41 protein-coding genes, 1 tRNA gene, 1 pseudogene and 1 riboswitch (1 of these 44 running past the window's edge) are annotated in these 57,671 nt (G+C 36.6%); of the genes and pseudogenes, 23 read left to right on the forward strand and 20 right to left on the reverse strand.

Features of this window, described 5'->3' with window-relative positions; translation table 11 throughout:
- Nucleotides 1-221 precede the first annotated feature (221 nt).
- The 7 genes from ACFOW1_RS00005 to ACFOW1_RS00035 all read right to left on the reverse strand — a co-directional run bounded on the left by ACFOW1_RS00005 (nt 222) and on the right by ACFOW1_RS00035 (nt 7,048).
- Nucleotides 222-443 carry a hypothetical protein gene (locus ACFOW1_RS00005; protein WP_379011309.1) on the reverse strand — a complete coding sequence of 74 codons (222 nt, stop codon included), beginning with the start codon at nt 441-443 and terminating at the stop codon, nt 222-224.
- A 686-nt stretch (nt 444-1,129) separates the two neighbouring features.
- Nucleotides 1,130-2,173 carry an RHS repeat-associated core domain-containing protein gene (locus tag ACFOW1_RS00010; RefSeq protein ID WP_379011310.1) on the reverse strand — a complete coding sequence of 348 codons (1,044 nt, stop codon included), beginning with the start codon at nt 2,171-2,173 and terminating at the stop codon, nt 1,130-1,132.
- 134 nt (nt 2,174-2,307) lie between these two features.
- Complete coding sequence (locus ACFOW1_RS00015) at nt 2,308-2,772, reverse strand: hypothetical protein (protein WP_379011311.1); 465 nt, start codon at nt 2,770-2,772, stop codon at nt 2,308-2,310.
- Nucleotides 2,773-2,783: 11 nt separating this feature from the next.
- Complete coding sequence (locus tag ACFOW1_RS00020; RefSeq protein ID WP_379011460.1) at nt 2,784-3,881, reverse strand: RHS repeat domain-containing protein; 1,098 nt, start codon at nt 3,879-3,881, stop codon at nt 2,784-2,786.
- Between the two features lie 126 nt (nt 3,882-4,007).
- Complete coding sequence (locus ACFOW1_RS00025; protein ID WP_379011314.1) at nt 4,008-4,481, reverse strand: hypothetical protein; 474 nt, start codon at nt 4,479-4,481, stop codon at nt 4,008-4,010.
- 19 nt (nt 4,482-4,500) lie between these two features.
- On the reverse strand, nt 4,501-6,417 hold the full coding sequence (locus tag ACFOW1_RS00030; RefSeq protein ID WP_379011315.1) for an RHS repeat domain-containing protein: 1,917 nt from the start codon (nt 6,415-6,417) through the stop codon (nt 4,501-4,503).
- Between the two features lie 340 nt (nt 6,418-6,757).
- Nucleotides 6,758-7,048 (reverse strand): hypothetical protein, encoded by a 291-nt coding sequence (locus tag ACFOW1_RS00035; protein ID WP_379011316.1) that lies wholly within the window; start codon nt 7,046-7,048, stop codon nt 6,758-6,760.
- 349 nt (nt 7,049-7,397) lie between these two features.
- Here ACFOW1_RS00035 and ACFOW1_RS00040 point away from each other — a divergent pair.
- From ACFOW1_RS00040 to ACFOW1_RS00050, 3 genes and pseudogenes are all read left to right on the forward strand, one after another.
- Nucleotides 7,398-7,499, forward strand: a pseudogene (locus ACFOW1_RS00040) (arginine deiminase-related protein); the annotation flags it as partial.
- An 87-nt stretch (nt 7,500-7,586) separates the two neighbouring features.
- Entirely contained in the window at nt 7,587-8,354 is a 768-nt protein-coding gene (locus ACFOW1_RS00045; protein ID WP_379011318.1) for a 3-keto-disaccharide hydrolase, read from the forward strand.
- A gap of 171 nt (nt 8,355-8,525) precedes the next feature.
- Nucleotides 8,526-9,074, forward strand: a complete 549-nt coding sequence (locus ACFOW1_RS00050) for an LOG family protein (RefSeq protein WP_379011319.1) — start codon at nt 8,526-8,528, stop codon at nt 9,072-9,074.
- Here the strand turns inward: ACFOW1_RS00050 and ACFOW1_RS00055 are convergent.
- From ACFOW1_RS00055 to ACFOW1_RS00065, 3 genes are all read right to left on the reverse strand, one after another.
- Entirely contained in the window at nt 9,040-9,705 is a 666-nt protein-coding gene (locus ACFOW1_RS00055) for a hypothetical protein (protein WP_379011321.1), read from the reverse strand. The genes ACFOW1_RS00050 and ACFOW1_RS00055 overlap by 35 nt on opposite strands.
- Before the next feature lie 113 nt (nt 9,706-9,818).
- The gene (locus ACFOW1_RS00060; protein ID WP_379011323.1) at nt 9,819-11,240 is read right to left on the reverse strand and encodes an FAD-binding oxidoreductase; all 1,422 of its coding nucleotides are present in this window, start codon (nt 11,238-11,240) and stop codon (nt 9,819-9,821) included.
- Between the two features lie 723 nt (nt 11,241-11,963).
- Nucleotides 11,964-13,013, reverse strand: a complete 1,050-nt coding sequence (locus tag ACFOW1_RS00065; protein WP_379011324.1) for an NAD(P)-dependent alcohol dehydrogenase — start codon at nt 13,011-13,013, stop codon at nt 11,964-11,966.
- A 305-nt stretch (nt 13,014-13,318) separates the two neighbouring features.
- Between ACFOW1_RS00065 and ACFOW1_RS00070 the strand changes: the two genes are divergently transcribed.
- From ACFOW1_RS00070 to ACFOW1_RS00100, 7 genes are all read left to right on the forward strand, one after another.
- On the forward strand, nt 13,319-14,065 hold the full coding sequence (locus tag ACFOW1_RS00070; protein ID WP_379011325.1) for a DeoR/GlpR family DNA-binding transcription regulator: 747 nt from the start codon (nt 13,319-13,321) through the stop codon (nt 14,063-14,065).
- A gap of 241 nt (nt 14,066-14,306) precedes the next feature.
- Nucleotides 14,307-17,516, forward strand: coding sequence for a SusC/RagA family TonB-linked outer membrane protein (locus tag ACFOW1_RS00075; RefSeq protein ID WP_379011326.1), 3,210 nt, complete (start codon nt 14,307-14,309; stop codon nt 17,514-17,516).
- Nucleotides 17,517-17,540: 24 nt separating this feature from the next.
- Nucleotides 17,541-19,241 (forward strand): SusD/RagB family nutrient-binding outer membrane lipoprotein, encoded by a 1,701-nt coding sequence (locus tag ACFOW1_RS00080; protein WP_379011327.1) that lies wholly within the window; start codon nt 17,541-17,543, stop codon nt 19,239-19,241.
- Nucleotides 19,242-19,264: 23 nt separating this feature from the next.
- Nucleotides 19,265-20,086, forward strand: a complete 822-nt coding sequence (locus tag ACFOW1_RS00085; protein ID WP_379011330.1) for a DUF4397 domain-containing protein — start codon at nt 19,265-19,267, stop codon at nt 20,084-20,086.
- A 104-nt stretch (nt 20,087-20,190) separates the two neighbouring features.
- Nucleotides 20,191-22,581: a hypothetical protein gene (locus ACFOW1_RS00090; RefSeq protein ID WP_379011331.1), complete on the forward strand. Its 2,391-nt coding sequence runs from the start codon at nt 20,191-20,193 to the stop codon at nt 22,579-22,581.
- A gap of 100 nt (nt 22,582-22,681) precedes the next feature.
- Nucleotides 22,682-23,380 (forward strand): MotA/TolQ/ExbB proton channel family protein, encoded by a 699-nt coding sequence (locus tag ACFOW1_RS00095; protein ID WP_379011332.1) that lies wholly within the window; start codon nt 22,682-22,684, stop codon nt 23,378-23,380.
- 164 nt (nt 23,381-23,544) lie between these two features.
- Nucleotides 23,545-23,949 (forward strand): ExbD/TolR family protein, encoded by a 405-nt coding sequence (locus ACFOW1_RS00100; RefSeq protein ID WP_379011333.1) that lies wholly within the window; start codon nt 23,545-23,547, stop codon nt 23,947-23,949.
- Between the two features lie 45 nt (nt 23,950-23,994).
- Here ACFOW1_RS00100 and ACFOW1_RS00105 read toward each other — a convergent pair whose 3' ends face one another.
- Nucleotides 23,995-25,020: a LacI family DNA-binding transcriptional regulator gene (locus tag ACFOW1_RS00105; protein WP_379011335.1), complete on the reverse strand. Its 1,026-nt coding sequence runs from the start codon at nt 25,018-25,020 to the stop codon at nt 23,995-23,997.
- A gap of 190 nt (nt 25,021-25,210) precedes the next feature.
- On the opposite strand from ACFOW1_RS00105, the gene xylA reads away from it, so the two are divergent.
- Together xylA and ACFOW1_RS00115 are read left to right on the forward strand one after the other, a co-directional pair.
- Entirely contained in the window at nt 25,211-26,542 is a 1,332-nt protein-coding gene (xylA, locus tag ACFOW1_RS00110; RefSeq protein ID WP_379011336.1) for a xylose isomerase, read from the forward strand.
- Between the two features lie 286 nt (nt 26,543-26,828).
- Nucleotides 26,829-29,078, forward strand: a complete 2,250-nt coding sequence (locus tag ACFOW1_RS00115; RefSeq protein WP_379011338.1) for a Tex family protein — start codon at nt 26,829-26,831, stop codon at nt 29,076-29,078.
- A gap of 77 nt (nt 29,079-29,155) precedes the next feature.
- On the opposite strand, the gene ACFOW1_RS00120 is transcribed toward ACFOW1_RS00115, so the two are convergent.
- Complete coding sequence (locus tag ACFOW1_RS00120) at nt 29,156-30,211, reverse strand: DUF6588 family protein (protein WP_379011340.1); 1,056 nt, start codon at nt 30,209-30,211, stop codon at nt 29,156-29,158.
- A gap of 179 nt (nt 30,212-30,390) precedes the next feature.
- Here ACFOW1_RS00120 and ACFOW1_RS00125 point away from each other — a divergent pair, with 179 nt between their 5' ends.
- The 4 genes from ACFOW1_RS00125 to ACFOW1_RS00140 all read left to right on the forward strand — a co-directional run bounded on the left by ACFOW1_RS00125 (nt 30,391) and on the right by ACFOW1_RS00140 (nt 38,282).
- The gene (locus tag ACFOW1_RS00125) at nt 30,391-30,924 is read left to right on the forward strand and encodes a CAP family protein (RefSeq protein WP_379011342.1); all 534 of its coding nucleotides are present in this window, start codon (nt 30,391-30,393) and stop codon (nt 30,922-30,924) included.
- A gap of 66 nt (nt 30,925-30,990) precedes the next feature.
- Nucleotides 30,991-33,156: an ATP-dependent DNA helicase RecG gene (gene recG / locus ACFOW1_RS00130; protein WP_379011344.1), complete on the forward strand. Its 2,166-nt coding sequence runs from the start codon at nt 30,991-30,993 to the stop codon at nt 33,154-33,156.
- 390 nt (nt 33,157-33,546) lie between these two features.
- A complete protein-coding gene (locus tag ACFOW1_RS00135; RefSeq protein WP_379011346.1) occupies nt 33,547-37,257 on the forward strand; it encodes a DUF7948 domain-containing protein in 3,711 nt (1,236 codons plus the stop codon).
- Nucleotides 37,254-38,282, forward strand: coding sequence for a PorP/SprF family type IX secretion system membrane protein (locus ACFOW1_RS00140; RefSeq protein WP_379011348.1), 1,029 nt, complete (start codon nt 37,254-37,256; stop codon nt 38,280-38,282). The genes ACFOW1_RS00135 and ACFOW1_RS00140 overlap by 4 nt, the downstream gene beginning before the upstream one ends.
- A 129-nt stretch (nt 38,283-38,411) precedes the next feature.
- Here the strand turns inward: ACFOW1_RS00140 and rpsT are convergent, their stop codons facing one another.
- Entirely contained in the window at nt 38,412-38,663 is a 252-nt protein-coding gene (gene rpsT / locus ACFOW1_RS00145) for a 30S ribosomal protein S20 (RefSeq protein WP_379011349.1), read from the reverse strand.
- Nucleotides 38,664-38,867: 204 nt separating this feature from the next.
- On the opposite strand from rpsT, the gene ACFOW1_RS00150 reads away from it, so the two are divergent.
- The 4 genes from ACFOW1_RS00150 to ACFOW1_RS00165 all read left to right on the forward strand — a co-directional run bounded on the left by ACFOW1_RS00150 (nt 38,868) and on the right by ACFOW1_RS00165 (nt 45,194).
- Entirely contained in the window at nt 38,868-41,609 is a 2,742-nt protein-coding gene (locus ACFOW1_RS00150) for a 2-oxoglutarate dehydrogenase E1 component (protein WP_379011351.1), read from the forward strand.
- Between the two features lie 187 nt (nt 41,610-41,796).
- Nucleotides 41,797-43,011 (forward strand): 2-oxoglutarate dehydrogenase complex dihydrolipoyllysine-residue succinyltransferase, encoded by a 1,215-nt coding sequence (odhB, locus tag ACFOW1_RS00155; protein ID WP_379011352.1) that lies wholly within the window; start codon nt 41,797-41,799, stop codon nt 43,009-43,011.
- A gap of 24 nt (nt 43,012-43,035) precedes the next feature.
- The gene (locus ACFOW1_RS00160) at nt 43,036-43,938 is read left to right on the forward strand and encodes a hypothetical protein (RefSeq protein WP_379011353.1); all 903 of its coding nucleotides are present in this window, start codon (nt 43,036-43,038) and stop codon (nt 43,936-43,938) included.
- Nucleotides 43,939-44,000: 62 nt separating this feature from the next.
- Nucleotides 44,001-45,194: an Fmu (Sun) domain-containing protein gene (locus tag ACFOW1_RS00165; protein WP_379011354.1), complete on the forward strand. Its 1,194-nt coding sequence runs from the start codon at nt 44,001-44,003 to the stop codon at nt 45,192-45,194.
- A 99-nt stretch (nt 45,195-45,293) separates the two neighbouring features.
- Here the strand turns inward: ACFOW1_RS00165 and ACFOW1_RS00170 are convergent, their stop codons facing one another.
- The 6 genes from ACFOW1_RS00170 to ACFOW1_RS00195 all read right to left on the reverse strand — a co-directional run bounded on the left by ACFOW1_RS00170 (nt 45,294) and on the right by ACFOW1_RS00195 (nt 53,389).
- On the reverse strand, nt 45,294-47,978 hold the full coding sequence (locus ACFOW1_RS00170; RefSeq protein ID WP_379011355.1) for a TonB-dependent receptor domain-containing protein: 2,685 nt from the start codon (nt 47,976-47,978) through the stop codon (nt 45,294-45,296).
- Nucleotides 47,979-48,115: 137 nt separating this feature from the next.
- A complete protein-coding gene (locus tag ACFOW1_RS00175; RefSeq protein WP_379011357.1) occupies nt 48,116-48,721 on the reverse strand; it encodes a DUF445 domain-containing protein in 606 nt (201 codons plus the stop codon).
- 187 nt (nt 48,722-48,908) lie between these two features.
- Nucleotides 48,909-48,982, reverse strand: a tRNA-His gene (locus ACFOW1_RS00180).
- Between the two features lie 174 nt (nt 48,983-49,156).
- On the reverse strand, nt 49,157-50,371 hold the full coding sequence (locus ACFOW1_RS00185; protein ID WP_379011360.1) for an ATP-binding cassette domain-containing protein: 1,215 nt from the start codon (nt 50,369-50,371) through the stop codon (nt 49,157-49,159).
- A gap of 35 nt (nt 50,372-50,406) precedes the next feature.
- Nucleotides 50,407-52,191: a UvrD-helicase domain-containing protein gene (locus tag ACFOW1_RS00190; protein ID WP_379011361.1), complete on the reverse strand. Its 1,785-nt coding sequence runs from the start codon at nt 52,189-52,191 to the stop codon at nt 50,407-50,409.
- Nucleotides 52,192-52,408: 217 nt separating this feature from the next.
- The gene (locus tag ACFOW1_RS00195) at nt 52,409-53,389 is read right to left on the reverse strand and encodes an ABC transporter ATP-binding protein (protein ID WP_379011363.1); all 981 of its coding nucleotides are present in this window, start codon (nt 53,387-53,389) and stop codon (nt 52,409-52,411) included.
- A 288-nt stretch (nt 53,390-53,677) separates the two neighbouring features.
- On the opposite strand from ACFOW1_RS00195, the gene ACFOW1_RS00200 reads away from it, so the two are divergent.
- Complete coding sequence (locus tag ACFOW1_RS00200) at nt 53,678-54,271, forward strand: DsbA family protein (RefSeq protein ID WP_379011364.1); 594 nt, start codon at nt 53,678-53,680, stop codon at nt 54,269-54,271.
- Between the two features lie 22 nt (nt 54,272-54,293).
- Here ACFOW1_RS00200 and ACFOW1_RS00205 read toward each other — a convergent pair whose 3' ends face one another.
- Nucleotides 54,294-56,033, reverse strand: a complete 1,740-nt coding sequence (locus tag ACFOW1_RS00205; protein WP_379011365.1) for an ABC transporter ATP-binding protein — start codon at nt 56,031-56,033, stop codon at nt 54,294-54,296.
- Between the two features lie 77 nt (nt 56,034-56,110).
- Nucleotides 56,111-56,182: riboswitch (Fluoride riboswitch) on the forward strand.
- A 34-nt stretch (nt 56,183-56,216) separates the two neighbouring features.
- Between ACFOW1_RS00205 and ACFOW1_RS00210 the strand changes: the two genes are divergently transcribed.
- Nucleotides 56,217-57,506 carry a voltage-gated chloride channel family protein gene (locus ACFOW1_RS00210; RefSeq protein WP_379011367.1) on the forward strand — a complete coding sequence of 430 codons (1,290 nt, stop codon included), beginning with the start codon at nt 56,217-56,219 and terminating at the stop codon, nt 57,504-57,506.
- Between the two features lie 96 nt (nt 57,507-57,602).
- On the forward strand, nt 57,603-57,671 hold the 5' portion of the coding sequence (gene ccsA / locus ACFOW1_RS00215; RefSeq protein ID WP_379011461.1) for a cytochrome c biogenesis protein CcsA. The gene runs 639 nt beyond the window's last position; 69 of the gene's 708 nt are visible here — the first part of the coding sequence; the start codon lies at nt 57,603-57,605; the stop codon falls past the right edge of the window.

Genomic DNA, 57,671 nt, shown 5'->3' on the forward strand with positions numbered 1-57,671 from the left:
ACCATTCTCATGTTCTTGAATAGCCTTTACAATTTGTGTTTCTGTGAATCGTGTCTTTTTCATATCGCTCATTTAAAGTTAACATTTTTGTCAACTTTTAAATGAGCGAGATTCAGGGGAACTTACATCATTAATAATATTCGCCGGCATGGAAATCATGTTATTTATTGTAGATCCAACTATTTTGCTTCCCGTTTTATTAAAGATATTAAACTTGTTGGCTAATTTGCCAACCATACCACCAAATTTCCCAGTACCATAATCAATTGCAGCGCCGAAACTCGATTCTTTAAGGTAAAATCACTGCCTCCAACAGCTTTGTTGAATTTATCAGCTATTGATGTTTTCCCAAAGTTACCAAGTACAGCATTTGTTGCTTCTGCATCTGGATTAATAATTGATAATGCAAAACTTGAAAGATTAATATTTTTAACATTTTCCAATCCCCAACCAATTTTTGAGTCTGTTCCATTTTGTATATATTGAGAACCAAGATTGTAACTACCACTTATAAGCCTCTCAGAAGCTGTAGCTTCAAAAGCAGCAGTAGTATAAGTTGTGATTGCTACACTAGCTAGATTACAGGGCTAAACAGGCGTATGCTTCGTAAAATACAAAAGCCGCTGAGCAATCAACGGCTTTTTAGAAATAGTCAAACCTAAATCAATCTGTAAATTCATAAATATCTCCCATACCATCGCAAGCCGGAATAAATATCTTACTTGGTAAACCAAATTTTAAGCTGATTTTTTTAGTGAGATTCTTTTTGCAATCTTTATTCTTATTTGTAAAAAAAAGATCGCCCTTATATAATTTAACAGGCAAGTCTAACGCATCGCCTAAAACATACCTTCCAACGTATTGATTATTCCCATTATAAATACATAAATAACCATTGGTACGTTTATTAATACCCCATGTATTTTTTATAGAAATAATTTTATAATTCTTTCCATTAGAAAAAACTTGACCTAAAAAAGTAACATACGTAGCAGTAGAGTCTGTGATAGCTGAATATTGTTTTCCAGCCTTATTTTGTAATAGTGCTTTCTAGCATATTTTATTGTAGTCTTGTCCATATATTCTTAAAAATATACAACACAATAACAGTATAAAGAATGTTTTTTTATTAGTAATCATTTGCTGTAGGTGCTCTTTTTGTTGATTCCATATGTTGTAAACTTTCCAAATAATTAGGAACGCCATTACCATTATAATTTTTCCCTGCCTGAAGCCATCCTTGAAAAGTGAATGTTTGCGTCCCTGTCATAGAATCATAAGTTACGCCCCCTTTAAACCCCTTAGTCAGTAAATCTTTAAGCCCTGCAGTGATAGATAATAACGGCCTTGGCACTGTTCCTTTAGATAACCCATAATTAGCTTTATATGGTTTATAATCTTGAAAATTACTTACCCCATTATTCACTTGCATTATATCATCTTTACCGTTCATTAGTGCATCAGTTCCATAGTGTGTCTCCTGCATCATGAGTTCTTTTACATTAGTTGGCGATACATTTGAAACTTTGGATGTAATTGCAGTAGGTATTTTTACACCTCCGTCCGTAACAAATTGTTGTGAGCCATCGTTTTTAGATTCGTTAAATAAAAATGTTGAGGCTGCAATTTGATAATCGTATTGCTGATATTTTTTTGCGCTTAAACCTTTTTCAATTATCCAATTTCCGTCCTTGTCTTTATTAGTCGTAAGTTTTTCAGTGATAATATCAGGCATTGGTACTTTTTGGAACTCATTCACAAATGGGATAGGTCTACTGGTTGTCGTTGTACCTGCTGATGCAGAAAAATTAAAAGGGGAAACATTATGAACTGCATTGTTCTTCTTATTAACCTCAACATACGTCTCGAACCTTGTACTTGATTGTATTCTTAAGACTTCCTGACCTTGCCTATTAAAATAAACTATATCCCTTCCATCTGGATCTTTCATAATTATAGGATTATTTCCGAATCCATTATAAGGACTAAGTGAAGGATAATTTTTCATTAAAGGATCTAAACTTAGCCAACGCCCTAAACGTGGATCTTCTATCCTCTCTCCAAAATCATAAGCATTTCCCTCGCAATAAATATCTTTGTCCTTCTCCTTACCGTTAAACCCGTAACGGTAAGCAGTATTTGTTTGCATATATTTTCTACTTGGCATGGCCATCCCAAAAGGATGACAGCTTTTTATGAAATTAAAGGGCTAATTCAAAGAACTTAAAATGAAATTTAGGCATTAGAAGACCCTGCTTATATATACTTTGTAGTACACTAAACAAACATTAAGAAGAGTGAAGACTTTTACTTGCCATTTGGCAACCATCTATTCCCCCAATAAAGTCTTTCACCTTTCTGATTGTAAAATATAAAATCGTTAGGCCTTTTAGTTTTGACGTCAAGCCCTATCACTACTAAACAACTTTTATTAATTTCTTCCATAACCTGTGAAGTTTCGTTTTGAACAAAATCTCTATCAGAATTAAAAAACATGATTATGTCTGCAGGATTACCAACTTTAACAGTATCACTATATTTTATAGCTAGATTAACCATTGTAACACTATCCATACATTTTTTAGAAAAATCTGGAATTAATGCATAGTGCGAATACCCTGCAGTTTTACCCTCATAAACTCCTGGTATCGTAAACAAAGTTCTTATCTCTTTTATTTTGCAATCATCTTGCATACTTGAATTTGAATAACTGCAAGATATTTTGGCAATTACTAAAACTGACAAAACTATTAAGGTGATTGATTTGTTCATTTACTAATGTTTTATCTATTGACTCTAATATTCCAATTAAATGGTGCATAGTTTCTGGATGTGGATGGGTAATAGCGTGGCGAATTATGTTGCAGCCAATATAGTGATGATAAAGCTGGAAGTTTTGATTGTGCATCATCTGTTCCTGCACCAAAGTGATCCCAAACCATATATCGTACTTTGACTTGATTTGCTGAAATTTGAGTTATCTGCGCATTCCATTGTTGTGTACCTCCCAAAACTGTATGCATATACCATGTGCCTTTTATATACGGCATACCTAAACTTCTTAGAACCTTATTACCTTCAAAACCTTCCAAAGTTCCTTTACTGTTATAATAAGTCAAAGCTTGTTGCTCAAAAGATTGAGCAAGTTTTGCAAAAGCTTGGTCTTGTCCTAGTATGCGTGCCATGTTTGATGTAGGGTCAAAGGATAATATTTTATTTGCACCTTTTACAAAATTATTTAACAACTGTTGTGCCTCTGCTTGGGAAGCATCATTTTCTAATTTTGTACCTGCAGTAAATGCGGTAGCCAAATCACCGTATCGGATACCTAAATTATTATCATCTACTTTGGGTAATGGCATTGGTGAAAGGCTGGATAAGCGATTGACAGAAACAGGTCTAACTTCCACTTCTGGATGATATGTTTTTGTGTCATCATCATGGCTGCTTGTATTAGCAACATCGCCATTTTGATACATTGTAGAACTTCCTTGGACCCAAGTTCCTTTCTTTGATTTCTTATCAACATTCCAACTCCAATTAAAAAAGTTTTCAGTCCCGTTTTTAGCTGCGACACTACTTTGTCCTTGCTTCATACCAGGTTCTGCAGGTTCAAGCCCGTCTAAATCAATAAATTTAATAGGGCTGTTCCCGGCAAATTGATACGGTGTTAGTTCAGGATATTTCTTTTGCAATGGGTCCACACTCAAAAACCTACCCAACCTATTATCACTTATCCTCATCCCATAATCCTGCCCGCCTTCGCTAATGTCTTTATCATTTTCCTTTCCATTAAAGCCATACCTATACCCACTATTAGTTTGTGTATATTTTCTGCCGGGTAATTGCATACCGAAAGGATAGTAGCCTTCTATGAAAATAAAAGGCTAATTCAAAGAACTTAAAATGAAATTAGTGCATTACAAATGCCTGTTTATCTGTACTTCGGAATGCCGTAAACGAACATCCCGAAGAGCGGGGACCTGCGCTAGTGCTTCATCACTATATTAAAAGTTAGTAAACGAATTATAATATCTACACCAATCTATGCCCTTTTCTTCAAAATATTCAAATTCGCTTTTGTGTAAATCAAGCCATTTAATATAATCAGACTTATTGCCGATAAAAAATGTAATAGTTTCTAAACGTTTAGCACAACTTGTGGATTGTGTATTAAGTGTTAAGCCAAAAATTTTTTTATCCATTCTCAATATTTTATCTTCTTCGCCAATTTGAACAACACTTAATATGTCATTTTCATGTTTAAATATAAATGGACGAGACGTTAGATTTTTATGAATTTTTGCAAGACCATTATCTATTATAAAAGCTTCAGTATTATTATTTAAAGTATCATTATTAATGAAAACGATGCAAGGTCCTATATATTTAGGATTGATTTGAAACTCAATAGATTTTATTTTAGGCTTGCAAAAACAACCTAATAATCCTATAACTAAAAAAAAAATGTTTTTTTTCATGATTTTATGTTAGACATTTTTAGTGTTTATCTTCATATTTATTCCCGTCCCATACATCAATTTTTTCAAAATTGGCATTATATGCACTAGGGCTAAGAACTATTTCATTACCTTTTTTGTCTTTAGAGTATACACCTAAAAAATCACCGTTACTATTAATTGCTACTTTTACATTTTTTTGAGAAAGTATGTTACCCTCACCAGAATTCCAAACACCAGTCCAAGGGTTGCCCCTTGCAATAGAGACGCCTAAAAATATCCCAGTACCTTTTTCATCAAAAATCATTGTTTCTTGAGCTGGAAATACATTTCCAGTAATAGTCGTTGAGATATTTGTAGTATGTTTATTGTCATCAACTTTAATAGTAATATCGAATTGAATGTCAATTTGAGGCCCAAAATTCATTCCATTCTGAGCGCTATACTTACCCCTTAAGGTTGCTTTCCTTTCTTCCTCACTCTTCAAATCAAATGAACTTTCAGTGAGCTCTATATTCTGATTTTTGATTGGCCAAGAATTGCCTAACATATCAATTGTAGCTTGACTTGAGATTTCTTCTAAAGAATACCCGGAACTCATATTTACATTTACTTGCACATGTATTCTAGCTGAGACTTTTTTGAAATCCGCAATTGAAAATTTAGTCCTTCCATCCGCTTTACTCTCAAAATGAGTTGTTTTAAACGAACCTAATGGTGCAAAACTTCTACCAACAATTCTATATTTTTCGAGGCCATCCAAATCGATACAACTGATAACATCATTTTCAGCAAATGCAAATGGTGTTAAATATGGATAGCTTTTCGTCAATGGGTCAACACTTAAAAATTTGCCTATTCTACTATCATAAATACGCATCCCATAATCTTGCCCACCTTCAGTAATACCCTTATCATCCTCTTTTCCATTAAATCCGTATCTATAAGCACTATTAGATTGCGTATATTTTCTACCTACTAGTTGCATCCCGAAAGGATAATAATCACTTGCTGTTACAACATCTGCGGTGTAGTAGTCTATTAAAGAATTATTACTACTGTATTGCAACTTTTTATCGCTAATGGTTACTAACACATTACCTAGATGGTTACTCAACTCAAAGAACTTATTACCCCTTGTAAAGGTAGTAGTTGTACTAGTAATTGCTGTATTTGTTACATCAATATTTACATTATAAATACCAATGCGGCTACTACCATACATATGTAGTTCCGTTTGGGTTAAATTACCTGCCCCAGTGCTGCTATACACACTCATTACATTGCCGCTTGCATCACGCACGTAATAGGTGGCAGTATTGCCTATTGTTTTACTTATTCTATTGCCACTAGCATCATAAGTATAATTAATAACTGTGCCGTTGGCTTTTGTAATAGTTTGTATTTTACCATACACTGTCCAAGTAATATTGTTAATACCTCCCTGCGTATCACTTACCAAGTTTCCAATCGCATCGTAAGCGTAATTATTAGCGGGCTGGGTTTTAATATCAGTATAATCAGTGGGCAATGTCGCAGTGACTGCATCAGTTACTTGTAATAGTTGGTTTGTATTGGGTATGTAATTGTAAGCCAAATTGTCCATTCCTGTAGTCGCAGTCCTGCTATCACCGTGGCGCAAGTAAGTTTTAATATTGCCATTGGGGTCGTAGCTTATACGCTCTTGGTAATCAGTTGTAATGCTAGCATTAAAACTATTATTGCTGGCAAGCCCTGTAAAAGCATCCATGCCAACAATTCGATTTAATTGGTCGTATCGGTAACCGTACAAATAAGCACTACCATTGCTCAACGATGGAATATTCACTAACATGGCTCGAATGTTACCATTGTATAATGAAGCCCCTGTATTAGAGGACTGTAAGCTACTGGCGATTGCTGCAAACGGCGTAATGGTAGTATTTATAGGCTGGTAATCGTTAGTAAAGTAATTCAAACTATAGCCATAGGCATCTCGGGCTTGTTGATGCCAATCATTACGAATTCATTTCAACAATAATTGAACTGCAGTCACAGTATGATGAGCGCATCTAAAATCATTATCAATTTTATAATAAAACCATTGAGTGGACTAATTGCGTTTCCCTATATTCTCTGCTAAATTTAATATGGTTCATATCCCCAAGCTTTAGCCAATATTGGTCATATCGCCTACAAGCATATGGCATGAATTAAAATCAACCTTTTACATGATGGAATCAGAGCTAGTTTTTAGCTGTAATGCAGCTTGCCCTAGGTGACTACATCCCAATATAGCATACATTAGCTATAATACCCTATACCTTACCCTTCATAAACAAACTTACAGCACAACGATAGGGCGTTTGGCCAGGATTGGCCCTTGCAGCAAATTGGGCACACATTACTGGATCCTTTATTGCATCACGAGCAAACACAGATGCTTTTGCAAATAAACTTCGCCCCGCTAATTGCGCAACACTTGGCCGAATGTTTTTCATATTTGGATAAGCGGTTACCACTGTCTTATTACCATACTTTTTATAAACGTATTTTCTACCTACCTGCCCCCTGAGGCCTTTACCAATAATACCTTTTGCTATTGCCATAAGTCATATTTTGTGAACATGAAAGTACAGATATAATGTATATAAAGTGCAGAACAAGCATAAATAATTTAATTTATCCAGTGGTAGCGTATAGGCAAACGCATTAAAATTTCATTGTTCATTATTAATTATTCGTTATTCATTCCCAACCCACCTTTTTTTCTCATCCGCTTTTAGGCTTGTTCCGCAAGGCAAGTCGAAGTACAGATAAAAGGCATCCCTGATGCCATAATCCGAAAGCCCCAAGCAGCTATGAGGCAAAAGTCTACCTCTAAATTCGCCTATTTATTTAGAGGGTCTTTCACTAAAATACTTATGTTAATGTGTTTGCCCTGTAGAAACCCAAGAACCCATCATTGATGTAGATATTGCCACTATAGAAACCAATGGCGGCGGCAGCGCTAGATGCATGATGGCGGTGGTATTTCTTAAAAGGCAAACAAATTTCTAGTGAGATTATCCCCAATAACGTTTGCAAGCGAATAGTGTGTTTATTGTGTAATAAATACAGTTAGATTAGCAGTCTAAATTTGTCATTATGAAGAAATATGTTTTAACAACCTGCATGGCACTCACCATGGCAGCAAGCCAATTGTTGGCACAAGGCGATCCTAAAGCCACAGAAGTTTGGTCACCCGTACCTAAAATTGTTACGCCGGGTAAAACGGCTGCCGATGCACCCTCTGATGCCATTGTACTATTTGATGGTACGAGTTTAGATAAGTGGGTATCTACCAATGATAATACCAAACCTGCAGATTGGGTTGTAAAAAAAGGCATCCTTACCGTAAACAAAAAAGCTGGCAACATACAAACCAAGCAAAGCTTTACCGATTACCAGTTACATCTTGAATGGCGTATTCCTAAAAATATTACTGGCGAAGGGCAATTGCGTGGCAATAGTGGTGTGTTTTTAGCATCAACAGGGGCAGGCGATTTAGGCTATGAAATACAAATTTTAGACTGCTACAACAACACCACCTATGTAAATGGACAAACAGGTAGTGTGTACAAGCAACTTATCCCGCTAGCCAATGCATGTAAGCAACCGGGCGAATGGCAGACTTATGATATTATTTGGACAGCCCCACGTTTCAATACGGATGGTTCTTTAAAATCTCCTGCAAGAGTAACGGTGCTACACAATGGGGTATTACTACAAAACAATGTTGAACTAAAAGGTGCTACTACCTATATTGGTGCACCTGTCTATAAAGCACATGGCGCTTCGCCTATTAAATTACAAGCACATGGCGACCCAAGCGTGCCTATTAGCTTTAAAAATATTTGGGTAAGAGAATTGTAAATGTATCGGTCTCGCAGATTGCACATAATTTAAGCCATTGGGTATTGCTGCAAGAAAAAATTTGACGCAACAAAAAGATAAAGCCAACATAACATCTTGTGTTGGCTTTATTATTTGTAAAGCAATAATATTGCTAACGATTGTCTAGAAAATTATAATAATTAACATATTATGGTAAATAGTTTAGCGGTGTTTTGTGGTAGTAAAACTGGCGCCAATCCTTTGTTTATAAGTGATACGAAGGCTTTGGGGCAAATGATGGCTGCTAGAAATATTAAACTGGTATATGGTGGCGGCAGTGTGGGCTTAATGGGTGCTATTGCAGATAGTGTGATGGAAAATGGGGGTGAAGTAATAGGTGTTATTCCAGAATTGCTATTGGCTTGGGAGCAAGATCATAAAAATATTACAGAGCTAAAAGTAGTGCCAGATATGCATGTGCGCAAGCGCATGATGTATGAACTATGCGATGCCGCTGTTATACTACCAGGTGGCAATGGTACATTAGATGAGCTATTTGAAATGCTCACTTGGAACACGTTGAAAATTCATTCCAAAAAGATATTGCTACTAAATTCTGCTGGCTATTACAATCATTTAATAGCACATATTAATACCATGCAGCAAGCGGGCTTTTTATACGATCATTGGCAAGAACGCCTCATTATATGCGACTCTCCTGAAGCTATTTTTGCTTTTTTGGATGCAGATAAAATGTAAAACCTGCTCTAATAACTGGGATAGCGGTTGTAGTACCTGTTGGGTTACCATAAGCATCTGTGGTTACTTGACGGTAAGGCGAAGAATTGTCTTGACCTAAATCGAGTAAAATAGCTGTATAAAAGCCAGTTTGCCCTACAATGCGTCTGCCATAGCCTAATCCTACTAAAAAGCTAGGTGCTTTTTGGTTAAGATGAAATACAGAACTATTATTGGTATTAGTAAGCCTTGTACTAATGAAGTTGTACTCTGGCTGTACTTGAATAAAAAACTCTTGCAAAGGATAAGCTCTTAAAAAAACACCACCACCAAAATTAAAACTGCGTTGTTTAGTAGTACCAACACCCAAGTAGCCGTAATTATAAGAGTAGTAATTAAGGTTTAGCGATACACCAGCATCTAGCCAACTGCTGAAAGAATAACCAAGTTCTGGTGTAATGCCAATATTAAAATTACTGCCATAGGTGCTACTGCTAAAGCCAAGACCCACGCCACCTCCAATAAATACATGGTCTTTACGAAAATGCATTGGTTCTTCTTCTATAGACAAGCGTTTAGGCTTTTCGTCTTCTTGCGAAAAAGCTGCTAACGCAAATGCAGTACAAAGTATAGAAAGAAATAAGCGCTTCATAATAATAGTTTTGATAGTGGTTGATAATTTTTACAACAAGCAAATAGCGTGGCAAAGAAACATAAAGTTTGCTTGCTTCTACCATCAGTATACTTGTAAAACTAATTTTAACATTATTTCGAATCGAAGATTTTACCCGCGTTTAAAATATTATTGGGGTCAAACACTTTTTTAATGCCTCTCATAATATCTAAATTGGCTTCTTTAAATACAATATCCATGTATTTTTTTTGAATTAAACCAATACCATGTTCGCCACTAATAGTACCGCCAAGGCTATACACCAAATCGAACATCGCACGGAGAATATGGGTCATTTCTTCATTGCCATAACTGTTTGGTATACCTTCTTTGTGAATACGTACATGTAAGTTACCATCCCCTGCATGGCCATAACATACCGCGTGAAAATTATATTGCTTGCCCAATGCTTTGACGCCTCTAATTAAGGCGGGTAATTCAGCACGTGGTACAACGGTATCTTCTTCGATGGTATAACCTACAGATTTTACAGCCTCAGCAGCCCTTCTGCGAAGCTTCCATAGCTCGGCTTTTTGTTGCGCATCGTCTGCAAAAAATACCTCACCACCTTCATAAGTTGCCATAAGTTCGGCTATTTGTTCCATTTCACTCATCAATACATCCATATTGTTGCCATCTACTTCTATAATTAAGTGCGCCGCAATATCTGGCGTTACAGGAACGGCGTGGCTATCTACCATTTTGGCTACAATTTGCAACGCATCAATCTCTATCAATTCTAAAGCGCTAGGGGTGAAGCCTGCTCTAAAAATGGCGCTTACAGCTTCGCTAGCTTTTTCTAAATCTACAAATGGTACCAGCATTAATAAATCGTACTTAGGCAGTGGAATTAACTTTAATACAATTTTAGTAACAATGCCCAATGTACCCTCGCTACCTACCATTAGTTGTGTCAGGTTGTAACCAGTTGAGTTTTTAAGCACGTTAGCACCAGTCCAAATAATATCGCCTGTTGGTAATACCACTTCTAAGTTTAACACATAATCTTTAACTACACCATATTTTACAGCTTTCGGGCCACCACTGTTTTCGGCAATATTGCCACCAATAAAGCAACTGCCTTTGCTGCTTGGGTCTGGCGGGTAAAACAAGCCTTTCGCTTTTACAGCATCTTGCAATACCTCGGTAATAACGCCTGGCTCGGTGGTTACTTGTAGGTTTCTTTCGTCTATTTGAATGATTTTATTTAAGCGTTCAGTGCTTAATAATACACCACCCAAATGTGGTAATGCACCCCCGCTTAAACCCGTGCCAGCACCACGAGGGGTAACAGGAATAAGGTGCAGGTTGCACAAGCGCATAATAGCTGCAACTTCTTCAGTAGTGGCTGGTTTTACAATCACTTCTGGTAGATATAATAATTTTTCAGTTTCGTCGTGGCCGTAGTGTTGCAAGTTTTCTTGGTCGGCTAAAATATATTGCGCACCAACAATTTGCTGTAAGGCTTCAAAAATCTCTGTCGTAATTAATCCGCTAGTTGCAGTTGCTTCCATGTAAAAAATTTTCGCAAAAGTAATGGTTGCGTCGTAAGCATCATAGATTAGCCATAAGAATGATGAATGATAAACGACAAATCATTGTTCTTCTAAAAACAAGATGGGCTTATCTCTGTGTATCAAACACCATATACTCATCCATCAATCTTTAAAACAAAGTATTTTAGATACATGATACTAATGTATAAATAGTAACACAATAAAAATCTTAGAACCTAATTTAAGCAAAAAATTTACAACACATTAATTAGTATAAAAATCATGCATAAAATAGAAAGTTACACACCAAAAAGGTATAATTATAGAGAATATATCAAATGTATTTAAAGCCAGTAAAAGCCCACGCTAAGCCCACCTTAAAGCTAGTCTCAAGTATAAAAGAAGCACCATTCCTTCGTTCATCCTTCGTAGGTAAGGTATGGATAAAGCATAGATACAGTACAGATAAAGTATAGATAATGTATAGATAAAGTAAAGATGCCATATTTATTAGCGCTTAGTAACCCTTATTTATTATAAAAATACCATAAGCATTAATGTAACATTATGGCTAAACCCTAGCGACATTGCCTATCCCAGTACCAACTAAGTATCACTATGGATTGTACAATGCGCTATAAAACGTATCAGTAAAATGGTATAGTGGTGCTGCAGTAACCTCAAAATAAAAAGAGCCACTTCAACTATTGAAGCAGCTCTTTTCTTAATATCAATGGTGCATTATTTCTTCAAAGATGCAATATCTATTACAAAACGGTAACGAACATCACCTTTTAACATGCGCTCGTAGCTTTCATTAATTTTATCAATATCAATAATTTCTACATCGCTAACGATATTGTGCTCGGCACAAAAATCTAGCATTTCTTGGGTTTCTTTAATACCGCCAATTAGCGAACCAATGATGCTTCTACGTTTAGCAATAAGGTTAAACGCAGGTACTTGTGATGGTGAAGGTGGCACACCTACTACAATCATGGTACCATTAGTACGTAATAAATTAAGGTAAGTATTGTAATCGTGTGGTGCAGAAACAGTATTTAAGATAAAATCGAAACTGTTTTGTAAGCCTTTCATGGTTTCCGCATCGCTGGTAAGTGCAAAGTGGTGTGCACCCAATCTTTCAGCATCAGCTGCTTTAGATGGTGAAGAACTCAACATGGTAACTTCTGCGCCAAAAGCCACGGCAAATTTTACCGCCATGTGGCCTAAACCACCAAGACCTAGAACAGCCACTTTATGCCCTTTGGTTACACCTACGTGGCGCAAAGGCGAATAAGTAGTAATACCTGCACACAATAAAGGTGCAACACCAGAAAGTGGTAATTTATCAGACACATGAAGTGTATAATTTTCATCAACAACAATGCTTGTGCTATAGCCACCGTAAGTTGGAGCGCCTGTCAATCTTTCACGGCCATTATAAGTACCTACCATACCTTCATCGCAATATTGTTCGATACCATCTTTACAGTTTTGGCAAGTGCGGCAAGAATCAACGAAACAGCCCACACCAGCTAAATCGCCTACTTTAAATTTAGTAACATGGCTACCCACTTGTGTAATGCGACCTACAATTTCGTGGCCTGGTACCATTGGGAAAATAGACCCACCCCATTCGTCACGAATTTGGTGTAGATCCGAATGGCAAACGCCACAGTATAAAATTTCTATTTGTACATCGTGAGCACCTGTGTCGCGTCTTTCGAAACTAAATGGTGCAAGCGGCGTAGTAGCAGATTGTGCTGCATATCCTTTTGTTGCTGTCATAATGAATTATATTAATGATTGTTTGAACAACAAAATAACAGCAGCATAGTTTAATAAGGGTGAGTTAATAAGGTAAAGCCCAATAAAATTTCTAATTACGAAAGGTAGCCACTCGTTTTGGGTAATTAGATATTTAAAAATGCTGGTTTGAAGGTTTACTATTTCAGTATTTGTTAACTTAATTAGCGAGTTGATAATATTTTATATAGTTATAATAAAAATATTCGAGCGATGCAATTCGCAAAAATTAAGCATCACTTTTAAATTTTAGTGTATTTTAGCCATCTTCACCAACTGCCCGCACTATGCTAAAAAAAGAAAGACAAGCGTATATAATACAGCAAATTAATATCCACAATAAAGTATTGTCTAGCGATTTAAGCATTCAAATGAATGTAAGTGAAGACACAATAAGAAGAGATTTACAAGAATTAGACGAGGAAGGTAAGTTAACGAAAGTGCATGGTGGCGCTTTGTCGAAGTCTTTTCATTTTACCATACAAAACAACGATATCTATTCGCTACCTGAAAAAAAAGCTATTGCACATAAGGCTGTTCAGTTAATTAAAGATGGTATGTTTATCGTACTTAGTGGTGGAACAACTATTAGAGAGCTTGTAAAAGCTTTACCCCAAGATTTAAGCGCCACTTTTATCACCCCGAGTGTGCCTACTGCTTTAGAGCTCTTAAACCATCCCAACATTGATGTCATTTTTATCGGCAACAAGCTGTTAAAATCAGCGCAAATGAGTGTGGGTGCTGAAGCCGTATTGCGATTAAAAGATATTAAAGCAGATTATTGTTTTCTTGGCACCAACAGTATTGATGCGAAAGAAGGCATTACCGATCTTGAATGGGAAGTGATAGAAGTAAAAAAAGCGATGATTGCATGTGCTAACAAAACAGTATCGCTAGCTATTTCTGAGAAATTAAATTCCGTTCAACGCTTAAAAGTGTGTGATATAACCGTTATTGATACGCTGATTACCGAGTTGGCGCCGGATAGTATTGCACTAAACGATTATAGAACTGTGGGATTAGACATCTTATAGAAAACGCAAAAGACATTAATTTTTAGAAAAAGCTGCATTTTTATGCAGCTTTTTAATTTTTTCTTATTTTGTTAAAAAATGTTAAGAGCGGTGTGGTTTGTGTGAATTTTTATTTGTAACTATGTACTATTGTTATGAATAAATTGTTATGATTTCCGCAGATTATTTTTCACAAGAAAAAAATGATGCGATTTTTTGCAAGTTTTCTATTCATTCTTTTCAATAAAAACCATAAACTAGTATGAGAAAATTTCACTTACCATTGAAGGGAATGGCGCTGTTGCTGTTCTTTGTTTGCCTTACAGCATTGGGGCAAAGCCAGACAGTGACTGGTTCAGTAAAAGATGCCGACAAAAAAACGCCTTTGGGTGGTGTTACTATTAAAGTAGTAGGCGCTAGTGCCGTAACGCAAACCGATGACAAAGGTAATTTTACTGTTAAAGCAACAACTGGGCAAACATTGCTAATAAGTTCTGTAGGATATGAAGCACAAAAGGTAGTGGTACAAGCAGACAAGCCAATCACTGTTAGTTTAAAAAGTCAATCAACAGAATTGGAAGAAGTAACTGTTGCTATGGATATAAAAAGAAATCCGAAAGAGCTTGGATATTCTGCACAGAAAGTAGGTGGCGACGATGTTAAAGAAACACAAAGAGAAAACTTTTTAAATGGCTTACAAGGTAGAGTAGCTGGTGCTACAATCACATCTACATCTGGTGTACCTGGTGCGTCATCAGCCATCGTGTTAAGAGGGTTTAACTCAATGTCGTTAAATAATCAACCTTTATTTGTAGTAGACGGTGTGATCTTGGATAACTCTACCATAGATGCTACTGCAAATATTGCAGGTGCGGCTGGGCAAAGCAATACATCTAATGACTTTACCAATCGTATTGCTGATTTGAATCCCAATGACATTGAAACGTATACGGTATTAAAAGGGCCAGAAGCTACTGTATTGTATGGGAGTGCTGCAAGTAACGGTGCAATAGTCATTACCACTAAAAAAGCTAAAATTACGGCTGATAATAAGTTGAAAGTAAGTTATGATAATAGTTTTCGCTTACAGTCATTACAGAATATGCCTGCCATGTTTAATGGGTTTCAACAAGGTTTAAATGGTGTAGCCAGTAGCACTTTTTCTGCTTTTGGTCCTAAGATGGATCCAACCTCTAAATTATATGATAATGTAGGCAATTTTTTCAAAACATCATTTGGTCAAACCCAAAATGTAAGTGTTGAATTTGGTTCACCAAAATCAAGCAATAGGTTTAGTGGTTCTTATTACGACCAATCTGGTGTGGTGCCCAATACACGATTAACAAAGAGTACTTTTAGATTGACCAATACCACTAAAATTGGTAAATATATAGATATTACGCCATCCTTAACTTATACAAGAAGCGATAATGACAAAGCATTAAAAGGTGCTGGTGGTTATTTATTGAATTTGTTTTTGTGGCCAAGTACTGATGATGCTGAGGTGTATTTATTAAAAAATGGACACAAGCGTTTTTTATTGCTAGCTAATAACGATGTAAGTGGTGCGCCATTAAGTGGAAGTTCTGAAATAGATAATCCATTTTTTGATGTAAATAGAAATGTCTCAAAAGATAAGACTGATAACTACGGTGCTAACTTGGCTATTAATATTAATCCTACTAAATGGTTAAGCATAGCAGGTAGGTTTGGCTATAACTATTACACTACCACAGGCTTTCAATTTAGAGATCCAGAATCTGCTTCGCAATCGTCCTTGTCTAATAAAGGACAACTAGATAATTACTGGACCAAGCAAGCAAACTATAATCATACCATCACAGCTTCTGCTAAAAAAAGTATTGGTAAATTCAATGCCCGCTTAACAGTGGGTACTAGATGGAGTAGTTCAGAAAGACAATTATATGGTATTTCTGGTACGCAAGATAGTACTAGAAGTTATGATAGTAGTAGTACGGGTATTGCAACCCGTAGCAGATTAAGCAGAGCTGCACTGGTTGGGCCAACTGAGTGGAATTTGTATAATTCAATGCAAATTGCAGGTTTTGGCGAAGGACAAATTAGTTATAATAATGTTATCTTCTTGACTGGTTCTTTGGCATTTGAATCATCTTCTGTACTACCAAAAGCCAATAGAAACTATAGCTACCCAGGAGGTAGTCTAAGTATTATTATGAGCGATATATTCCCTTCATTGAAAAAGAATATTTTAAACTATTGGAAATTACGTGCATCATTAGCATCTACGGCAAGGCTTCCAGATCCTTATAGTAATCAATCGAACTTTGTACCAACAGTTACAAGTTCTGTGCTGCCAGTGCCCGTACAATATGCGTTTACCAATGCCAACCCCAATTTAAAACCAGAAAGACAAAAGACCTACGAGATTGGCTCTGAGTTAAAATTATTTGACAATAAGGTTTCAGTGGATGTTGCTTACTATAATACACTTGCAACAGATCAAATTGCGCAGGGCTTTAGAGCTAGCTACGGTACAGGTTTTGTATTAAATACAGCCAATAACTCTAGCGTGCGCAACCAAGGTATCGAATTGAGTTTGAGCTATCAAGTAATGCGTAAGAAAGATTTTGACTGGAATATTCAGTTCAATTTCAACCATATGTGGAATAAAGTATTAGCAATTCCAGCATCTATCGATGTGGCAGGTGGTGATTATTACGATGCTTCAACCTGGCTTTATAACAATGCTAGAGGCGGTTTAAGAAGGGGCTATACAACTGGTACCATCACAAGTTTTGGTTACAGAAGACAAGATTTAACACCAACGGGTCCTAATGGCTTACCATTTAATGATGGTTCTATTTTGATAAATGCTACTACAGGTCTGCCTGTAAATGATGGTACTTTTAGGGTACATGGTGACAGAACTGTTTGGTTTACGCTTGGTACAATTAATAAATTTCGATATAAAAACTGGAATCTTAGTTTCTTATGGGATTTACGCGTAGGTGGCGATGTATTTAATGCGACTAATATGTATTTAACCAGTTTAGGTAAATCTCAAAAAACCGCAGACAGACTTACACCTAGAGCGATAAAGGGTGTGTTGCAAAATGGTTTAGAAAATACGGGCTCTCCAACAGCAAACGCAATTATGGTAACTCCGTATTATAACTATTTGTACTACAGTACATCTAACATGCCTGAGGAAGATTATATAGAGCATAATATTAAAGCGTTTAGATTGAGAGATATTTCTTTGAGCTATTCGATGCCAAGAGAAGTATTAAATAAATATGTACGCGCCTTTAAAAGCATGAGCTTCTTTTTAACTTGTAACGATTTGATTTTGTTCACAAACTATTCTGGCGCAGATCCTTCATCAAATGGCGGTAATGCATCGTTGAGAGGCGTAGGTGCAGTTGGTTTTGATTATGGTAATATTGCCGCTCCTTTAAGCTTTAATGCAGGCTTCAGAATTGGCTTTTAATTTAAAACAATCAAATTAAACATTATGAAAAAAAAATTATATAAAACATCATCTATAATAGGTTTATTGGCCATTGTGGGTGTTGTTAGCTTATTGTCTTGCTCTAAAAAGTTAGATGACAATTATCTTAACCCAAATAACCCTGTAGAAGTCCCTATTGAATCTATTTTACCAAATGTTATTAACCAAATGACATCTACTGCGGCACCACCTGCTGGCGGTGGTGGTGGCTCATATGGGCCTGCCACAGATGCGGTATTATTAGGTAGATACATTCAGTTTTGGAATTTATATACTACAGGCGACAATTACGACCAAATGGGTGGTGTTTTTGGAACGGCTTCCGACAATACAGGCAATGTTTGGGCAATGCACTATTATGGGATAGGTGCTAACGCTAAATATATTATCTCTCGAGGTACCGATCAGCAAAAATGGGATTATGTTGGTGTTGCACATGCCGTTTTTGCTTTTAGTTGGTTAACCCTTACTGAACAATATGGCGAAGTAATCTTAAAAGAAGCTTTTAATACGAGTCAAAGTCAATTTGATTACGATCCACAATCAGCTGTTTATGATTCTGTCAGAAAAATATGCGATAATGCAATCGCTTATTTAAATAGAACGGATGGGAATGTTAGCCCTACTAATTTGGCTCTTGGTGATACTTATTTTTATGGCGGCGACGTGAATAAATGGAAGAAATTTGTTTACGCCATTAAAGCAAGATCATTTGCGCACCTTAGTAATAAATCTTTTTATGCAACACAAGGCTATGCAGACTCTGTTTTGAAATATGTAGATTTATCAATTACTTCAAATGCTGATAACGCTACACAAAAATGGGTAGGCGGTAACTTTAGTGGTTTAAATAACTATTACGGTGCTTATAGAGGCAATATTGCCACTTTACGTCAGTCTGCTTTTATAGCGGATCTATTAACAGGCGCTTCTACAGCTTCTCCATTTACAGGTATATTCGATCCAAGAACACCTTATTTAATTAATGAAAATGCAGTCTTGCCAATTACAAAATCAACTGTATCTTACAAAGGAGTTGTACCTAATTTAGGAACAACTAGCCCAGGCTTGTCTGTAACAGCCAACCAGCCGAAAAATTTCTGGCGACAACCGTTTTCTTCTACATCGACTGGTGTGCCTGATTCTGGAAGATATATTTTTAATAACCTAGCCGAATTTCCCGTAATTACTGCGTGCGATTTACAGTTTATGAAAGCCGAAGCCGCTTTTAGAAAAGGTGATAAATCAACAGCTTTACAAGCCTATAAAAATGGCATTAATTTAAGTTTTGAATTACTTACTACAAAGTATGGTAGTAGAATTCCAGATTCGCTAAAAATCACACCTGCGTCGCAAGCAGCCTATTTAGCAAATCCTGCTGTAGTGCCTTTGGCTGCTACAGATTTAACATTGTCGCAAATAATGTTGCAAAAATATATTGCATTATATGGTTATGGTTTTCACGAAACATGGACAGATATGCGTAGATATCACTATGTAGATTTAGATCCCGTTACAGGTAAACAAGTATATGCAGGTTTTACCTTACCAACTACTTTAACCCAATACAATAATGGTAAGCTTGCTTATAGATGTAGACCACGTTACAATTCAGAGTATTTGTATAACATACCTGCATTACAGGCTATAGGCGCTTTGGCATCAGATTATCATACAAAAGAACAATGGTTTACACAACCTTAGTTTTAACTTCAAAATAGTAAGAAATGAAAAAAAATATATTGAAATATTTTTCTATTGCTACTGTAATTCTTTTTGTTGTGAGCTGTTCTAAAAATAACAGCATCACCAATCAGCCTTATTTGTCTTATGGTGTATCGGGGAAAAGTCTGCTAAAAATTAACTTTGCGTCGGCTTATGCTGGCAATCCTACAGTATTACTAAAAGTTAATAATCTTGCTGTAAGTAACTTGATTACGGCAAGAACGCCTTTTCCTGGCGGCGGATACAATACAAATGGTAGTAACTATGCTTTGTACTTATCTGTTCCTCTCGGAACAAATTCTGTCTCAGTAGTACGACCTAAAGTAGGTACCGATGTTGATTCTATTGTTTTATTTTCCACAGTTTTAACAATGACAGATACCATGGCTTACACATTGCATATTGCTGATACGCTGGTGAATAGCTCAAGTAATCTTACAAAATCATTATTGGTTAAAAACGATATTTCTGACTTAGACACAGGTTATGCAAGATTTCGTTTTGTAAATCTGATGCCAAATGTGCCAGCCTTAGATTTGTATTTGAATGGTATGCTAATCAAGTCTAATATTGGATACCTGCAAGCCTCTGACACGTTTGGTGTAAAAACTGGTATCAATGCACCTAATTATGCCACATTTGCAACGCCTACTTGGGTTATAAGACCTGCGGGTGCATTGCCTACATCTACAGCTTTAGCTACTTATGCTAGTGTTAATGCTTTGCAAAGTCGTCAAGTATTTACTGTTTTTGCAATGGGCTATTCTGGCGCTACAGGTTCAAGATTACCTTATGTGTCATTTACTCTTGATAAGAATCAATAACCAACATTTGGTAGTTTTTAAATAACTAAAAAAGAGACTTTTGAGTCTCTTTTTTAGTTGTCATTCCTAGTTCTATTTGTGTAAACTTGTTTTCATTTGTATTTATGAAGCAGATATATATTCTTCTATTATTGAGTGTTTGCCTGCTTGGTCGTGCCCAGCAAATTGATTCGATGCTCGCTATTTACAAGAATCAATTTCAGCATGAGAAATTACATTTACATTTAGATAAGTCTGTGTATAACAACAGCGAAACTATTTGGATAAAAGCGTATTTGCTTGCTGGTAAAAACCCTTCTAAATACAGTAAAACCCTTTTTATTGATTGGTATGATGATAATGGTTTACTTTTAAAACATACCTCTCAGCCAATATTTGATGCTACAGCTAGAAGTCAGTTTGAAGTGCCGCAAAATTATAAAGGTCAGGCACTGCATTTAAAAGCCTATACCAAATGGATGTTAAACTTTGATACAGCTTTTATCTACTCGAAAACAATTAGAATTTATAATAAAAAAAATAGCCCTAAAACTACCCCAACAGATATTACTTCCACATTACACTTTTTTCCAGAAGGTGGTGATTTAGTAACTGGTGTACAATCTAAACTTGCTTATTTAGCTACTAATGCTTATGGCAAACCTATACAATTTAGAGGTGCAATTATTAATAGTAAAAATGAATTAGTAGATTCGATTGTGCCACTGCACGATGGCATGGGTTTTCTACTTTTTCAACCAGGGTTGCAAGATAATTATACCTGCAATTGGGTAGATGAATTAGGCAATAATTACAGCACAAAATTGCCGCTTGCAAAATCAAATGGTGCTATTTTATCTGCACAAATTGTAAAAAATAAAATTATATATGCAATATCTCGATCTATATCAATCGCCGATAATTTAAAGTCGTTACACATAATTGCAACACAGCACCAACAAGAAATTTATAATGCTGCTTTAAACCTTAGCACAAAAAAAACAGTAGTTGCTTCAATACCAATAGATAGTTTGCCTACGGGTATCGTTCAGCTTACGCTGTTTGATAATAATTGGTTGCCTATAGCAGAACGTATTGTATTTGTAAATAATTTTCTGCATCAATTTTTTCCAATCATTACTACTGTAAAAAAAGATGTAGCTAAAAGGGCGAAAAATAGTTTTGAAATTACAGTATCTGATAGCTTATTATCAAATATGTCAGTAGCAATTACAGATGCAAGTTTGGCTAATGATTCGTCTAGCAATATCATTAGCGAACTATTGTTAACGGATGATATCAAAGGCTATGTTCATAATCCTTCTTTTTATTTTTTAGGTAATGAAGATGTTACCAAACATAATCTTGATTTGGTAATGCTTACACACGGGTGGCGACGCTATAACTGGAACAATATTGTAAGCCTTAAAACCCCCAATATTATTAATGAAAAAGAAACCGATTATTTACAAATAAAAGGGAAAGTATTTTCTGGTGGGCAAGTTAGCATTAAACCCAATGAAATACTTGGCTTTATACTGCAATCTAAAGATAGTAGTAAGCAATACTTTACAACACAAGTAAAACAAAATGGAACGTTCGAACTGAAACAATTGATATTTTACGATACTACAAAGCTCTTTTATCAGTTTAATGCTGATAAGAAATTGAATGAGATAGGAGCGGTAAGTTTTCAAAATCCTATTTCCCAAACACCTCTGTTTAAAAACATTGAAGTATCTAAAACAGGCGATATTGATAGTGCAGTTTTTGCAAGCAACGATTCTATTAATCAACACATAGAAAGGCTAAAAAAAGAAGCCAAAAATGGCTTGCTAAAAGAAGTAATTGTGAATTCAAAAGTTAAAACTGCAAAAGAAATATTAGACGATAAATATGCTTCTGGTTTATTTAAAGGCAATAATGGTTTTGCATTTGATGTATTAAACGATGAAACCGCCAAAGGTTCGTTAGATGTTTTTCATTACTTACAAAACCAAGTGCCTGGACTTACTATGTCGCATAGTTTAGAACCTGGCGATACCACAGCACTTACTTGGCGTGAAGGTTCGCCTGAAATTTTCTTGAATGAAATGCCCGCAGATGCCTACGACGTTCAGCATATTCAAATGACAGACATTGCTTATATTAAAGTATTTCGTCCACCATTTATGGGTGCTTCAGGTTCAGGTGCTTCAGGTGCCATTGTTATTTATACACGCAAGCCAGATGAGATTAAATATAATGGAACAAGTATACTTAAAAGTGTTCAATTATTGGGTTATACCGCATACAAAGAGTTTTATCAGCCTGATTATTTTGTGCCCCAACTTAACGGCCCGATAGATGCTCGAACTACTTTGTATTGGAACCCCTTTGTGCTCACCGATAAAAATAATAAAACATTTAAAGTTGATTTTTATAATAGCGATGTGGTGAAAAAGTTTAGAATAGTGATTGAGGGTATGAATGCACTAGGTCAATTGGCGCATATTGAGAAGGTCATTGATAAATAACATCTTTCCCTCAAACGTTAAAACACCTACAATTTTATACACAGTGATGTGCTAAGTTTAGTAAAGGCATTACTTTAGCCAATATCTAAATTCAATACGCATGTATTATTTGTTGCAAATAGGAAATTCCATCGCCGATTCGACCCAAAAAGTAGTTAATGCAGCAGCACAAGTGCAAGAAAAAATTTCGCTATGGGATTTGTTACAAAAAGGTGGATTTATTATGTATCCGCTATATGTACTGCTGGTAGCTACCATTTTTGTGTTTTTCGAGCGGTTAATTGCCATCAACAAAGCCTCAAAAATTGATGCTAGTTTCATGAATATTATTCGCGATAATATCATCACAGGTAATATTTCTGCGGCTCGAAATTTGGCAAAAAATACCAATAATCCTGTTGCCAAAATGATTGATAAAGGTATTCAGCGTATTGGTAAGCCTATTGATGCGATTGAAAAGAGTATGGAAAATGTGGGCAAACTTGAAATGTATAAAATGGAGAAAAACCTCTCTATTTTGTCGCTGATTGCTGGTATTGCGCCCATGTTTGGTTTTTTGGGAACCATCTTCGGTATGGTGCAATTATTTTATGGTATCGCATCTACTGGTGAGTACACGCTTGGCACTATTGCTGGTGGTATTTATACTAAAATGGTTACCTCAGCCACAGGTTTAATTATTGGTTTGATGTCTTATGTGGCTTACAGTTTTTTAAACACGCAAATAGATAAAACCGCCAATAAAATGGAAGCTGCAAGTGCCGATTTTATTGACATTTTACAAGAACCAACAAGATAAGTAGAAGGCAAAGAGGTGTAAGGCAAATAGGTAAAAAGATATCGAAGCGATTGATTTTTTATGTAACCAGCAGTAGTAACTCTTTTCATCGTCTGTTGCGTCGCACACTTGTACGTTTATAACTTTAATCATCCATTTCAAATTACTAATCATCAATTGATAGTATGAACATCCGTAAAAGATTAAAAGCGCATCCCGAAGTACATACAGGTGCTTTAAACGATATTTTATTCATTCTTTTATTGTTCTTCTTAATTGTATCTACATTGGCCAATCCCAATGTGATAAAGGTATCAAACCCAAAAGCCAAAGCCGATACCAAAGCCAAGCAAACAGTAGTTATTACAGTAGATAAAGACCAACAATTGTACATCGGTCAAAAGCTGATTCCTTTCAGCGAATTAGAATTGCAATTAAAAGAAATATTAGCCAAAGAGACCGATAAACCATCAGTCGTTATTAATGGTGATAGCACATCACATTTAGGTACAACCATTAAGGTGATGCAAATCATTAAAAAACTAGGTGCTACACCAGTAATGGCTGTTGATAATAGTGGTGCGCAATAATTTGTCATGCTGAGGCACGAAGCATCTGCCAATATTAATTAGCTACTATGTCCGCTTCGATGAAGCTCTTACAATTAATTCCGAAGGTACAATAATTTGATCTTGCTTATTAATATTCTTTTTGGTTTTTAATTGTAGTACCAATCTTTCAGCGATGGTTCTACCCATCAATTTACCAGGATAATTAATGGTGGTAATATTGGGTTCTACCATGCGGCTTACCACATCGTTATTAAAGCCTACCACAGCAATATCTTTTGGCACTTTTATACTAGCTTTTTTCAACTCAGCTATACATACTGCCGCGCAAAAGTCGTTCGTTACAAACAAGCCATCGGGCAGTTGTTTCATGGCTAGTATTTGTTCTACAATCAATTTGCCTGTATCTTCTTTAAAATCATTTACCAAAACCAAAGCTTCGTTGTAGGGTAGTGTATGTTCTAGCAATGCTTTTTTATAGCCAGCAAGCCTATCTGAATAAACATTACGTTTCAGATTGGCAGTAGCATGTACAATGTGCTTACACCCCTGTTCTATCAAGTGCTTGGTGGCTTGGTAGCCTGCCTCAACATTATCAATAACCACTTGTGTTGCGGCAATACTATTATCGGTTCTATCGAAAAATAATAAGGGGATATGTTTTTTTATAAAGGGGGCAAAGTGCGCTAAATCATCTGTATCGTAAGCCAAGGAAGCAATAACGCCATCCACACGTTTGTTAAATAAGTTATGTGCATTGGTACGCTCTTTGGCTACAGTTTCGTTTGAGTGGGCAATTAAAATATCGTAACCTGCTTCTGTGGCTACTTCTTCTATACCTGCCAATACTGCCGTTATAAAATAGCTGTTTAGTTCATGTACAATAACGCCAATAGTATTGGTTTTTTGCGTGCGCAAATTGCTGGCAAAAGCATTGGAACGATACCCTCTTTTGGTGGCTAAATCCAATACTTTTTTTCGGGTATCGGCATTAATAACGGGATTGTTTTTTAAGGCACGACTCACCGTTGCTGGCGATAGATTCAATTCTTCTGCGAGGTCGTAAATGGTGATATCCTTGTTTGTTGTCATGCTTGGTCAAACCTAAGACAATGCCATTAAATAGAAAATAAAATGATAGTTGCAATCGGTTGCAAATTCAAAACATTCCCATAATTTAGCAGCCAATTATTATAACATCATTCTGCTTGCTATTGTTGCTGCCATTTTAGTAGATGTACAAACAAGCACTTTTTTTAACAATTATAAAACTTATCTCAGTATGTCAAGTGTAATTACTGGTAGCACAGAATTTTTTAAAGGCATTGGCCAAGTAGCATTCGAAGGTCTTGAAAGCGATAATCCATTGGCGTTTCGCTGGTACGATGAAAATAGAATAGTAGCAGGTAAACCAATGAAGGAGTACCTCCGTTTTGCTTGTGCCTATTGGCATAGCTTCTGTGGCAATGGTGCCGACCCTTTTGGCGAAGCCACACATATTTTTCCCTGGAATGCAAAGTCTGACCCTGTAGAAAGAGCAAAAGATAAAATGGACGCAGCTTTTGAATTTATCACCAAAATGAACTTGCCGTTTTACTGCTTTCATGATGTAGATGTGGTAGATTATGGTAACGATGTGGTGGAAAATGAAAGACGCTTACAAGCTTTGGTGGCTTACGCCAAAGAAAAGCAAGCTGCTAGCGGTGTAAAATTATTATGGGGTACTGCCAATTTATTTTCTAATAGACGTTATATGAATGGTGCTAGTACCAATCCAGATTTTCATGTATTGGCGCATGGTGCGGCACAAGTAAAGTCTGCTATTGACGCTACCATTAAATTAGGTGGTGATGGCTATACTTTCTGGGGCGGTAGAGAAGGGTATATGAGTTTGTTAAACACCAACATGAAGCGTGAACAAGAACATTTTGCTAAGTTCTTACATACGGCTAAAGATTATGCACGAGCTAATGGCTTTAAAGGGGTGTTTTTTATTGAGCCTAAACCTTGCGAACCAAGCAAGCACCAATACGATTACGATAGCGAAACAGTGATTGGCTTTTTACACAAATACGATTTACTACAAGATTTTAAATTAAACCTTGAAGTAAACCACGCCACATTAGCTGGCCACACATTTCAGCATGAGGTGCAAGTAGCGGTAGATAATGGTATGCTTGGTAGTATGGATGCTAACCGTGGTGACTACCAAAATGGTTGGGATACCGATCAGTTTCCTAATAATATTAATGAACTTGTAGAAACCATGTTGATAGTGCTTGAAGGCGGTGGCTTGCAAGGCGGCGGTATTAACTTCGATGCAAAAATTAGACGTAATAGTACAGACCCAGCCGATTTGTTCTACGCACACATTGGCGGTATGGACACATTTGCAAGAGCACTTATTGTGGCTGATACTATTTTACAAAAATCTGACTACAAAAAAATCCGCACAGAGCGTTATGCAAGTTTCGATACCGGCGCAGGTGCAGATTTTGAAGCTGGCAAATTGTCTTTGGCCGATTTACGTCAGTATGCAATAGACCACGGCGAGCCTGCTACTATTAGCGGCAAGCAAGAGTATCTAGAAAATATCATTAATCGCTTTATTTAAGGTGGGTCATCCTTGGTTTATAGATGCAAAAAGCAAGTATATTTATATATCAGTCGCATTGCTAGATTTGTGACTTTGATTAGTATGATAAGTATTTTATTACGCTAAGTATTAAAATAAATTGTTCTAAATGATTGCGTAATACAGAAAATTCAGTTTTATCTAGTGTTATTAGGACAGCAAAAGCAGGTAGATATAATAGAACCATCTTTAACGAAAAAGTTAGATTTTCATTCAAGTCAATGCTTACTTTCGCCGCCCTATCATAAAAATGCTAGAAATAAATATGAACCAGTTCGATTCAGTAATTGCCACTAAACTCAATATCAAACCTAGTCAAGTAGCTACCGTATTGGCATTATTGGCCGAAGGTTCTACCATACCATTTATTGCGCGTTACCGTAAAGATGCTACCGGCTCGCTTGATGAGGTGCAAATTCAGCAAATACAAGATGAAGCCAAAGTGTTGAAAGAGTTTGCCGAACGCAAAGCGTTTATTGAGAAAACGATTACCGAGCAAGGTAAAATGACGGATGAGCTGCAAGCGAAGATTGACAAAGCACTTACGATTACTGAGCTTGAAGATATTTACCTGCCCTACAAACCTAAGCGTAGAACCAAGGCGCAAATAGCAAGAGAAAATGGTTTAGAACCATTAGCTGCATTACTACTTGAACAAAAAGAGATAGATATTACTGACGCTGCCAAAGGCTTTATTAACGATACAGTCGCTAGTACAGAAGATGCTTTACAAGGTGCAAGAGACATTATCGCCGAGCAGGTAAATGAAGATGCAACGGTACGTGCGAAACTGCGTAAATGCTTTGAAGACACAGCTTTGCTACAAAGTAAAGTATTGGCAGATAAGGAAAACGAAGCGGCTAAGTACAAAGACTATTTTGATTTTAGTGAGCCGATTCATAAAATTCCTTCGCATAGAATATTGGCTATTTTACGTGGTTTCTTAGAAGGTTTTTTGCGCATGAGCATTGCGCCTGTAGAAGAAGAAGCCATTGAATTGGTAGAAGATATCTACATCACTGGTAGCTTAAATAGTTCCGTTGAACAAGTGAAAAAAGCTATTAAAGATGCTTATAAACGCTTGCTACAACCGAGTTTAGAAACTGAGTTTAGAACTGCATTAAAAACCAAAGCTGATGAAGAAGCAATTACCGTTTTTGCGGAGAATTTAAAGCAATTATTGTTGAGTTCGCCACTTGGTAGTAAACGTGTTTTAGCGATTGATCCAGGTTACAGAACAGGTTGTAAAATAGTGTGTTTAGATGAGCAAGGGGCTTTACAAACCACCGATTTAATTTACATACACGAAGGCAATAAACAAATCGAAGCTAGCTATACCATTAAGCATTTGGTAAGTAAATATAATATTGAAACCATCGCCATTGGTGATGGTACTGCAGGTAGAGAAACCGAAGGTTTTATTAAATCTTTAAACTTGGGCTTACCTGTGTTTTTGGTAAATGAAGATGGTGCTTCTATTTATTCGGCATCAGAAATTGCAAGGGAAGAGTTTCCAGATTACGATATTACCGTTCGTGGTTCGGTAAGTATTGGTCGTAGATTGATGGATCCTTTGGCCGAATTGGTTAAAATTGATCCTAAAAGTATTGGTGTGGGTCAATATCAGCATGATGTAAACCAGTTTCGCTTAAAAGAAAAGTTAGACCAAACAGTAGTAAGCTGCGTGAACCAAGTAGGGGTAAATTTAAACACTGCGAGCAAGCATTTACTAAGTTATGTAAGTGGTATTGGGCCAAGCTTGGCAGAAAATATTATTAAGCACCGTAACGAGATTGGTAAGTTTACCGATAGAAGTCAGTTGTTAAAAGTACCACGTCTAGGTGGTAAAGCGTTTGAGCAATGTGCAGGTTTCTTGCGTATAAAAAATGGCGATAATCCGCTAGATGAAAGTGCGGTTCACCCCGAAGCCTATGGCATTGTTAAGCAAATAGCTAGCGACTTGCAGGTAGAAGTAAAAGCATTGGTAGGTAATGAAGCATTACTTAAAACTGTTGAGCCCAAAAAATATATAACGGAACAAATAGGGGTGGTAACCATTCAAGATGTGCTGAATGAATTGAAGAAACCCGGTCTCGATCCGCGTAGCGAACTAGAACAGTTTGAATTTGCTCAAATATTTAAAATTGAAGATGCGAAAGAAGGTATGGTAGTGCCAGGTGTGGTTACGAATATTACACGTTTTGGTGCTTTTGTAGATATTGGGGTAAAGCAAGATGGCTTGGTACATGTAAGCGAAATTTCGCATCAATACATTACAGACCCTAACGAGGTCTTAAAGCTGAATGATAAAGTACAAGTGAAAATTTTGGAGGTAGATATTCCGCGTAAGCGCATTGCTTTATCTATAAAACAAACCCAAGAAGCGCCTGCTAGAAAGGCATCAGGTTTTAAAGGGGCAGGTGGAAGCAACAAATCAGCACCAAAAGCCGAAGATATGAGCAACATGAATATGAACGATGCATTAAGCTTATTGAAAAAGCGTTTTGGTAAATAATTATACAAGACTTTTTATAAAAAGAATGCCGCTAACTACAAACGTTAGCGGCATTCTTTTTCACTGTATACGTTCTTTTATCTAAAAGAAAAAGCAGCACCTACCGATGTGCCATTATAATTAGCAAATGTGTAATCTGCATATAGTTTAAAGAAGAAAACATTGACTCTTGCACCCCAAGTATTAGTAACGCCATTAGCCTTATAGCCAAGTGCAATTGGGTCGGTAGCGGTAACAGTTTGTGGGCCAATAATGGTTTGATAAGTAGTGGTATAATCACCTTTTAAATTAAGGTTAGATTTTCCGCTGATGTACCCAACTGAAGTGTATAGTTCAAGAAAAGCAAATTTCGCAGATACAATACCTTGAACCGTGAATGCTGAAATATCAAAGTCTGCCACAGCATTGCCTTTAGGATTTTGTACAGAACTGCCTGAATTAAATACAGGCTTGTAAGATGCTGTTGATTTAGTGTAACCCACTAAGCCAGATAGGTGTAGAAATGGTATTTTTTTAATAAATGGTAAATAGTTAGAAAACTCATGTTGTAAAGCCACACCAGTGACACCTACTTCAACTTTATTAAAGCTAGTTTTAGGAAAATAGCGCACTTTAAGGTCTGTATGTTTAAATAAACCAACACCTATTTGCGCCACGGGCAATGGGGATGCAAGTGGCAAAAATGAAATATTTTTCTTAAAATCGTCACCAATACCGCCTGGGGCTGTAAAAGTAGCGCTTGCAGTTTGACCATTAACTGTAGTGGTGGCAGTAATTTGCTGATTGGTAGCGCCACCCATAAATGTAGGTAGGGTAGCAGATGTAGCTGCTGTACCAGAAAGCTTTAACGAATTGTAGTCTGAGTTTTTAAAAGTAAAATTCTCTTTGCCAGATGGAATCAATGCAAATTGTCCACTCACAGACAAGTCAAACCCTAATAACTTGTGCGCTTTTGCGGTACTAAACCAGCCACGAGATAAATTATAAATTTCGCTTTCGCCAAAGGGACGCATGTATTCAGCAGCGTATTTGTTGGCATCGGGTAGTGAAGCCGCCACTATTGAGCCAAAATCTTGCGCTTTAACAATAAAGCTAGCGCAAACACTAACTGTTAAGATGGTTATTTTTTTCATAAATTGGTATATTGTATATAGTTGATGTTATTGCAAATTAACAAATAGTTTTTTGATTTTATTTATCCGTGTTATAACATGGTTTTACATTTTTTTAGCGCAGATTTTTAAATGCAACAGAATGCTGCTTTTAATTTCATTTATCTTGGTCTCGTTTTAATATTTTTAGTGAAGCCATTATGTATCAATACTTTTTAGCAGCCATTATTTTTATTAATTGTGCATTTGCTAATGCACAATCCATTACAAAAACGGGTAGTAATATTTCTGTGCAGCAGGCGCAGGAAGTATTGCAGCACCATAATAACATACGTGAAAAAGTTGGCTCCCCAGCATTGGTTTGGAACCAACAATTAGCCGCTTATGCGCAGCAATGGGCTGACTATTTAGCAAATAACAATCATTGTACAATGAAGCATAGAGACCATCCAGGCGAAGGCGATAAAGCCTATGGTGAGAATATATTTTGGGGCAGCTCAAGCGATTATTATAAACCTATGGATGCGTCTTTGTCTTGGTATGGCGAAATAAAATTCTTTAAATATCAAAGGCTGAATGATAATAATTGGTACAAAACAGGGCACTATACGCAAATGGTTTGGAAAGACACCAAAGAAATGGGTGTGGGTGTGGCAGTGTGCCCCAATGGCGGATTAATTGTAGTTGCCAATTATTATCCTGCAGGTAATGTGATGACACAATATCCTTACTAGTCTCGTTTGTTGTAAGTTATTCAAACACTGCGCAAAAACGCAAAGCAGTTTTCTCTGTGTGCTTCTTTGCTCCGTGGTAAAACTAATCCCGATATTTGCCTGCTATCAATTTGTATTATTATCAGCCAACATGCATCCATATTAGCATCGCCCATTGAATATCTAAAAGGTGTGGGGCCACTTCGTGGCGATTTGCTGAAAAAAGAACTTAGCATTTACACGTTCGGCGATTTGCTAGAGCATTTTCCTATCCGGCATATTGATAAAACCAAAATCAGTCGTATTGCAGATATTCATCCTGATACAGAATACATACAAGTTGTAGGTAAGCTGCTATTTTTTGAAACCATTGGCGAAAACAGAGCGAAGCGTTTGGTGGCGCAATTGCGTGATGGCAGCGGCAGCCTTGAGTTAGCTTGGTTTCAAGGCATTAGTTGGGTACAAAAAAACCTCACCCTTGGTGTTGATTATTTGGTATTTGGCAAAGTGGGCTTTTTTAATGGCAAGCCGCAAATTGTTCACCCAGAAATTGAGGCTTTTGTGCCAACAGTGGCAGGTGCTAAAACGCATTTAGAACCAGTATATCCTAGTACAGAAAAGCTGAAAGCGAGAGGTTTTAGTGGTAGGCAAATTGGTAAGTTGACCCAACAATTAATTGCTCAAATTCAGCCAAAAGATATTGTAGAGAATTTGCCGCAGGCCCTTACCCAACGCTTACAACTATTACCAAGATTTCAAGCAGTGCGAGCAACACATTTTCCTACATCTATTCAAGAGTACGAAAAGGCGATTCATCGGTTAAAATTTGAAGAGTTTTTTATAGCCCAAGTACGTTTAAACTTAGTGCGGCTGCAAAGGCATAAAAGCAGCCGTGGTGTAGTGTTTGAAAAAGTGGGCGACTTGTTTAATGATTTTTACAACCACCATTTACCTTTTCAGTTAACAGGCGCCCAAAAGCGTGTATTAAAAGAAATAAGAACCGATACCGCTCGTGGTCGCCAAATGAACCGTTTACTGCAAGGCGATGTGGGTAGTGGCAAAACCATTGTGGCTTTATTAAGTATGTTATTAGCAGCAGATAATGGCTATCAAAGTTGCTTAATGGCGCCAACAGAAATATTGGCGCAGCAACATTATACTGGTTTAAGTAGTTTGCTAAAAGATATGCCTGTGCGCATAGAAATATTAACAGGAAGCACTAAAACCAAAAAGCGTAGAGAAATTTTAGCGGCTTTGGCTGATGGCAGTCTGCATTTTATAGTAGGAACACATGCATTGATAGAAGACCCTGTGGTATTTAATAATTTGGGTTTTGTGGTAGTAGATGAGCAGCACCGCTTTGGTGTAGCGCAGCGGGCTAAGCTTTGGCAAAAAGCAGCAGTACCGCCCCATGTTTTAGTAATGACGGCTACGCCAATTCCAAGAACCTTGGCTATGACGGCCTATGGCGATTTAGACTATAGCGTAATGGACGAATTGCCGCCAGGTAGGCAACCCATCACCACGGTGCATCGTTTTGAACAAGCTAGGGCTAGCGTGATGGAATTTATTAGAACTGAAATAGAAAAAGGTAGGCAGGCTTATATCATTTATCCGCTTATAGAAGAAAGCGAAAAAATGAGCTATGAAGATTTGATGCAAGGTTATGAGCAGGTAAAAAGCTTTTTTCCTGAGCCCAAATATTTGATAAGTATGGTGCATGGTAGACAAGCACCTGACCTAAAAGAAGCCAATATGCAGCGCTTTGTAAAAGGCGAAACCAATATCATGGTAAGCACGACCGTTATCGAGGTAGGTGTAAATGTGCCCAATGCGAGTGTAATGGTGATAGAGAGTACCGAAAAGTTCGGGTTATCGCAGTTACATCAATTGCGTGGCAGGGTAGGTAGAGGTAGTGAGAAAAGTTTTTGCATTCTTTTAACAGGTAGTAAAGTCAGCAAAGAAGGCCGTGAGCGTATCAAGATAATGTGCGCAACCAATGATGGTTTTTTAATAGCAGAGAAAGATTTAGAGTTACGTGGGCCTGGCGATATTGAAGGTACTAGACAAAGTGGGGCTTTAAACTTTAAGCTAGCTTCAATTGTAAATGACAAGGAATTGCTTGAATTAGCAAAAAAAGAAGCGGAAGCTTTGTTGGATAAAGACGTAGATTTGGTTTTACCCGAAAATTTGATGCTAAAACATTTTTTACAGCAACAAAAAGGTAAAACAGGCTGGAGTAAAATTTCTTAGTTTTTGTCATTGAGGTAATGAAGCAAAGAAATACAGAATGTCATGCTCAAAGAAAATCGTTGACATAAATAGGATGTTTTTTTATCAACTTGTGCTGACAGTCAAAATTCGTTGCCTCTGTGGCAGCAAATGAGTTTAGCCAAGTTGGCGGAAAGGAAAAAAGGTGTAAAAAAGGATTAGCCGAGTTGGCTGAAGGGAAATAAGACGTAAAAAAGAGCTAGCCGAGTCGGCGGAAGGAAAAAAGGTATCAAAAAGGTTCAGCTGAGTTGGTGAGGGGCAAATGTGACATAAGATAGGACGTCGCTTTTTGCTAAAGAAATAGCCATCTTCAATTCGAAGAATTATTTCTACTAAATACTAACTGCCATAAAAGAGAATATTAATTTTGATATGCATTATTTAAATGAACAGCAGTTGGCAATAAAACACTATATATTCTTATTCACTCTGTTGGCGCTTACTAGTACCACTTTTGCGCAGCCATCTTTAGAGTTTGTTGAAAATAAAGGGCAATGGGAAAATGCCATCCAATACAAAGGGCAGCTTACCACAGGCTCATTTGCCTTAAAAAAAGGTGGTGGCTATAAAATGACATTGTTGAATCACGATGACCTTAAGGCAATTGGTGATATGTTACATGGACATAAAGATAGTCATCCCTTTAATGGTGCTAATAACGATGGGGATAGGGATTTGGCAATTACGTCTACTAATTCAAATAATACAGCAGCAGAAACGAGCAATAATGGCATTATTCATGGTCATGTGTATGAAGTAAGTTTTTTAAATGCTAATCCTAATCCTGTTGTGGTTGCCGATAAGCAACAATCATTTTATAATAATTATTATTTAGGTGATGATAAAACAAAATGGGCTAGTGGCTGCAAAGTGTTTGGTGCTGTAACTTATAAAAACGTGTACCCCAATATTGATGTTCGATATTATACCGATAAAGGGCAATTGAAATATGACATCGTGGTAAATCCGGGTGGTGATATTAACCGAGTAGCCTTATATGTAGATGGTGTAGAATCGCTAAAGCTAAAAGACGAACAATTGGTTTTTAAAACTTCGGTAGATGAAGTGAAAGAAGCCATTCCTTATAGCTACCAATTAAGTAAAAATGGTAAGCAAAATGTGGCTTGTAGGTTTGAATTGAAAGGTAATATTGTACGATACAAGTTAGATAATCCTGTAGATAAGAATGCCACATTGGTGATAGACCCAACTTTGATTTTTTCAACGTTTACAGGCAGTACCGCAGAAAACTGGGGCTTTACAGCCACCTATGATGGTTCGGGTAATTTTTATGCCGGCGGTATTGTGTTTGGTCCGGGCACACCTTTTAATAACGGGGCATTTAGTTACAGCGGTAGTACTTCTAATACAGGTGAAGGTAGGGGCTTTGATATGGGTATTATCAAGTTTAACGCTACTGGAACGGCAAAAATATTCGCCACTTATCTTGGTGGTAAATCGGGCAATTCGTTTCCACAAAGTTTAATAGTAGATGCGAATAATGATTTAATTATTGCAGGTAAAACAACGGCTCCCGATTACCCGAGTACTAACAAAGTAGGGCCGGGAGGTGGCTACGATATTGTGATTTCAAAATTTAAAGCAGATGGTTCCGCATTAATTGGTTCGCTAATAATAGGTGGTACTGGTGATGATGGAGTAAATATTCAGAACAAGTATGCATCGTCTATCAATGGTACATTTTCTACAAGACGAAATTATGGTGATGATTCTCGTAGTGAAGTCATTATTGATAAGGTGGGTAATATTTTGCTAGCTTCCTGTACACAATCCGTTGATTTTCCCACTGCAAATGCATTTCAATCTACCAATGGTGGTGCCAATAGCAGTGGTAGAGCGCAGGATGGACTATTCATTAAAACCTCGGCCGATTTAAATAATATTCTAGTTAGTAGCTATTTAGGCGGCAGCGATGATGATGCCGCTTTTGTACTATCTATCAGTCCACTTACTGGCAATATTTATGTGGCAGGTGCTACGGCTAGTACCAATTTCCCAGGCGATAAAACTGGGGTTATTACGCCTGCAAATGCAGGCGGTGCTTGTGATGGTTTTGTAGCGATGTTAAATAGTGCAGGCAATCAATTGCTACAAAGCACGTATTTAGGTACTAGTGGTGCAGATGTTGTATATGGTATTCAGTTTGATAAATATGGGTTTCCGTATGTAATGGGTACTACTACAGGTTCTTGGGTAGTTACGAGTAATGTCGTTTTTGTGCAAAATGGCGGAAAGCAGTTTATTTCAAAATTAAAACCCGATTTGTCTGGCTATGTCTATTCAACGGTATTTGGTACCAATGCTAGCGTGCCCAATTTGTCGCCAACGGCTTTTTTAGTAGATAGATGTGAAAATGTATATGTTTCTGGCTGGGGCGGCGCAGCCAATACCGTAAAACAATATGGTAGTGCTGGTACCAATGGTTTATCCGTAACGCCCGATGCTGTTAAAAAAACGGGTGATGGTAGCGATTTTTACTTTTTTGTAATGGAAAGAAACGCTACCAAGCAACTGTATGGTAGTTTGTTTGGGCAAAATGGAGGTTATGGCGAGCATGTGGATGGTGGTACAAGCCGTTTTGATGCCAACGGTATTATTTACCAATCTTTGTGTTCTTGTGGCAATGCAGATCCTGGTCCTGGAAATGCATTTCCAATTAGTGGTGGCGCTTTTGCTCCCCAAAGAGGACTGGATGGATGTAATTTGGCAGCTATAAAAATCGCCTTTAATTTGTCTGGCGTTGCTGCTGGCGTTCAATCTTCTATTCAAGGTACTGCGAATAGAAAAACAGGTTGTGTATTTACCGAAGTTGCGTTTAATGATACACTAGCCCTGGGTAAAACCTATGTTTGGAACTTTGGCGATGGCTCACCCGAACAAACAACTACGATTCCAAATATTAAACATGCATTCACAGTAGTTGGTAACTATAATGTGCGTCTGATTGCGATTGATTCTTCTACATGTAACATATCTGACACTTCGTATGTTACAATTCGTGTAAGAAATGATGCCGCTACTTTAGGTTTAAATGCTATTAAGCTAGCACCTTGCAATGCACTATCCTATCAATTTGATAATACATCTACAGCACCAGCGGGCAAGCCTTTTAGTAATACTAGCTTTTCCTTATTTTTTGGTGATGGAACCCAGCAAGCAGTTGGGGTAGGCTCCTTTCAGCATAGTTACCCAGCGCCAGGCACTTATAATGCTGGTCTTATTTTAACAGACACTAATTATTGTAATTATCCTGATACTTTACAATTACAGCTTCGGATTGCGGCTAATGTAAAAGCACAATTTACAACTCCAGCTACTGGCTGTGCTCCATATCAAGCTGTTATCACTAACACATCCCTTGCTGGCGAAACATTTACTTGGGATTTTGGTGATGGTACGTCTTATGTGGGCGTAAATCCCCCACCACATTTATACAATGGTGTAGGCAGTTATACCATCCGATTATCTGTTGTAGATACCAACACATGTAATAAAATAGACAGCTCATCATTTACTATAATTGTAAACGGTAAACCTACTTCAGCATTTACGTTCAGCCCCAATCCGCCGCAAGCCAATACTGCAGTTGTTTTTACAAATAATTCAATCGGCTCAGCAAGTAATTATAAATGGCTATATGGTGATGGCGACTCTTTGGTTACCACAAATATTAATGCAGTAGTCAGTCATATTTATAACGCTACTAATACATATAACGCCTGCTTAATTGCTGGAAATTTGTCTGGATGCAGCGATACTTCTTGCCAAAATGTAAAAGCTATTACAGTACCATTATTAGATGTACCAAGTGCCATAACTCCCAATGGCGATGGTATTAATGATATGGTATTTGTAAGAGGTTATGGTATTACTAAAATGGATTGGCGAATTTATAATCGCTGGGGTGTTTTAATGTTCCAAAGTAATAACCAAAAAATAGGTTGGGATGGTAAATACAAAGGCAGCGTGCAAGCACAAGACGTATACACCTATACGCTTGAGGTTGAATTTAGTGATGGTACTAAATATTCTAAAACAGGTGATATAACTTTACTAAGATGAGAAAGTATTTGCAATATATCATATTGGCTGTATCGCTAATGGTAATAAGTGCTTTGCAAGCTCAAGACTTGCACTTTTCGCAGTACTTCAATGCACCCTTGTTGGTTAATCCAGCAAATACAGGTTTTAACCCTGATTATGATTATAGAGTTGGCGGTAACTATCGAAACCAATGGGCTGGCGTACTTAATAATCCTTATAAAACCATGAGTTTATGGGGTGATGCGCAGTTGTTCAATAATAGATTTGAGAATGGCTGGGTAGGTTTAGGCGGTACATTATATAGAGATGAAGCTGGCACTGGTAGCCTTACTAGCACTCAAGGCTATGTATCTGCTGCTTATCACCAAATGCTAGGCTACTCAAGCTTATTAAGTTTTGGGGCAAATATTGGTTTTGTTAATAAGCGTATTGATATCAGCAAATTATCATTCGATAACCAATGGAATGGTAAATTTTTTGATATAAATGCTGGTTCAGGCGAGTCTTTCGTGTATAGTGGTGTTGGTTATTTCGATTTACAAGTGGGTTTAAATTATGCTTTATTTCTTTCCAGTAAAGCCTACTTCAATCTTGGGGTAAGTGCTGCCCACATTAACAGACCACAAGAAAGCTTTTTTGCACCTTCTAGTACCGTTGACACGAGAGTGCCTATTCGTTTTACTACCTTCTTAAACGGAAGTTTTAAAATAGATGATAATTGGATTGTAAATCCAAATATATATGTTAGTCAATCAACCAATAGCACTGAAACCGTTATTGGTATTAATGCAAACAGAAATTTAAGCGGCGATGGTGGTGCACAACAATTAATAATAGGCGCTTATTACAGAAACGCAGATGCGATTATTCCCATGATTGGGTATCAACAAGATGATATAAAAATAACTTTTAATTACGATGCTACAACTTCCAATTTAGGGAGCTTTAATGGTAGGCAAGGGGCGTATGAGATTTCTATCGTAAAAAGCGGTGTGTATGGTGGTAATGGGAAAGCGATTAAATGCCCAACTGTGAAATTTTAATCACTAACACGAAGATTAACAATGCCTATTTTTTGAATACGCCTATCAATGTATTTGAGGCGAAGTTATAAGACACAAAAAAGCCGCTTAAAAATTATAAGCGGCTTTGTAATAATATATTCTATAGAATTAAGCAGCTACAACCGCTTTTTTCGCTAATTTACTCTTTAAATTGGCAGCTTTATTTTTGTGAATAATGCCTCTTTTAGCTAATTTGTCAATCATTGAGATTACATTAGGTAATTTTTCAGTATATTCAGCAGATTCAGTTGCTTTTAAATCACGTACGGCATTACGAGTGGTTTTACCATAGTAACGGTTACGATCTCTGCGCTTAGCCGCTTGTCTTGTATCTTTTTTAGTAGCTTTATGATTTGCCATGTTCCAATTAAATTTTTACGGAGCGCAAAAGTAAGGGCATTTCATCAAATATTCAAAACAATTTGACATCTTTTTTTATTCTGTTAATTTTGCAAAAATAATTTGTTCCAAAATTTGTGGATTTACCTGTAATTCCTACTTGGTTTATACATGCAATACACGATATTTGCCATCATTTTTTATACAGTAGAATAAACGAATCTAATGAAAGATTTCTCGTACATCACCAATTCTCATCCATCTTATATTGAAAATCTGTACTCAGAGTTTGTGAAAAACCCCAACAGTGTTGATGTTGAACTCAAAAAGTTTTTTGAAGGTTTTGATTTTGCGGTTACAAATGGTTCGGCTGCTATGAGCGGCACAGTTGCAGGTTCGTCAAGTGTTGATGCCGATTGGATGAAAGAAATTAGAGTGTATCGATTGATACTTGGTTACAGAAATAAAGGTCATTTATTGGCCAAAACAAATCCAATTAGGGAAAGAAAAGATAGAGGTGCTAATTTAGACTTACCTTTTTTTGGGTTAAGTGATGCCGATTTAAACACTGTTTTTCAAGCGGGTAATATTTTAGGATTAGGCGCTACTACTTTAAGTAATATTTTAGCCCATTTACAAAAAGTATATGCAACACATGTTGGTGTTGAATTTAAATATATCAGTGATCAAAAGAAAATAGATTGGTTGACTACTGAGATGGAGAAAAACTTCATTCAACCAATTAGTTTACCTAAAAAGAAACGCATACTTGAGAAGTTGAATCAAGGTGTGATGTTCGAAAAATTTTTACACACAAAATATATTGGTCAAAAACGTTTTTCACTTGAAGGCGGCGAAACAACGATTGCCGCTCTAGACGAAATTATTACAGAAGCTGCTAATCACGATGTAGAAGAAGTTGTAATAGGTATGGCGCATAGAGGTCGCTTGAATATTTTGGCTAATATTATGGGTAAAACCTACGAGCAAATATTCAGCGAGTTTGAAGGTACCGCAGTAATGGATCAAACCATGGGTAGCGGTGACGTAAAATACCATATGGGCTATGGCAGTGAAGTAACTACTGCTGATAACAAATCTATCCATTTAAAATTAATGCCTAACCCTTCTCACCTTGAAGCAGTAGACCCTGTGGTAGTAGGTTTTGCAAGAGCCAAAGCCGATGTATTGTATAAAAGCGATTTCGATAAAATTTTGCCTATATTAATCCACGGTGATGCTTCTGTAGCTGGTCAAGGTATTGTATACGAAGTATTACAAATGTGCCGCTTAAAAGGCTATTATACTGGTGGTACTATTCATTATGTTATTAATAATCAAATTGGTTTTACCACAGATTTCGAAGACGCTAGAAGTGCTGATTATTGCACTTCAATTGCATCGATGGTGCAGGCGCCCGTATTGCACGTTAATGGCGATGATGCGGAAGCGGTGGTACGTTGTGCATCCATTGCTGCACGTTATCGCCAAGAGTTTAATAGCGATATATTTCTAGATATGGTGTGCTACCGTAAACATGGCCATAACGAAGGTGACGATCCAAAATATACACAACCTCAATTATATGCTTTAATTGACAAACATGCTAATCCGCGTGAGCAATATGTACAATATTTATTGCAAAACGGTGAAGCAGACGCACAAGAATTGGCCAAAGAAATGGAGAAAAAATTCTGGGCCGACTTACAAGAGCGCCTAGATGAAGTAAAACAACATCCGCTACCTTACAAATACCAACAACCTGAATTGGCTTGGTTAGAAATGAAAAAAGCTGCACAAGCTGATTTTGAAAGCTCGCCATTTACCGCTATTTCTGAAGAAACTGCTAAACTATTATTTGATGGTTTAATGACATGGCCGGCTGACTTTAAGCCTTTGAAAAAAGTAGAAAAGCTAATTCAAGATAAAATAAAATTGCTTGAAACAGAGCAAAAAGTTGATTGGGCTACTGGTGAATTAATGGCGTATGGCTCGCTATTATTGGAAGGTAATATTGTAAGAATGAGTGGTCAAGATGTGAAGCGAGGTACATTTAGCCACAGACATGCCGTTATTCGTGATGAAGATACTAACGAAGAATACAATCGTTTGAACCATTTTACTAAAACACAAGCTGAATGCAGAATTTATAATTCGCTGTTGAGTGAGTACGGTGTACTAGGTTTTGAATACGGTTATGCATTAGCTAATCCTAATGCATTGGTAATTTGGGAAGCCCAATTTGGTGATTTTTGTAATGGTGCGCAAACCATGATAGACCAGTTTATCACTGCAGGTGAGCAAAAATGGCAACGTCAAAATGGGCTGGTAATGTTATTGCCACATGGTTATGAAGGGCAAGGACCTGAACATAGTAGCGCAAGATTGGAGCGTTTTTTACAAATGTGTGCTGAATTGAACATTGTTATTACCAATGTGACTACTGCGGCAAATTTGTTTCATGCATTGCGTAGACAACTAGCTTGGAACTTTAGAAAACCCTTAATTAACTTTTCTCCAAAAGCTAACTTACGTAGCCCAGGAACTTATAGTCATATTAGTGAGTTTTCAAATGGTGGCTTTAAAGAAGTGATAGATGATATTTTTGTTACCAATGCTGCCGAAGTGAAAAAAGTATTGTTCTGTACAGGTAAATTGTACTTTGAATTGGCAGATAGACAACAAAAGGAAAACATAACAGATGTTGCGTTGGTGAGATTAGAACAATTGTATCCTCTACCATACGAACAACTGGGCGTATTGTATAAAAAATATAGCAAAGCTGTATGGTTTTGGGTACAGGAAGAACCACTAAATATGGGTGCTGCAACGTTTTTACAAATGAATTTGAAATCAATCAATTTCGGTGTCATTAGTCGTCATGCTAGTGCTGCAACAGCTACTGGCTACGCCAAAGTACATGCACAAGAACAGAAAGAGATTATAGATACTGCATTTAGTATATAATCGGTCATCCCGAGGTAAAGCATTCTCTTAAGAAAAGGCTTCGCTTCTCAAAATGACAAAGTAGGAGAAATTAAATAGCGATATAAAACAATATACCGAAAGTCTTCGGTATTGAGACGTAATAGAGGCTGGATAATGGTACAAAAGCTGGTAACAAAAAGAAAACATAACTACACAATAGAATTTTATGATTGATATTAAAGTGCCTACCGTTGGCGAATCGATAAGTGAAGTAACCTTGTTAAAATGGACGAAAAGAGAAGGTAGCTATGTAGAGCGTGATGAAGTAATTGCTGAACTTGAGAGTGAAAAAGCAACGTTTGAAGTGAACGCAGAGAAAGCGGGTGTGCTTAAACAATTAGCTACAGAGGGCGATACCATTTTAATTGGATCGGTATTAGCACAGATTGATGAAACTGCCGAAAAGCCTACTGTGGAAGCAAAACCACAAGAGACTAAGGTTCAAGAAACTATTGCTAAACCAATAGCAAGTACTCCACAACCTGCAACAGATATTAAAGCAACACCTGTTGCTTCAGCTATTATTGCTGATAAGAAAGTAGATACTACGAGTATTACACCTAGTGGTTTTGGGGGGAAAATCATGAAAAATGATGTATTGGATGCGTTGAATCATCCTGGTAAAAAAGCATTTGCTGGTGTTGAATTATTTACACGAAATGTACGTGTAGAAAAAATGAGCAACCTCCGCAAAACCATTAGCCGCAGATTGGTAGAAGCTAAAAATACAACTGCTATGTTAACCACATTCAATGAGGTTGATATGACAGCTATTATGGCAACAAGAAAATTGTATAAAGATAAATTTAAAGAAAACCACGGTGTAAATTTGGGCTTTATGAGCTTTTTTGCAAAAGCATGTGCGATTGCATTGAGCGAATGGCCTGCTGTAAACGCTTACATAGATGGCGATAGTTTACAATACCATGACTACGCAGATATTAGTATAGCTGTAAGCACACCAAGGGGCTTAACCGTGCCTGTAATTAGAAATGTAGAAAGCCTAAGCATGGCTGAAATAGAGAAAGCTGTAGTAGTATTGGCTGGTAAAGCTAGAGATAGCAAATTAACCGCTGAAGACCTGCAAGGGGGTACATTTACTATTACCAATGGCGGCGTATTTGGTAGTTTAATGAGTACACCAATTATCAACGTGCCACAAAGTGCTATCTTGGGTATGCACAAAATTCAGGATAGAGCAATGGTGATTGATGGTAAAATAGAGGTTCGTCCTATGATGTATCTGGCATTGAGTTATGATCATCGTGTCATTGACGGCAGAGAAAGTGTTAGTTTTTTAGTAAGAGTAAAAGAACTATTAGAAAAACCAGAACTATTACTAATTGGTAAAGATCCTGTGAAAACTTTATTGGAATTATAGATATCTTTAATGCAAAATGTTTTTATGAGAAGCAACCTTCTTCTAATAGCTTGTTTTGTACTATTTGGTTTTACTTCTTGCCAAAAAAGCATTGAGTGGAATGATTTGGTATTAACACCTACTACTCCAGTAACACCCCCACCTGGTGGTACGACTAGTAGTTTATTAGTGAAACTGGTTACATTATCAAATATAGATACATTAACTTATAATTATACCTACGATAGTGCAAATAAGTTGGTTAAAATCACAACTGTTGGCTTATCTAATGGTAGCAAAGTAGATAATTTAGAAATATTGGTGCGAGATGCTAACGAAAGATTGATACAATATAATAAAATCTCTTATTCTTCAACCTCAACCAATGCATCTGGATACGATACTACTATCACCAAGGTACATTATCCTACAAATTCTAATAATTTTGATTATACTGTATCAAATGCCTTCATTAGTGGGTTGTATTTAACTGATAGTACTACTTATACTTATGTTAATGGAAAAATAACGCAATTAAAACTTTATTATAGTAATGCATTAACGCTTGGGCAGTCTGTTTTAGCCATTGGGTCAAATTATACGTATGATGCAAACGGAAATGTTACTTCGCTCAAAAATTATGATTATGCAACGTCTACTGCACCAACATTATATTCAGAACTTGCATATACATTTGATAATAAAAAATCGCCTTTGATGCTTGGAAATGAAGCAATTGTGATAAATGCGGATCTAGTATATATTGGGGCTAATAATGGGTTATCTGCTTCTTATAAAGATTATTCTAGTACGCAAAGCAGTACAGCAAATATTAGTTATACGTATTCTTACAACACGAACGGCTATCCTACGCAAGCTAATGGAACAGGATCTTCTAGCTCGTCAAATATACCTACCATGTTACAAGCGTTTTATTTTTACCAGTAATATTTAATTATACATCTCGTAAAGCCGTTGAGTTGTCTCAGCGGCTTTATTATTAACCATAAATGAAGTATATACATAAACATATTAGTACAGCTGCTAGCATTATTGCTACTTACAGTGGTGCAATGCCATTAAGTAATTATCTTAAACAATTCTTTGCTGCGAATAAAAAATATGGTGGTAAAGACAGAAAATATATCGCACATTTTTGCTTTTTGTATTACCGTTTGGTAGGTGCCTGTCCTAAATTGCCAATAGAAGAAACTATTAAAATAGCTCTTTTTTTGTCAAGCGATGATACAAGTGATTATCTAGATATTTTTCCAAACGAATGGCGACCTAAACTCAATGAAATATTAAATAATAAGTTAGTGTTTATTGTTTCAGTGTATCCATCCATCAATATCCATCTTTGTTTTCCATTACTTAATGAACTGAGTGAAGGTATTGATGCAACTAGTTTTTCTATTTCGCATTTACAACAACCTGATTTATTTTTACGCATAAGACCTAAGCAGAAAGAAAAGGTACTAGAGAAATTGGCTGCTGCTGGTATTAACTATCAATTGGTAAATGATACTTGCGTTGCTTTGCCAAACAACTCAAAAATAGAAGAGGTTTTGCAACTAGATAGGGAAGTAGTGGTGCAAGACTTTTCTTCGCAGCGCATAGGTGAGTTTTTAACCTTAGTAACTATATCCAATATCTCAAATCAGGCCACCACTGTTTGGGATTGCTGCGCTGCAAGTGGCGGTAAATCAATATTAGCAGCAGATATATTGGGTAATTTAAGGCTAACAGTTAGCGATATTAGAGGTTCGATTATTCAAAATCTAAAAAATAGATTAGCAAAAGCAGGTGTACCTATTCACAACGTGTTTGTAAAAGATTTAGCAATTAGTAATCAATCATTAGCAACTAGTAATAGTTATCAGCTTATTATTTGTGATGCGCCATGCAGTGGCAGTGGTACGTGGGGACGTACGCCAGAGCAATTGTACTTTTTTAAACAAAGTGATATCGGCAAATATGTGCATTTGCAACAAAAAATTGTTACAAGTACGATACCTCAATTAGATCGAAATGGTTATTTTATGTATATTACTTGTTCTGTATTTAAAAAAGAAAATGAGAAAATGGTTGATTTTATTTTACAGCAATATTCTGGTTTATCGCTAATAAAACAAGCATTGCTTATTGGATATAATCAAAAAGCTGATAGCATGTTTGCAGCCTTATTTCAATTAAAAGATTAATCTATAATTATTTATTGCATAAAAAAGCCACTCACGACTTGAGTGGCTTTTTTACATTTGCTATTTACTATTTACTATTTACTATTTACTATATATTTACTAATTACCTTGACCTATCATCTCTGTACCACCACTCTGGTCTGCCTTTGTATTTTTACGTTTAAATAATGTTGCATCGAACTTACCAAAGCGATAGCTGAAGTTAATGCGTAACACTTGCGGGTCTCTGCGTCTTTCGCTAATTTGGTTGAAATATATACTTTCAGAATATGTTTTGGAGATTTGTGTTCTAAACATATCATTCATACTTAGGGTTAAAGAGCCGCTTTGACCATTTTTCCAGGTCCAATCTTTGCGCAGTGCTATATCAAAACTGTATCTAGGGAAGTTGTAACCTTGTGCTGTAGCACTAGAACCACCACCACCATAGAAACCGCCACCGCCGCCGCCACGGCTACCACCACCCCCACCGCCTTGAGACAGTACGCTTTTTGAGCTATAATCGCCACTAAATTGTATTGAAACACCTTTTTTAAATTTAAAGCTATTATTCATTTTACCAAACCAACTTACCTGCTCGTTATTTGAGCCATTGCCCACATTGGTTGAGTTAATTTTTGAATTAAAAAGGTTAACGTTTAGTGTTAAATCCCAAAATTTAGTGACAGGTAATTTATTCGTTACTTCTAAGCCATAAGCAATACTACTATTAGCATTAATATAAGTATTAAATACCACGCTATCTGCAGTTGTAAGTTGTGGTGCAGGGTTTTTATCTTTATACTGATAACGTGTAATTAAGTTATCTGTTTGTTTAAAGTAAGCAGTAACTAACAAGTTAGCGCCTTTTTTATAAGCATTATTATAAGAAACTTCAAACGAATTGGTAAATTCAGGTTTTAAATTCGCATTACCATTACTCAAGTTTAATGGATCTGTATAATCAATGAATGGTATCAACTGAAAGAAATTGGGACGATTTATTCTACGAGAATAGTTCAATTGTAAGTCTTGTTTATCAGTTAATTTATATGTGATAAAAGCACTTGGGAACAAGCTGATAGGGAAACTTACTCTAAAAGAAGAATCCTTAGAAGAAGTTGCACTTAAAATATTGCCTTTGTAATCAGAGCTTTCTGCACGCAAACCTAACTGATAACTAAATCGATTGGCTTTCCAGCTAATATTTGCATAAGCAGCATATACAGCATCTGTGTATTTATAATTAGAACTTAGCAATGGAAAATAATCGTAAAACCCAGTTGAGCTATTATAGAAATATTGGTTATTTAGGTTGCTAAAATCTCTAAGCGCCGCTCTACCCCCAAGTTCTAATTTGGTATTTTCAGTTATTGGATTTTCATAATCAACTTGCGCAGTTAAAAACTTATTCTCGCCACTACCCAAAGTTTGTTGCTTAATAGGCGCTTTGGTGGGTGTAATGGTGTATGGATAGTAGTTCTGTGTGTTGATTAATGAATTATTATTATTGGTACTGTAATTATAGTTTAAATCGGCACTGATATTATGGCCGTTCTTCTCAAAATTATGTTTAAAGCTTAAAGAAGAACCAAAGTTTTTAAAGTTAGAAACAGAATTACTGACAATTGAATTATAAGATTTATAAATACCGCCACTAGTAGAGTCAACTTGTTGCTCCTGGTCACCATTAAATTGACCTCTATTAAAGTTAGCAGCAATACTAACGGTGTTTCTGTTATCTACAAAATAATCTAAACCGCCCCGTAAGAAACCAAAATAACCCTCATTGGTACTTTTTTGATTTTGGCTAATTTGGTCAGGTTTTGTACCAAAATCGTTTCTATCTGTAGTGTTGGTAGAAATAGATTTGCGTTGATTGTAAACACCGCTTAAAAAGAAGTTAACTTTATTTTGACGAAGGTTTAAATCGCCACCACCATTAAATTTTCCACGGCTATCTACACCCGCTCTAATACCACCATTGTATCCTACTTTTTTATTTTTCTTTAATACAATATTTAAAATACCAGCACCACCACCGCTCGCATCATATTTTGCAGACGGATTAGTAATAATTTCTACTTTTTCAATTAAGTCGGCAGGTATTTGGTCTAATGTTAAAGTTGTTGGTCTGCCATCTACAAATATAGTCGGCGATGCATTTCTTAAAGTAACATTGCCATCAATATCTACACTTAATGAAGGAATACTCTTCATAATTTCTGTTGCTGTTTGGCCAGTGCTCACCAAGTTTTTATCTACATTAAATACTTTTCTGTCGATGCCAAGTTCAAATAATGGTTTAGCCGTAGAAGTTACTGTCACACTTTCTAATTGTGTTGCATCTTGCTCCAATTTAATATTGCCGAGGTCTTTGTCTGCTGCGGCAGCAATAGCTGCAAAATCTGGTTGAGAACCTGCAGCAGGGAATTTTATGCCAAAGCTTACTATATTTTCCGCTGCTTTATAACCTACTGCAGACAATTTCATTTTGAAATTACCAAAAATCGATATGCCTTCTAGGCTAAAATCACCGTTCGCTTCAGTAATGACAGTTTTTAAAACAGCTTGTTTCATTTGTTTGGTAATCGTATCAAATCTATTGCCTGTTAACTGAACTGATACACCAGGAATACCTTTGTTGGTTTGTTTGTCAACAATTTTGCCATATAAATGACCAATGTTTACGTTTTGTCCACCACCGCGACCAGTCGCACCCGCTGGTTTGCCCGCGCTTGGGTATTGAGCCTGAGAAATGAATGTGCTTGCTAATAAAATGCCTAATAAGAAAAATTTCTTCATGTGTTTCTAAATAATATTGTGCAAAGGTGATACCTAGAAATTAGGTATTTAATGGCTTCTATACGAACGGTATAAAGACAAATTTGAAAGGATTTTGATGGGCTAAATGCTACCAGAACTAAATATTTGTCGGTGAATTAGAACTTAAGTAATGTTATGCCTATTTGTAAAATACCAATAATAAAGCCTATTACAGCGCCAATCAATTTTATGTAGCGCAATTGCTTGTTCATTACATTATAAAATATTTCTTCTAGTTTATCGCTAGAAATGGAAGCTACTTTTTGGGTAATAATTTGCGCTAAGTCTAGGTCTTTTTGTAAGTTGTTCACATAGCTTCCCATTAAGGCTGGAAATAAGGTTTTCAATTCTTCCATAAAAACCCCTTTAAGTTCCGAGATGGTTTTTTCGCCAATAAACATGCTGATAACGGGCATTTTTTCGGCCAATTTTACCCTTAAAAAATGATCAATATGTGTTCCAACTACCGGCATTAGTTTTTCGATATTCTCAGCATTGGTAACTTTTGCAATAATATCTTCAAAGGATAGCAATTCTGCACTTGCTAATGTACCAAGTTTAGCTGCAATTAGAGGTTGATTTTTAGGAAGGATACCTTGGAAACGAATACCTAATATTTTTTTAGGCACTTTTGGGTGAAAGAGCATTTTAATGGCTAACCCGTTGATATACCAACCAATACCTGCCGAAATGATAGGGATAAGCAATAAACCTAAAGTCATGATGTATTATTTATTTGCCACTAAGGCATTGAAACCCAAAGTATAAAACACGGAAAACAAAAATTGGTTAATTCCTAAAGCTTTTTTAAAAAATTTAGATAATTATTGTCAGTGTTTCAGTGCCTCTGTGGCTAATTATAAAAAAACCTCGAAAGTTTTACACTCTCAAGGTTTACCAATTATTGAGGGAGAACAATGGGTCTCGAACCCACGACCTACAGAACCACAATCTGTCGCTCTAACCTACTGAGCTATGCCCTCCATTTGTTTGGGCTGCAAATATAAGGGGGATTTTTATTTTAGAAAAGAGATTTTAAAAAAGTTTTTTGTCAACCAAAAGAGTAAATTAGGTTTAGTAGCAAACCCTCTCGCGGAATAAAATACGAGATAAAATATAACTAAAAATGCCTATTTAATATTAAATTAACGTATATTTTAATATTTTACTGCGCCTATAGATCCATCGCTACTTGGCAATAATTCGTAAACAAATTGTGGTTTAATTGCATCCTCGGTGCGGTGCGATACGTACAAAATGGCTGTACTGCTTTCCGCGGCTATTTTATTAATCAGGTTGCTCAACATTGTTACATTATCATCATCTAAACCTTCGGTTGGCTCGTCTAAAATTAATAGTGGTGGGTGTTTCACCATAGCACGTACTATTAAAGCCATGCGCTGCTGCCCCATAGATAATTTACAGAAAGGCGTGTTTTTTAACTGCGTCATGCCTATAAGTGCGAGCCAATCATTTGCTAGTTTCAATTGCCCATCACTTGGTAAATTGTACAAGCCAATAGAATCGAAAAAGCCGCCGATAATCATTTGCAACAATGTATGCCTTGTGCTAAACAAATCTGTCATAGCAGGGGTGAGGTAGCCTATTTTGTCTTTTATTTCCCACACGGTCTCGCCACTGCCTTTGCGCTTGCCAAACAAATACAAATCTTGCCCGTAAGCTTTAGGGTTGTCGCCATTAATCATGGTAAGCATAGTGGTTTTACCAGAACCATTTGGGCCAATTAACTGCCAAAATTCCCCAGCTTTTATGGTCCAATTGATGTTGCGAATAATGGTGTGGTCTTCGTATTTTACCGTTACATTCTTAAATTCAACCAAGGTATTAGTACTTATTTCATAATGCTTTAAAGGTGGCGGTATACTGCCTGTAAAATGGGTGGTTTGGTTGGTGGTAGTATTGTTTAACGCATAGGTATTGCTAATAAAATCTAGCTTATCTAGCTTGCGGGTAGCCACTTGAATAATGGCGGTTTGGTGAGCAATATTTGTGAGTTCGTTGCGAAGCATTTGCAGCGAAGCCACATCTAAATTATCAAATGGATTGTCGAGAATGATGAAATCTGGTTGCTGCGATAATAAGTAGGCCAACAAGGCTTTTTTACGCTCACCGCTTGACATTGATTTAAGTGTGCGATTGGTATTTTTCAATACATCTGTATGTTCATGTCGGTCTTCCTCTTCTATAAATGCATTTAAAGTAATGGTAGAAAATAGTAGCCCTTTTTGTGAGTTAAAGGCTGTAAAAGGCTCGGCTGCATGGCCTTGTAATAGCTGCTGTATAAAGCTTTGGTGATTGGTAGTGTTGTTAATGAATATTGCCCAATGGTTGATTGTTGTTGTCTGAACCATGATTTGGTAGGATTAAAATGATTGCTTTGATTTCTTTACCCATAATTCTCTGCCAGTTGTAGCTTCTTTATTCTTGCTACAATAGCGCCTTTGGTACGTTTAAAATGTTTTATCATATCGGTAATGTTTTTGCCTTTGCAGAACATAGCAGTTAGTTCCGCATCTAGTTCAGCCGTCCAGGGTTGGTAAGCACCATTGTGTTTTTCTCTTACCAATTCTACTGAATAAGTTTTGCCTTTGGTGCTAGCAATATATGGCGGCTTTTTGGTGTTTTGCGCTTTGGCTTTTTGCTTGTCTTCTGCCGATATTTTTGGTATTACATAAATGTTCGTAGCAGGTGGAAAATCAATAGGCATCAACGCTTCAGGTATGTGTAGCGAGTGTTTGGCTCGTGTTATAGCAACGTACAACAAGTTAATTTCTTCATTAAGCTTGGTAGTATTCAGTGCTTCTTTTTTAGTATCTGCTAAGGTTTTTTCTAGCTTCTCTTCATTAATAAAGTCATTGGCTAAATGAATAATATCGTATTCCATGCCTTTGCAACGATGCACCGTAGAGAAGATGATATCAGCTTTTTCTTTCTCATCATTTGGTAAGTGCTTGTCTTTGATAGCTTTAATAATACTAGGAATTTCATTGCCATATTCTTTCACTATTTCTACCATCATACCAAGTTGCATGTCTTCGGTTTTTTCAATATACTCTTTCAGTTCTTCAATGTCTTTCATGGCCTTAATTAAATTGTCTCTAATTAAGTCACGTTTCCCATTTTGTAAGTTCAGCACATCGTACAGCGAAGCGCCTTCATCTGCGTAGGTGTAAGAATTGATATTACCTTCGAAGTAAATATGTTTGATGTCTTTTTTCTCGGTTACATATTCAATGGCCTTTAGCAATAAGCCTAAATTGGTTCTTGCAATTACGGCTACGGTTGCTTTTGTTTTGCTTTTGCCTTTACCGTTAATGGTTACAGGTTTGTGTGTGGTCAATTGTTCTTTCCATTGCAACACATCTACAGCTAAGTCTGCTATTGGCTGCGCAAAACGAAAACTAGTAGATAAATGATAAGTTGTAAAATCGGCTTTTTCAAGCGAGTTAACCGCATAGCGCCAGCCATAAATTTGCTGATGTGTATCGCCTACAATCACTTTGGTAGCTGCTTGTTGCAGAAAAATAGCCAACATTGCAGGTGACGCATCTTGCCCCTCATCAAACAATATGTAATCGTAGCCAAGTTGTGGGTTGGCCAATTGGAATTTTTTCAAGTAAAAATCATGGGTTATCTCTATCTCGGCGTTATCCATTTTTCCCAACACAATTCTTGCTTGCTTTTCTATGTATTGATAATTGGCCGCCACAAATGTTCTCGCTACAGGATCGGCAACAATATCTAAATAATTGAGTTCTTGCACTTTGTGTTTATCGCTGTTGCAGAAGTAAGCAATCATTTTATTAATGTGATTGGCAATAATGTATTCAGCATGTTTTTCGCCAGTGGCTTTTAAGCTAAGCAGTTCTGCTATTTCATTGGTTTTGTAGCCTTGCGGCCTCACTTTGTAATTGCTTCGGTAAACAATGTATTTAAATGCCAGTGAATGTGCGGTTTCTACGGTTACATTAGTTAATCCTATTTCTGCAAATTTTTTAATGGCTTCTAGCTTCACAGATTTATTAAAAGCCAAGTATAAAATACGACTAGTGGCAGGTTTTGCCTTAGCATAAGCAATAACAGTGGTTGTTTTACCTGACCCTGCTACTGCATTTATTTTTATATTACCTTTTGATTGAATAATAGCCGCTTGTTCTTCTGTTAATGTCATAAGGCGTTAAATAAAAAATAATATGATGACATAACTGCTAATATATACATATTAAAATAAAATTACCAAATCGAATTATAAACAAAAGTTTTAGCTGTAAAATATGAGTGCTAAAGTAAAAGTTGCAGTACATACAACATGTTTGTAACAATAGCTAGGAGCAATAAAATGTTAAAAATATTAAATATTTATATTGCCATTGGCTACCGCAATATTTCTACCGATAAGTGATGTTTAAAAAATCGCCAGTCTTTGCATTGACAATATTTGTTTTTATGGTGATGCTTTCACCAAAAACGAGTACATCAACTTCTTGATAGCTGCCAAAATACCTTATTGCGGTTGCTTCGCCTTTAAATGAAGGTTCGTTACTGTTGGTGATAATGAAATGTTCTGGGCGTAAAAAAGTGTTGCTAGCAATGCCGTTATCTTCTAAAATAGTGGCCAAAGAAGTTGCCAGCTTTTTGCTAATGGTATTGTATTTGCCAAACAAGCCTGCCGTGTAAGCATCTACAGGTTTTGTGTAAATATGGTAAGGTGTATCGTGTTGAATAACCAAACCATTACGCATAACGATAATGTCATCGGCCCAAGAAAGGGTGTCAAGCGGGTCGTGGGAAATAATGATACAAGAAAGGTTTAGTTGCTCGCTGAGATCTTTAATGACGTCTTTTAAAATGTTTTTATGAATCATGTCGAGATTAGAAAATGGCTCGTCAAGTAGTAATAATCTTGGTGCAGATATAATAAGTTTTGCTAAAGCTACTCGTTGTTTTTCGCCACCTGACAACTCATCGGTACGTCTTTTCAATAAATGATCTATCCGACACATTTTGTATAAAGCCTTTGCTTTCTCGTCCTTTTCGGCTTCTTCGTCCCACAAAGGATTGGCGTAAATGAGTACTTGTTCAACAGTTAAAAAATTGGGCAATTCAAACTGCTGAGATAAATAAGCAATGCCCGGATGGCCGGGAATTAATTCATACAAAGGTCCCATAACTTTTTTGCCTTCAAATAGTATTGTGCCGCTATCTGGCTGTTCCAAGCCCGCGATAATTTTTAAAAGTGTTGATTTGCCAGAGCCCGTTTCGCCTGCGATGGCTATTTTTTGGCCAATCGCTTGCGTAAAATTAGTTTTCTCTAGTTCAAAGCCTTTCTTATTTTTTTTTGAAATATCAATAACGCGTAACAAACTCATGTGGCGAAATTAAAACAATGCAGTTGTATCTGATTGATAAACTATTATTGTCATATTGAATGAAATCAAAGTTGAAATTTCCTTTATATTGAGATGTATAGGCTTAAAAGAGCAGTAATTTATACACTTAATGTTAAGATTTTCTGAAAATTTAGCAGTATAGGGACTATTAGTTTAATACGTATTTGGCAAAATCTTTATTTTTTAGTACATTTGCATTATAAAAATCTGCATGATGAATTACAATTGATTTAGCTACAGTGGATTTGCTCAAAAATAAAATAATAGATGAAGCCAAAAGAAGTGGTTGAGATTATTGAACCTAAAAAAATAATCGTTGGTAACAAAAAAGCACCAATAACAATAACAGAATTTGTAGATTATGAAAGCGATGAGTGCGCAAAAGTAAATGAAGTAGTTGCGGCCTTATTGGAAACATATCCTGATAAAATTAATTTCAATTTCCGTCATTTTCCATTATTAAAAATTCACCAAAAAGCGCATAAAGCTGCTGAAGCAGCTATTGCGATAGGTCAAGAAGGCGGCGAATTATTGTGGGAAATGCACAAAGAATTGTTTAGAAACAGAAAGAATCTGGGCGTAATTAGCTTAAAATCCTACGCAAAAGAAATTGGTACTACTAATAAAAAGTTTTTAGAAGATATTATTAATGGTACTTATGGTTGGACAGTGCAAGACGACCTTAATGAAGGCATTAAAATGGGCGTTACTACTGTACCTACTTTTTTCATCAACGGCGTGATGTTTGATAAGGAACCTACTTTTAAAAACTTGAGTGCACATATTGCAAGCTTGTCTGATAAAGCTGGCGACAAAAAGAAAGTTGAGGTTAAGAAAGTAAAAACTGCCTCACTTAACTAGTTGATTAATAAGGTTTAAAATTTTAAGCTGATACATCAAAGCCTTTGGGTATAGATGCTATCAGCTTTTTTGTGTAGCTACTAGAAGGATGGTGGTACACTTGTTCAGCAGCGCCAATTTCTTCAATCTTACCCTTATTCATTACCATAATTCTATCGCTGATATAACGAACTACTGATAAATCGTGCGAAATAAAAATGGCGGTAAAGCCAAAATCTTTCTTTAAATCGTTAAGTAAATTAAGTACTTGTGCTTGTACGCTTACATCTAAAGCACTTACGCTTTCGTCGCATACAATAAAACTTGGTTGCAATGCCAAAGCTCTTGCAATGACAATGCGCTGCCTTTGCCCACCACTAAATTCATGAGGGTATCTGTTGTAATGGTCGGCACTTAAACTTACTTTTTCAAGCAATTCAATCACATGTTCTTTTCTAGCTTTCGCATTGGTAATGATATTGTGTACAAGCAGCGGTTCTGCAATAGCTTCACCAATGGTTAATCGTGGATTAAGCGATGAGTAAGGATCTTGGAAAATAATCTGCATATCCTTACGTAATATTTTTAATTGGGTATTTGCTATTTCTATCAGATTTTCACCTTTATAAATAATGCTGCCGCTAGTAGCATCTATTAAACGTAGTAGGGTTCTGCCCAATGTACTTTTACCGCAGCCACTTTCGCCTACCAAGCCCAAGGTTTCGCCTTCATACACATCAAAGCTTACATCATCCACCGCTTTGTTATAATCTAAAACTTTACCTAAAAAAGTTTTTTTTGCAGGAAAATAGATTTTGAGGTTTTTGACAGACAAAAGGGTTGCTCGTTGCCTGTTGCTGGTTACTGGTTTTTGGTTGCTAGTTGTTTGTTGGTCATTGCTGGTTACTGGTAACTGGTAACTTGTAACTTGTTTTTCTGACATGAAATCGCTCACCAAAGGCAATCTTTCGCCTTTTTTATGCAAAATTGGTCTACATGCTAGTAATGCTTTGGTGTAAGGATGCTGCGCATTGATAAATATATTGGCTACCGTATTTTCTTCTACAATATTGCCTTTGTACAGTACCACTACTTTATCTGCAATTTCGGCTACTACACCAAGGTCGTGTGTAATGAAGATGATGCCCATTTGTGTTTGCTGCTGAAGCTGTTTTAATAAATGCAACACGTTCTTTTGAACGGTAACATCTAATGCGGTTGTTGGTTCATCGCAAATAAGTAAATCTGGTTCGCAACTCATCGCCACCGCAATCATTACCCGTTGTTTTTGTCCACCACTTATTTGATGCGGATAACGATGAAACAATGTTTCTGGATTGGGTAATTGTACCTGTTCAAACAAGGCCATGGTTGTAGTTTTGGCGGCTTCTTTACTGCAATTTTTATGCAGCAAAATGGCTTCCATTACTTGGTCTCCACAAGTAAGCACAGGGTTTAAAGAGGTCATGGGCTCTTGAAAAATCATCGCCACTTTATTACCCCTTATTTTGGTAAACGCGTCTTTTGATAATTGTAAAATATCAACCGTTTCTCCATTTGTAGTCAATAAAATTTCGCCGCTCTCGTACTTAATAGGTGGTGAAGGAATGAGTTGTAAAATAGATAGGGAAGTAACGGACTTTCCCGAACCACTTTCGCCTACAATGGCTACAATTTCACCATTGTTAACTGTGATATTAATATCGGTTATAGCCTTGTTGGTACTGCCATTGGCTTCAAAACTGATGTTAAGATTTTTTATTTGTAAAAGAGGCTCACTCATACTTAAAAGGTCAATATACGTCACTGAGTTAGAAAGATAATATTTTTTAAGTGCTTGTATCTAAATTTACTATTTTCGTTCATCAAGGAAATGGTGTCTTCCTATTAAACCGTCGCTTTACTTTAAGCACTAATGACGCCTACAAATAGTATTTATTTTTAGCTAACACTACCTATTTGTAGCATGACTAGTATTTTAAAACATCATTTTACCACCAAAATTTTCTCGCCATTACGTTTATCTTTTTTTATAGTGCCGCTAGCTATTGTTATTGGTTTGATGGTTGCCTTTTTTTTATGGCTGCTAGAGGTGGTTACCAATTTGCGTTGGCAGCATGAATGGCTCATTTGGCTATTACCATTTGCAGGTGTACTAATTGTATGGGTCTATAAAACCCTTGGTGAAAACAGCGATAAAGGCAATAATCTTATTATTGATGCGATTCATAACCCGAGTACTATGGTTACTTTTAGAATGATGCCTTTGGTATTGTTAACTACTATTATTACACATTTATTCGGTGGTTCTGCTGGTAGAGAAGGTACTGCAGTACAAATGGGCGGCAGCACGGCAGATTTATGGTCTAAGTGGCTTCAGTTGAAACCTGCTGATAAGCGCATATTATTACTATGTGGCATGTCTGCTGGCTTTGGTGCCGTGTTTGGTACGCCTGTAACTGGTGCTGTTTTTGCACTTGAAGTAATAGCTATTGGTTCTATCAAATTTGATGCATTGTTGCCTTGCTTACTAGCAGGTATCGTGGCAGATATTACTTGTGCGGCTTGTGGCATTCATCACACACATTATAGCATTGCGAGTATTGAAAATGCAGTTATAAAGATTGGTGGATTCTTTCTCAAGGTTGATATATTACTCATCCTCAAAGTGGCTTTGGCAGGTTGTTTATTTGGCTTAGCGGCGGCACTTTTTGCCAATACCACTCATTTTATCAAGCAAAAAACTAACCAATACATTAAACAGCCTTTGCTAGTGCCTATGGTTGGTGGCGCATTGGTAATTGGCATTAGCTATGCTTTAGGCACGTTTGATTATATGGGTCTTGGGGTTGCTAATCCTAACAATGGGGTAAGTATTGTTACCGCTTTTAACAGCTATGGCGTTACCAATTTTAGTTGGTTGTGGAAATTATTACTTACTGCTATTACGCTTGGCATGGGCTTTAAAGGTGGTGAAGTAACACCATTGTTTTTTATTGGGGCTGCTTTGGGTAATGTATTGGCTAGCTACACTGGCTGCCCGGTAGATTTATTAGCTGGTCTTGGGTTTATTGCAGTATTTGCAGGGGCCACCAACACACCTTTGGCTTGTACTATTATGGGCGTTGAATTATTTGGTGGGCAGCATATTCTATACTATGCTATTGCTTGTTTTGCGGCTTATTATTGCAGCGGCCACAAAAGTATTTATAGTGCGCAACGAGTGGCTGTTCGTAAGTACAATAGTTTGTTGTAAATGTAAATCTCTCAACAATTTTTACATACTCTTTGGTTTTGATGAAGGGCTTTATCCTACATTTGCTACCTCAATAAGTTAACGCTTGTTAGTTTACTGAGGGTCGCTAAATTATCTTCTATGATGCACAAATATTGGTGGAAAATATTGGTAGTGGTTCTTCTT

This window comes from Parasediminibacterium paludis, from assembly GCF_042651445.1.
GTDB lineage: Bacteria > Bacteroidota > Bacteroidia > Chitinophagales > Chitinophagaceae > Parasediminibacterium > Parasediminibacterium paludis.

Bases quoted from the DNA above. Each gene is read 5' to 3' on its own strand.
- ACFOW1_RS00010 (WP_379011310.1), bottom strand. From the start codon at position 2,173: ATGGCCATGCCAAGTAGAAAATATATGCAAACAAATACTGCTTACCGT.
- ACFOW1_RS00015 (WP_379011311.1), bottom strand. From the start codon at position 2,772: ATGAACAAATCAATCACCTTAATAGTTTTGTCAGTTTTAGTAATTGCC.
- ACFOW1_RS00025 (WP_379011314.1), bottom strand. From the start codon at position 4,481: ATGAAAAAAAACATTTTTTTTTTAGTTATAGGATTATTAGGTTGTTTT.
- ACFOW1_RS00035 (WP_379011316.1), bottom strand. From the start codon at position 7,048: ATGGCAATAGCAAAAGGTATTATTGGTAAAGGCCTCAGGGGGCAGGTA.
- ACFOW1_RS00045 (WP_379011318.1), top strand. From the start codon at position 7,587: ATGAAGAAATATGTTTTAACAACCTGCATGGCACTCACCATGGCAGCA.
- ACFOW1_RS00050 (WP_379011319.1), top strand. From the start codon at position 8,526: ATGGTAAATAGTTTAGCGGTGTTTTGTGGTAGTAAAACTGGCGCCAAT.
- ACFOW1_RS00055 (WP_379011321.1), bottom strand. From the start codon at position 9,705: ATGAAGCGCTTATTTCTTTCTATACTTTGTACTGCATTTGCGTTAGCA.
- ACFOW1_RS00060 (WP_379011323.1), bottom strand. From the start codon at position 11,240: ATGGAAGCAACTGCAACTAGCGGATTAATTACGACAGAGATTTTTGAA.
- ACFOW1_RS00065 (WP_379011324.1), bottom strand. From the start codon at position 13,013: ATGACAGCAACAAAAGGATATGCAGCACAATCTGCTACTACGCCGCTT.
- ACFOW1_RS00070 (WP_379011325.1), top strand. From the start codon at position 13,319: ATGCTAAAAAAAGAAAGACAAGCGTATATAATACAGCAAATTAATATC.
- ACFOW1_RS00075 (WP_379011326.1), top strand. From the start codon at position 14,307: ATGAGAAAATTTCACTTACCATTGAAGGGAATGGCGCTGTTGCTGTTC.
- ACFOW1_RS00080 (WP_379011327.1), top strand. From the start codon at position 17,541: ATGAAAAAAAAATTATATAAAACATCATCTATAATAGGTTTATTGGCC.
- ACFOW1_RS00085 (WP_379011330.1), top strand. From the start codon at position 19,265: ATGAAAAAAAATATATTGAAATATTTTTCTATTGCTACTGTAATTCTT.
- ACFOW1_RS00090 (WP_379011331.1), top strand. From the start codon at position 20,191: ATGAAGCAGATATATATTCTTCTATTATTGAGTGTTTGCCTGCTTGGT.
- ACFOW1_RS00095 (WP_379011332.1), top strand. From the start codon at position 22,682: ATGTATTATTTGTTGCAAATAGGAAATTCCATCGCCGATTCGACCCAA.
- ACFOW1_RS00100 (WP_379011333.1), top strand. From the start codon at position 23,545: ATGAACATCCGTAAAAGATTAAAAGCGCATCCCGAAGTACATACAGGT.
- ACFOW1_RS00105 (WP_379011335.1), bottom strand. From the start codon at position 25,020: ATGACAACAAACAAGGATATCACCATTTACGACCTCGCAGAAGAATTG.
- xylA (WP_379011336.1), top strand. From the start codon at position 25,211: ATGTCAAGTGTAATTACTGGTAGCACAGAATTTTTTAAAGGCATTGGC.
- ACFOW1_RS00115 (WP_379011338.1), top strand. From the start codon at position 26,829: ATGAACCAGTTCGATTCAGTAATTGCCACTAAACTCAATATCAAACCT.
- ACFOW1_RS00120 (WP_379011340.1), bottom strand. From the start codon at position 30,211: ATGAAAAAAATAACCATCTTAACAGTTAGTGTTTGCGCTAGCTTTATT.
- ACFOW1_RS00125 (WP_379011342.1), top strand. From the start codon at position 30,391: ATGTATCAATACTTTTTAGCAGCCATTATTTTTATTAATTGTGCATTT.
- ACFOW1_RS00135 (WP_379011346.1), top strand. From the start codon at position 33,547: ATGCATTATTTAAATGAACAGCAGTTGGCAATAAAACACTATATATTC.
- ACFOW1_RS00140 (WP_379011348.1), top strand. From the start codon at position 37,254: ATGAGAAAGTATTTGCAATATATCATATTGGCTGTATCGCTAATGGTA.
- rpsT (WP_379011349.1), bottom strand. From the start codon at position 38,663: ATGGCAAATCATAAAGCTACTAAAAAAGATACAAGACAAGCGGCTAAG.
- ACFOW1_RS00150 (WP_379011351.1), top strand. From the start codon at position 38,868: ATGAAAGATTTCTCGTACATCACCAATTCTCATCCATCTTATATTGAA.
- odhB (WP_379011352.1), top strand. From the start codon at position 41,797: ATGATTGATATTAAAGTGCCTACCGTTGGCGAATCGATAAGTGAAGTA.
- ACFOW1_RS00160 (WP_379011353.1), top strand. From the start codon at position 43,036: ATGAGAAGCAACCTTCTTCTAATAGCTTGTTTTGTACTATTTGGTTTT.
- ACFOW1_RS00165 (WP_379011354.1), top strand. From the start codon at position 44,001: ATGAAGTATATACATAAACATATTAGTACAGCTGCTAGCATTATTGCT.
- ACFOW1_RS00170 (WP_379011355.1), bottom strand. From the start codon at position 47,978: ATGAAGAAATTTTTCTTATTAGGCATTTTATTAGCAAGCACATTCATT.
- ACFOW1_RS00175 (WP_379011357.1), bottom strand. From the start codon at position 48,721: ATGACTTTAGGTTTATTGCTTATCCCTATCATTTCGGCAGGTATTGGT.
- ACFOW1_RS00185 (WP_379011360.1), bottom strand. From the start codon at position 50,371: ATGGTTCAGACAACAACAATCAACCATTGGGCAATATTCATTAACAAC.
- ACFOW1_RS00190 (WP_379011361.1), bottom strand. From the start codon at position 52,191: ATGACATTAACAGAAGAACAAGCGGCTATTATTCAATCAAAAGGTAAT.
- ACFOW1_RS00195 (WP_379011363.1), bottom strand. From the start codon at position 53,389: ATGAGTTTGTTACGCGTTATTGATATTTCAAAAAAAAATAAGAAAGGC.
- ACFOW1_RS00200 (WP_379011364.1), top strand. From the start codon at position 53,678: ATGAAGCCAAAAGAAGTGGTTGAGATTATTGAACCTAAAAAAATAATC.
- ACFOW1_RS00205 (WP_379011365.1), bottom strand. From the start codon at position 56,033: ATGAGTGAGCCTCTTTTACAAATAAAAAATCTTAACATCAGTTTTGAA.
- ACFOW1_RS00210 (WP_379011367.1), top strand. From the start codon at position 56,217: ATGACTAGTATTTTAAAACATCATTTTACCACCAAAATTTTCTCGCCA.